This window comes from Aquimarina discodermiae, from assembly GCF_040786235.1.
Taxonomy (GTDB): Bacteria; Bacteroidota; Bacteroidia; order Flavobacteriales; family Flavobacteriaceae; genus Aquimarina.
In genome coordinates this window covers 57,672-115,342 of record NZ_JBFMKP010000011.1, presented here as the reverse complement: position 1 = coordinate 115,342, position 57,671 = coordinate 57,672, and the positions used below count along the sequence as shown (strand labels likewise).

At 33.1% G+C, this 57,671-nt stretch carries 61 protein-coding genes (2 of these 61 cut by a window edge); 28 read left to right on the top strand and 33 right to left on the bottom strand.

Going from position 1 to position 57,671, the window contains the following annotated elements:
* Both ABW636_RS08905 and ABW636_RS08900 read left to right on the top strand, forming a co-directional pair.
* Positions 1–581 carry the 3' end of a hypothetical protein gene (locus ABW636_RS08905; RefSeq protein WP_367589624.1) on the top strand. 655 nt of this gene lie to the left of the window's left edge, so the window shows 581 of its 1,236 coding nt (coding positions 656–1,236); the start codon falls outside the window, past its left edge; it ends in the stop codon at positions 579–581.
* A complete protein-coding gene (locus ABW636_RS08900) occupies positions 578–2,131 on the top strand; it encodes a cellulase family glycosylhydrolase (RefSeq protein ID WP_367589623.1) in 1,554 nt (517 codons plus the stop codon). Before ABW636_RS08905 ends, ABW636_RS08900 begins: the two co-directional genes overlap by 4 nt.
* Positions 2,132–2,462: 331 nt before the next feature.
* Here the strand turns inward: ABW636_RS08900 and ABW636_RS08895 are convergent, their stop codons facing one another.
* The 5 genes from ABW636_RS08895 to ABW636_RS08875 form a co-directional block, all read right to left on the bottom strand.
* Positions 2,463–2,630 (bottom strand): hypothetical protein, encoded by a 168-nt coding sequence (locus ABW636_RS08895; RefSeq protein ID WP_367589622.1) that lies wholly within the window; start codon positions 2,628–2,630, stop codon positions 2,463–2,465.
* A 317-nt stretch (positions 2,631–2,947) separates the two neighbouring features.
* Positions 2,948–4,162 carry a glycosyltransferase gene (locus ABW636_RS08890; protein ID WP_367589621.1) on the bottom strand — a complete coding sequence of 405 codons (1,215 nt, stop codon included), beginning with the start codon at positions 4,160–4,162 and terminating at the stop codon, positions 2,948–2,950.
* Positions 4,163–4,397: 235 nt separating this feature from the next.
* Positions 4,398–4,697, bottom strand: a complete 300-nt coding sequence (locus ABW636_RS08885; RefSeq protein ID WP_367589620.1) for an STAS domain-containing protein — start codon at positions 4,695–4,697, stop codon at positions 4,398–4,400.
* 105 nt (positions 4,698–4,802) lie between these two features.
* Entirely contained in the window at positions 4,803–5,099 is a 297-nt protein-coding gene (locus tag ABW636_RS08880; RefSeq protein WP_367589619.1) for an STAS domain-containing protein, read from the bottom strand.
* A gap of 115 nt (positions 5,100–5,214) precedes the next feature.
* On the bottom strand, positions 5,215–6,459 hold the full coding sequence (locus ABW636_RS08875; RefSeq protein ID WP_367589618.1) for an oligosaccharide flippase family protein: 1,245 nt from the start codon (positions 6,457–6,459) through the stop codon (positions 5,215–5,217).
* Positions 6,460–6,908: 449 nt separating this feature from the next.
* Here ABW636_RS08875 and ABW636_RS08870 point away from each other — a divergent pair, with 449 nt between their 5' ends.
* Positions 6,909–8,984, top strand: a complete 2,076-nt coding sequence (locus ABW636_RS08870; protein ID WP_367589617.1) for a tetratricopeptide repeat protein — start codon at positions 6,909–6,911, stop codon at positions 8,982–8,984.
* A gap of 59 nt (positions 8,985–9,043) precedes the next feature.
* Here ABW636_RS08870 and ABW636_RS08865 read toward each other — a convergent pair whose 3' ends face one another.
* From ABW636_RS08865 to ABW636_RS08825, 9 genes are all read right to left on the bottom strand, one after another.
* Positions 9,044–13,081 carry a DUF6923 family protein gene (locus ABW636_RS08865; protein WP_367589616.1) on the bottom strand — a complete coding sequence of 1,346 codons (4,038 nt, stop codon included), beginning with the start codon at positions 13,079–13,081 and terminating at the stop codon, positions 9,044–9,046.
* Positions 13,082–13,562: 481 nt separating this feature from the next.
* A complete protein-coding gene (locus tag ABW636_RS08860; protein ID WP_367589615.1) occupies positions 13,563–14,285 on the bottom strand; it encodes a LytR/AlgR family response regulator transcription factor in 723 nt (240 codons plus the stop codon).
* A gap of 11 nt (positions 14,286–14,296) precedes the next feature.
* Positions 14,297–14,617 (bottom strand): Hpt domain-containing protein, encoded by a 321-nt coding sequence (locus tag ABW636_RS08855; RefSeq protein WP_367589614.1) that lies wholly within the window; start codon positions 14,615–14,617, stop codon positions 14,297–14,299.
* 2 nt (positions 14,618–14,619) lie between these two features.
* Entirely contained in the window at positions 14,620–16,215 is a 1,596-nt protein-coding gene (locus ABW636_RS08850) for a PAS domain-containing sensor histidine kinase (protein WP_367589613.1), read from the bottom strand.
* Positions 16,208–16,753, bottom strand: a complete 546-nt coding sequence (locus ABW636_RS08845) for a heme NO-binding domain-containing protein (protein WP_367589612.1) — start codon at positions 16,751–16,753, stop codon at positions 16,208–16,210. The genes ABW636_RS08850 and ABW636_RS08845 overlap by 8 nt, the downstream gene beginning before the upstream one ends.
* 18 nt (positions 16,754–16,771) lie before the next feature.
* Positions 16,772–17,179, bottom strand: a complete 408-nt coding sequence (locus ABW636_RS08840) for a response regulator (protein WP_367589611.1) — start codon at positions 17,177–17,179, stop codon at positions 16,772–16,774.
* A 679-nt stretch (positions 17,180–17,858) separates the two neighbouring features.
* Complete coding sequence (locus ABW636_RS08835; protein WP_367589610.1) at positions 17,859–18,608, bottom strand: LytR/AlgR family response regulator transcription factor; 750 nt, start codon at positions 18,606–18,608, stop codon at positions 17,859–17,861.
* Positions 18,609–18,616: 8 nt separating this feature from the next.
* Positions 18,617–21,667, bottom strand: a complete 3,051-nt coding sequence (locus ABW636_RS08830; protein ID WP_367589609.1) for a sensor histidine kinase — start codon at positions 21,665–21,667, stop codon at positions 18,617–18,619.
* A gap of 200 nt (positions 21,668–21,867) precedes the next feature.
* Positions 21,868–22,449, bottom strand: a complete 582-nt coding sequence (locus tag ABW636_RS08825) for a hypothetical protein (RefSeq protein ID WP_367589608.1) — start codon at positions 22,447–22,449, stop codon at positions 21,868–21,870.
* 335 nt (positions 22,450–22,784) lie between these two features.
* Between ABW636_RS08825 and ABW636_RS08820 the strand changes: the two genes are divergently transcribed.
* Positions 22,785–23,630, top strand: coding sequence for an N-acetylmuramidase domain-containing protein (locus ABW636_RS08820; protein ID WP_367589607.1), 846 nt, complete (start codon positions 22,785–22,787; stop codon positions 23,628–23,630).
* 88 nt (positions 23,631–23,718) lie between these two features.
* Here the strand turns inward: ABW636_RS08820 and ABW636_RS08815 are convergent, their stop codons facing one another.
* Entirely contained in the window at positions 23,719–24,516 is a 798-nt protein-coding gene (locus ABW636_RS08815) for a glycoside hydrolase family 25 protein (protein WP_367589606.1), read from the bottom strand.
* 346 nt (positions 24,517–24,862) lie between these two features.
* On the opposite strand from ABW636_RS08815, the gene ABW636_RS08810 reads away from it, so the two are divergent.
* The 4 genes from ABW636_RS08810 to ABW636_RS08795 all read left to right on the top strand — a co-directional run bounded on the left by ABW636_RS08810 (position 24,863) and on the right by ABW636_RS08795 (position 30,957).
* Complete coding sequence (locus ABW636_RS08810; RefSeq protein ID WP_367589605.1) at positions 24,863–27,733, top strand: TonB-dependent receptor; 2,871 nt, start codon at positions 24,863–24,865, stop codon at positions 27,731–27,733.
* A gap of 105 nt (positions 27,734–27,838) precedes the next feature.
* A complete protein-coding gene (locus tag ABW636_RS08805; protein WP_367589604.1) occupies positions 27,839–29,131 on the top strand; it encodes a DUF5690 family protein in 1,293 nt (430 codons plus the stop codon).
* Positions 29,115–30,281, top strand: a complete 1,167-nt coding sequence (locus ABW636_RS08800; RefSeq protein ID WP_367589651.1) for a TIGR03364 family FAD-dependent oxidoreductase — start codon at positions 29,115–29,117, stop codon at positions 30,279–30,281. Before ABW636_RS08805 ends, ABW636_RS08800 begins: the two co-directional genes overlap by 17 nt.
* On the top strand, positions 30,268–30,957 hold the full coding sequence (locus tag ABW636_RS08795) for an HAD-IA family hydrolase (protein WP_367589603.1): 690 nt from the start codon (positions 30,268–30,270) through the stop codon (positions 30,955–30,957). The genes ABW636_RS08800 and ABW636_RS08795 overlap by 14 nt, the downstream gene beginning before the upstream one ends.
* A 235-nt stretch (positions 30,958–31,192) precedes the next feature.
* Here the strand turns inward: ABW636_RS08795 and ABW636_RS08790 are convergent, their stop codons facing one another.
* The 3 genes from ABW636_RS08790 to ABW636_RS08780 form a co-directional block, all read right to left on the bottom strand.
* Positions 31,193–31,771, bottom strand: coding sequence for a helix-turn-helix domain-containing protein (locus tag ABW636_RS08790; protein ID WP_367589602.1), 579 nt, complete (start codon positions 31,769–31,771; stop codon positions 31,193–31,195).
* A gap of 230 nt (positions 31,772–32,001) precedes the next feature.
* Complete coding sequence (locus tag ABW636_RS08785) at positions 32,002–32,268, bottom strand: hypothetical protein (protein ID WP_367589601.1); 267 nt, start codon at positions 32,266–32,268, stop codon at positions 32,002–32,004.
* A gap of 97 nt (positions 32,269–32,365) precedes the next feature.
* Positions 32,366–32,698, bottom strand: coding sequence for a single-stranded DNA-binding protein (locus ABW636_RS08780; RefSeq protein WP_367589600.1), 333 nt, complete (start codon positions 32,696–32,698; stop codon positions 32,366–32,368).
* Positions 32,699–32,928: 230 nt separating this feature from the next.
* On the opposite strand from ABW636_RS08780, the gene ABW636_RS08775 reads away from it, so the two are divergent.
* The 9 genes from ABW636_RS08775 (at position 32,929) to ABW636_RS08735 (ending at position 39,150) form a co-directional block, all read left to right on the top strand.
* Positions 32,929–33,384: a GNAT family N-acetyltransferase gene (locus tag ABW636_RS08775; RefSeq protein WP_367589599.1), complete on the top strand. Its 456-nt coding sequence runs from the start codon at positions 32,929–32,931 to the stop codon at positions 33,382–33,384.
* Positions 33,385–33,429: 45 nt separating this feature from the next.
* Positions 33,430–33,966 carry a Crp/Fnr family transcriptional regulator gene (locus ABW636_RS08770; protein ID WP_367589598.1) on the top strand — a complete coding sequence of 179 codons (537 nt, stop codon included), beginning with the start codon at positions 33,430–33,432 and terminating at the stop codon, positions 33,964–33,966.
* A 52-nt stretch (positions 33,967–34,018) separates the two neighbouring features.
* Entirely contained in the window at positions 34,019–34,564 is a 546-nt protein-coding gene (locus tag ABW636_RS08765) for a DinB family protein (RefSeq protein WP_367589597.1), read from the top strand.
* Positions 34,565–34,674: 110 nt separating this feature from the next.
* Positions 34,675–35,109, top strand: a complete 435-nt coding sequence (locus ABW636_RS08760) for a VOC family protein (RefSeq protein WP_367589596.1) — start codon at positions 34,675–34,677, stop codon at positions 35,107–35,109.
* Positions 35,110–35,587: 478 nt separating this feature from the next.
* Positions 35,588–36,136 (top strand): carboxymuconolactone decarboxylase family protein, encoded by a 549-nt coding sequence (locus ABW636_RS08755; protein WP_367589595.1) that lies wholly within the window; start codon positions 35,588–35,590, stop codon positions 36,134–36,136.
* 36 nt (positions 36,137–36,172) lie between these two features.
* Complete coding sequence (locus ABW636_RS08750; protein ID WP_367589594.1) at positions 36,173–36,529, top strand: cupredoxin domain-containing protein; 357 nt, start codon at positions 36,173–36,175, stop codon at positions 36,527–36,529.
* A 609-nt stretch (positions 36,530–37,138) separates the two neighbouring features.
* Positions 37,139–38,002 carry a helix-turn-helix domain-containing protein gene (locus tag ABW636_RS08745; RefSeq protein ID WP_367589593.1) on the top strand — a complete coding sequence of 288 codons (864 nt, stop codon included), beginning with the start codon at positions 37,139–37,141 and terminating at the stop codon, positions 38,000–38,002.
* A 66-nt stretch (positions 38,003–38,068) separates the two neighbouring features.
* Positions 38,069–38,611, top strand: coding sequence for a carboxymuconolactone decarboxylase family protein (locus tag ABW636_RS08740; protein WP_367589592.1), 543 nt, complete (start codon positions 38,069–38,071; stop codon positions 38,609–38,611).
* Between the two features lie 116 nt (positions 38,612–38,727).
* Complete coding sequence (locus tag ABW636_RS08735; protein ID WP_367589591.1) at positions 38,728–39,150, top strand: OsmC family protein; 423 nt, start codon at positions 38,728–38,730, stop codon at positions 39,148–39,150.
* Positions 39,151–39,280: 130 nt separating this feature from the next.
* On the opposite strand, the gene ABW636_RS08730 is transcribed toward ABW636_RS08735, so the two are convergent.
* The 8 genes from ABW636_RS08730 to ABW636_RS08695 form a co-directional block, all read right to left on the bottom strand.
* A complete protein-coding gene (locus tag ABW636_RS08730; RefSeq protein WP_367589590.1) occupies positions 39,281–39,562 on the bottom strand; it encodes a heavy metal transporter in 282 nt (93 codons plus the stop codon).
* A gap of 16 nt (positions 39,563–39,578) precedes the next feature.
* Positions 39,579–40,427 (bottom strand): DUF5777 family beta-barrel protein, encoded by an 849-nt coding sequence (locus ABW636_RS08725; protein WP_367589589.1) that lies wholly within the window; start codon positions 40,425–40,427, stop codon positions 39,579–39,581.
* 12 nt (positions 40,428–40,439) lie between these two features.
* The gene (locus ABW636_RS08720) at positions 40,440–40,832 is read right to left on the bottom strand and encodes an OB-fold protein (RefSeq protein ID WP_367589588.1); all 393 of its coding nucleotides are present in this window, start codon (positions 40,830–40,832) and stop codon (positions 40,440–40,442) included.
* Positions 40,829–41,398: a YceI family protein gene (locus tag ABW636_RS08715; protein WP_367589587.1), complete on the bottom strand. Its 570-nt coding sequence runs from the start codon at positions 41,396–41,398 to the stop codon at positions 40,829–40,831. The genes ABW636_RS08720 and ABW636_RS08715 overlap by 4 nt, the downstream gene beginning before the upstream one ends.
* On the bottom strand, positions 41,371–41,742 hold the full coding sequence (locus ABW636_RS08710) for a cytochrome c (RefSeq protein WP_367589586.1): 372 nt from the start codon (positions 41,740–41,742) through the stop codon (positions 41,371–41,373). The genes ABW636_RS08715 and ABW636_RS08710 overlap by 28 nt, the downstream gene beginning before the upstream one ends.
* Positions 41,743–42,372: 630 nt before the next feature.
* A complete protein-coding gene (locus tag ABW636_RS08705) occupies positions 42,373–42,987 on the bottom strand; it encodes a DUF4230 domain-containing protein (RefSeq protein ID WP_367589585.1) in 615 nt (204 codons plus the stop codon).
* A gap of 94 nt (positions 42,988–43,081) precedes the next feature.
* The gene (locus ABW636_RS08700) at positions 43,082–43,624 is read right to left on the bottom strand and encodes a DUF4136 domain-containing protein (RefSeq protein WP_367589584.1); all 543 of its coding nucleotides are present in this window, start codon (positions 43,622–43,624) and stop codon (positions 43,082–43,084) included.
* A gap of 81 nt (positions 43,625–43,705) precedes the next feature.
* A complete protein-coding gene (locus ABW636_RS08695) occupies positions 43,706–43,882 on the bottom strand; it encodes a C1orf53 family protein (RefSeq protein ID WP_367589583.1) in 177 nt (58 codons plus the stop codon).
* Positions 43,883–43,925: 43 nt separating this feature from the next.
* Between ABW636_RS08695 and ABW636_RS08690 the strand changes: the two genes are divergently transcribed.
* The 9 genes from ABW636_RS08690 (at position 43,926) to ABW636_RS08650 (ending at position 49,316) form a co-directional block, all read left to right on the top strand.
* Positions 43,926–44,240 carry a hypothetical protein gene (locus tag ABW636_RS08690; RefSeq protein WP_367589582.1) on the top strand — a complete coding sequence of 105 codons (315 nt, stop codon included), beginning with the start codon at positions 43,926–43,928 and terminating at the stop codon, positions 44,238–44,240.
* Entirely contained in the window at positions 44,241–45,182 is a 942-nt protein-coding gene (locus ABW636_RS08685; RefSeq protein ID WP_367589581.1) for a 1-aminocyclopropane-1-carboxylate deaminase/D-cysteine desulfhydrase, read from the top strand.
* A 7-nt stretch (positions 45,183–45,189) separates the two neighbouring features.
* On the top strand, positions 45,190–46,095 hold the full coding sequence (locus tag ABW636_RS08680; RefSeq protein ID WP_367589580.1) for a glucosaminidase domain-containing protein: 906 nt from the start codon (positions 45,190–45,192) through the stop codon (positions 46,093–46,095).
* 120 nt (positions 46,096–46,215) lie between these two features.
* On the top strand, positions 46,216–47,502 hold the full coding sequence (gene hemL, locus ABW636_RS08675; protein ID WP_367589579.1) for a glutamate-1-semialdehyde 2,1-aminomutase: 1,287 nt from the start codon (positions 46,216–46,218) through the stop codon (positions 47,500–47,502).
* A 53-nt stretch (positions 47,503–47,555) separates the two neighbouring features.
* On the top strand, positions 47,556–47,777 hold the full coding sequence (locus ABW636_RS08670) for a hypothetical protein (RefSeq protein ID WP_367589578.1): 222 nt from the start codon (positions 47,556–47,558) through the stop codon (positions 47,775–47,777).
* An 89-nt stretch (positions 47,778–47,866) separates the two neighbouring features.
* Positions 47,867–48,106 (top strand): ribbon-helix-helix domain-containing protein, encoded by a 240-nt coding sequence (locus tag ABW636_RS08665; RefSeq protein WP_367589577.1) that lies wholly within the window; start codon positions 47,867–47,869, stop codon positions 48,104–48,106.
* Entirely contained in the window at positions 48,099–48,386 is a 288-nt protein-coding gene (locus ABW636_RS08660) for a type II toxin-antitoxin system RelE/ParE family toxin (RefSeq protein ID WP_367589576.1), read from the top strand. Before ABW636_RS08665 ends, ABW636_RS08660 begins: the two co-directional genes overlap by 8 nt.
* Positions 48,387–48,467: 81 nt before the next feature.
* Complete coding sequence (locus ABW636_RS08655; RefSeq protein ID WP_367589575.1) at positions 48,468–48,815, top strand: hypothetical protein; 348 nt, start codon at positions 48,468–48,470, stop codon at positions 48,813–48,815.
* Positions 48,816–48,887: 72 nt separating this feature from the next.
* Positions 48,888–49,316: an RDD family protein gene (locus ABW636_RS08650; protein WP_367589574.1), complete on the top strand. Its 429-nt coding sequence runs from the start codon at positions 48,888–48,890 to the stop codon at positions 49,314–49,316.
* Between the two features lie 54 nt (positions 49,317–49,370).
* Here ABW636_RS08650 and ABW636_RS08645 read toward each other — a convergent pair whose 3' ends face one another.
* The 7 genes from ABW636_RS08645 to ABW636_RS08615 form a co-directional block, all read right to left on the bottom strand.
* Entirely contained in the window at positions 49,371–49,928 is a 558-nt protein-coding gene (locus ABW636_RS08645) for a hypothetical protein (RefSeq protein WP_367589573.1), read from the bottom strand.
* Positions 49,929–50,037: 109 nt separating this feature from the next.
* The gene (locus ABW636_RS08640; RefSeq protein ID WP_367589572.1) at positions 50,038–50,844 is read right to left on the bottom strand and encodes a TPM domain-containing protein; all 807 of its coding nucleotides are present in this window, start codon (positions 50,842–50,844) and stop codon (positions 50,038–50,040) included.
* A complete protein-coding gene (locus ABW636_RS08635; RefSeq protein ID WP_367589571.1) occupies positions 50,845–51,288 on the bottom strand; it encodes a TPM domain-containing protein in 444 nt (147 codons plus the stop codon).
* 2 nt (positions 51,289–51,290) lie between these two features.
* Entirely contained in the window at positions 51,291–51,890 is a 600-nt protein-coding gene (locus tag ABW636_RS08630; RefSeq protein ID WP_367589570.1) for a LemA family protein, read from the bottom strand.
* 25 nt (positions 51,891–51,915) lie between these two features.
* The gene (locus ABW636_RS08625) at positions 51,916–52,245 is read right to left on the bottom strand and encodes a MerR family transcriptional regulator (protein WP_367589569.1); all 330 of its coding nucleotides are present in this window, start codon (positions 52,243–52,245) and stop codon (positions 51,916–51,918) included.
* A 2-nt stretch (positions 52,246–52,247) separates the two neighbouring features.
* Positions 52,248–53,354: a CapA family protein gene (locus ABW636_RS08620; protein WP_367589568.1), complete on the bottom strand. Its 1,107-nt coding sequence runs from the start codon at positions 53,352–53,354 to the stop codon at positions 52,248–52,250.
* A 6-nt stretch (positions 53,355–53,360) separates the two neighbouring features.
* The gene (locus tag ABW636_RS08615; RefSeq protein WP_367589567.1) at positions 53,361–54,338 is read right to left on the bottom strand and encodes a M23 family metallopeptidase; all 978 of its coding nucleotides are present in this window, start codon (positions 54,336–54,338) and stop codon (positions 53,361–53,363) included.
* Positions 54,339–54,628: 290 nt separating this feature from the next.
* Here ABW636_RS08615 and alaS point away from each other — a divergent pair, with 290 nt between their 5' ends.
* Positions 54,629–57,262 (top strand): alanine--tRNA ligase, encoded by a 2,634-nt coding sequence (gene alaS, locus ABW636_RS08610; protein WP_367589566.1) that lies wholly within the window; start codon positions 54,629–54,631, stop codon positions 57,260–57,262.
* A gap of 52 nt (positions 57,263–57,314) precedes the next feature.
* Positions 57,315–57,671: the 5' portion of a GSCFA domain-containing protein gene (locus ABW636_RS08605; protein WP_367589565.1), read on the top strand. The gene runs 597 nt beyond the window's last position; 357 of the gene's 954 nt are visible here — the first part of the coding sequence; the start codon lies at positions 57,315–57,317; its stop codon lies off the right edge, out of view.

Sequence of the window (57,671 nt, the reverse complement as noted above, 5' to 3'; positions counted from 1 at the left end):
CAGCACTACCCGAGGATTTTGTGATTAGTAGCGATCGAAAACATGTATATGCAGATGGTAATCAAATTGCAGAACTAAGCACATCAATCATAAAAGATATGTATGGTAATGTAGTGAGCGACGGTACCCTGGTTCAATTTGTTATAAAAGATGCTAGTGGCGCTATTTTACAAACACAAGGGAGTACCCTATATGGCAAAGCCGTTGCCAGAGTACTACATCCTGACCACAAGGATACCTGGCAGATAAAAGCCTATGTATATGGTATGGCAGAGAGTAATGAACTTACACTGTCTTACCAGCCCATTATAGATGACTTTGAAGTAAAATTTGCGAAAGAAAATCGTGAAATTGTAGTGGGACCACTGGTAAGTTTTATGCAGCAGTTGATTCCAGACGGTGCTACTGTAAAGCTTATGATTTTTAAAGAACAAAAAAAGATAGATACCAAAATTAGTACCTCGTCCAATGGTAAGGTCAGGTTTTTACTAAAGGATGGATTTTATGAGGCAGGAATTTATGATATTCATATATCGGCACTAGGAGTACAAAAAAAATATAAGAAAGTATTATTGCAATGATACATAAGAACAGAACTATATACAGATCACTTATCATAGGTTCCTTTATAGGAGTTCTTATGATACTTATTTTTGGTATCAGTCAAATATTATCTTACCTAAATACGGGGGCAGATCGAAGCACGATGTTACATCAAAGCTTACAAAAAGAAAAAGTATATTTTCCTAAGCTGGTATGGAAAGATACCCTAAACCCTGGGAGACCTATAGAAAAACAAACCCTGTTAGATATCGAACAGGATTATCTGAATGCCTGGTATATACGTAATGTGGCGTACCAAACAAATACCATAGATGGAGTCGAAGATTATTATACCAAAAATGCAAGACAGCATATTTATAATTTGGTTGCTTATAATCGGGATCGCGATATTGAGATACATAGCACCACTCTAGACCATAGTATTTCATTAGATTTCTATAGTGCAGATGGTCAGTTGGCGGTCATAAGCGATAACCAAGTACAAGAATACCAGCGAGTATACCAAAAGCAACAATTACAGCTAGAAGAAAAATTACAATCTAATTATCAAATGCTCTTACTGCTCGAAGATGGCTTTTGGCGAATTCGGCATATGGTCAAAAAAAGTGTAGATGACAGAAAATTGATAAATAGGACTCAAGAGAATGGCTTTGCCAATATCATTGACGGTAAAATATATCTAAATAATAAACAATATAAGATAAAGGGAATCAATTACTACCCCCAGGAAACTCCTTGGAATATGTTTGGAGACCATTTTGATAGCAAGGTTATCGCCAAAGATTTTGATATCATCAAAAAGGCAGGTCTTAATACCGTTCGAATTTTTGTGCCATATAAAATTTTTGGTAGAGGAAAAGTACGTCCAGAGATGTTAGATCAATTCGAACAGGTATTGGATAATGCAGCTTCTAAAAACCTGCAAGTTATCGTTACTCTCTTTGATTTTTATGGAGATTATTCTGTATTAGATTGGACACTCACCCATCGACATGCAGAGCAAATAGTAAGTTCTTTTAAAGATCATAAAGCTATTTTGGCTTGGGATATCAAGAATGAACCTAATCTGGACTTTGCATCCAGAAAAAAAGAAAATGTAGTGGCTTGGTTAAGTGAGATGATCGATCAAATAAGACAATACGATTCTAATCATTTAATAACCATAGGTTGGTCTGATATGACGTCTGCAGCTATATTACAAGATAAAGTAGATATGGTATCCTTTCATTATTATAAAAATATAGATGATTTTGAAACCAACTATCAGCAATTGGTTTCAAAAATTGATAAGCCACTGGTACTACAAGAATTTGGATTGTCATCGAGTAGAGGGTTATGGAGTCCTTTTGGTGCTTCAGAAAAAACACAAGCTCATTATTATGAGCAGTTTCAGAAAATCAACCAGCAAAATGACATACACTATCTTTCCTGGACATTGTATGATTTTAAAGAAGTACCAAGTAGTGTAGTCGGTAAATTACCCTGGCGAAAACATAAACAAAAACACTTTGGGTTTATAGATAGCAACGGAAAGAAGAAACCTGCTTTTGAGTTTATAAGGGAATAATACTATTTTTAGAATAAAATTATCTACTAAACTTATCACTTATAATGGGTAAGTGCTAGGCGAACCATATAAAGCTTACCAAGCACTTACTTTTAACGTGAATATCGATATAACTTAAATGCTAACATTAGCATAATTGTTTAATAATAATTTTGTTATGTTTCCTCTCTCTCGGGGAGAGGATTAAGGTGAGTGAAAACTATTGTAGAAAACCCTCATCCTTACCTTCTCCCTCAGAGAGAAGGAACTAATTAATATAATACTCAGTCAGTTTTAAGCCAAATTCACGTTACGTTTAGTAACTCAGAAAAGTATACTTAAAAATAACATTCTAATGCCTGGGAGAGCATACTCGTTCACCAGTACAGGTATTTCTACGACATACCCTAAATGCGCTTATAGAAACAATTTTCCATTCACATTCTGATCCTCCTTGTATGGTTAATTGTGCTTGTTTAGAGATTTCTTTTACTCCGTTAATTTTGATCAAAGTTTTCATAATATTAGGTTTTAAGATTTCTTAAAACTACTACTTATCTAGCTTCTTGTTTTTTGTTTTGTATGTACTGTAGCTCATAATGTACAAGAGGTAGGTTTCAATGTATAAATGGTAATATGGGATATAATATTCTCCTCACTTCTCATGTTAGTGTGTCTTACTCTTGTTACAATAAAGGTTTGGTTCGCAAAGAAAAAGTGTTCAAAAAACGGTTTTCAAAATAAAAAAACACTCTTTACCTATAGAAAAGAGTGTTTTACAATAATGACGAATTAGCCTGGTTCTGGGGTGTCCTACCCACATGGGTAGTAAAAGGTTTATATCGAAGCTCCTTTATATACTTCTTTGGCTTCAGCTTTTTGCTGTATAATGCTGTTAAATTGTTCGAGGTACATGGCTGTAATTTTACTCATAGGTAAGGCTGTAGCCGCTTTGTAGTTTGCATTCCCTAACGCGATACGATAATTGGGATCGAGTACAATTTTTTCTATGGCATCGGCCAGGCTATCGACATTGGTAGGGTCAAAGAACTCACCACAGTACCCTTCTTCTTTTACCAATAAACTAAGATCTCCTAGATCTGGCATCACAACAGCTTTGCCATAGCTCCCAGCCTGGTGTAATACTCCAGAGCTACCCGTTGTAGAGGTGTAAGGAAAAACTACCATAGCACTTTCTTTAAAGATACGAGGCACATCGGCTTCGTCTACATAACCGGTAAATCGAAGTTGAGGGACATTGGCATATTTTTCTTTCATAGACTGTAAATATCCTATAGCATTAGGATTATCGGTACCTGCAATTACAATTTCTAATGTTTTTGAGGTTCTTGCACGTGTTTTTTCTACTGCTTCGATTAGAATTTCAACTTTTTTATACGTACCAAATTTCCCAAAAGTCATAATTTGTAAAGGCCCTGTGGGTAAGGTGTAATTCGGCTCTTCTGGTAACTCGAAAGTACCGTGCGGGATTTGTACAATATTGGTAACCTTGTATTTTTCTTTTAAAATATGAGCATATTTATCGATGGTGACAGCGACCATATCGGCAGATAGGATAAATCGAGTTAATAAGGTGCCTATACGGTTATATATTTTTTGCAAGATTTTGTTTTTTGTAAACCCAGAACTTTCCAGATCTACCTGCTCCATGATATTATGTAACAATACAATGGTAGGAATATTAAACAATACGCATAGTTTGGGTAATAATAGTCCTAAAGCAGCGGCTATTTTTCGATCTCCAAATTTCATGAATTGTAGATTAAACAGGATGGCATCAGGTCGCGTTTCTCTAACTGCTCTCATCACTGTAAAAAAATTGGCATAACTGTTAAACTTCCAACATTGCTTAACGGTAACTTTACACCCATTTTGATCGAGGTTGGTATGCGCTTTGGCAGGCAAAACATCGGTGAGTAAAACAAGTTCAGAAACCTCTGTCTGTTGTCTAAAATGTTTTACCAAGTGGTAGGCATATTCGTTTAAAGTTACCTGGCTAGGTGGGTAGGCGGTTACAATGGCTAATTTCATCTGTATAATGTTTTTTTGGGTTTTATTTTCTTAAAAACAGACAGAGACGAATTAAAATCGGGAAGAAATCTTATTGGTTAACAGGTTTCAAGATTTTAAGGACGAATGGGGTACGTCATTTTTGATGAATTTACTTAAATTTAACATATATTGGTAAAATAAACAACTTACATATAAGAATTTAGTAAAATATTTGTACGAATGGTTAAAAATGTCTGTTATGAATCATTTGGGTTTAATAATCTTCTCTAAAAATGTGGTTCACCTTGTTTTTTCTAAAGGCTTGAGCAATTATAGTATTATCCTTACCCAATACAAATAGTATTTTACTTCTTCTGTTTGCTTTTGCATAAATGTTTTTTAATACTTTTACTGCTTTTTGATCGATTTGTTTTACTTTTTTTAAAGACATCACCACTTCTTCATAGTGATCCAGTAAATAATTAAAATGCTTTTCTACTTGTTCTGTGTTTTCTAAAGTAAAATTTCCTATTACTTCGAATGTTCCTGCTGTATTTGTTATTTGTAGTTTCATCATTATTTTATTTTGAGGGTGGATATTTTTATGCCAGTTCTGATTTGAATTTGCTCATAAGAAAACAATGCCGTTTTATTGGGTAAATTCAAGTTAGAAATGGTATTACACAAAATCACTTTTAAGTAGGTAGCTTACCTTACCAAATGCAGTGTTTATTTTTTTATTTTCTTTACCAATCACATAAAAAATCTTATTGTTTTTCATCGCGTTTTTAAAAAGCTTGGTCAATGTTAAAACACCAGAAGCGTCAATCTTTTTTACTTTATCAATACATACGATGATCTTATCTGTTTTGGTTAATAGTTTTTCAAAATGGTGTTGTAAAGAGGTAGCATTTTCTGCTACAATATTTCCTTTGATTTCGAAAATTTCTTGGTTTTTTATAATTTGAATCGCCATAACATAGCTGTTTTATAGGTTATTAATGATTCAAAGATGGAGTATTTTTGTTGCTCAATTAGACCCAATAAGATAGATGGTAAATTGCTGTCGACGAATGGAAAGAATACTTCGTTTAGCTTTTTTTGGTAAGTTTTTGATACCCGAAAAAATAGCAAATCTGAAACACCAAAAGAATGGCCATCGCAATGATTTGCATGATGACAACATCTGATAAAGTATTGTGAAACAAAATAATGAGTACTACTTGCGAAATTCCTAGCAACGCAGATAAGACGACAGGTATGTATTGGTCTATGGATAGAAAGTAATATGCAAAAATATTGGAGATGGCAAACAAAGAAGTGGCAACAGCATATTTCCATAATAAAGGAGCAATGCTAATATACGCTTTACCAAACATAAGTTGGATGACCAATTCTGGAAACAAGTAACACCCTATTACTATACCAATAGAAAGTAGTGTAATATATCCAACATACTTAAACAATATTGGATAATGGGGTTCTTTGTTTTTTTGTTTTTCTACTACCTTGGGTAATAAAAGCATCACAAACATCCATGCAACAAAATATACTACACGCCCTATGAGTGCTAACGAGGCATACAAGCCAGCTTCATAGGTATCAAAATAATGTTTAACGATTAAGATGTCACTATTGTTAATAATGATTTGAGTAAGCTCATAAAAGGCAGTAAGTAAAAAAAACTTCAGAATGTATTTTGATTCTGAAACAGGTAAAGTGTACTTCCCTTTAATTTTTAAATCTTTATGGCGAAAAGGCAAAAGTCCGAATAAAAAAGAAATGGTAATTCCTATAGCTACCAAAATAGAAGAAGGCAAACTTAACGCATATAAAAGCGCCAAGGTAAGAATAAGCCTGCTTAGCATTTCTCCCTGATAGGTAATGGCAAGGCGATCAAATTTTTTCTTTCCCTGAAATACTCCCCGATTAACACTCATAATAAAATAAATAGGTACACCAATACCAAAAACAAAAAACATTGTTGATGATTGTGTATTAAAAAGGAGTTGTAGTTTTTTTGAGAATAGAATCAATAACAAACCTAATAGTAACCCTATGCTAATAGAATACCGATACGTAATGGCAATAAAACTCTTAAATAAATTGTGTTCTAATAGAACAGAGAATTTTGCAGTAACCAACTGAAAAGTCATTGCTACAAATGATAAAACTAACAGAAAAGTAATTAACAAGGCCGCATCTGCAAATTGTTCTGGCCCAAGAATTCGTCCTAAAATTAAATTATATAAATAATTACCTCCATTAACTACAATAACACTAATCATGAACTTTTGCTCTGCAGTTAGTTTCTTGAAAACGGTATTTATAATCATATTGAAAAAGGCACTCTTTTTTAAAAAACTACTATACCAAAGGGTAGTTAGTTTATTAGTTTAATGGTATAGTAGTAGATCGGTGTAAATAGAGTATTGAGTTGGTTATTTATATGTATAAACTTTTCTTTATAGCACTACATGTATTTCCTGGGGTATTTATGAACGCCGACACATAAGACAAGTTTATTTTTTGTAATAGTTTATATGATCACCTTGGCATAAAAATAGCATCTGTTTGGTAAAGTTGGTTACGGTTATCTCTCAATATTTTTACGGAGACCTTAAAATAGTAGGTTGTAACTCAAATAATTTCTAATCTTAATCGTGTTTATAACCAAAAAAAATAACTACACTAATGATTTTTAGAAATCTTATTCGATTTTTGATCCCTCTTTTTTAAGATATGCTTACCTTAACAATAGTTAACCAACCTAGTACACAAAAACATGCGATCAAAGTTACTTTTTTCTTTCTGGTTATGTCTGTTTGTATCTCATGTCAACGTTGCTCAAAATATGCAAGAAGGGTTTGACTATTTAGAAACAGGAGATTATGCCAGAGCAAAATCTTTTTTTACTAACATTCTAAAACAATACCCAGATAACAAAACAGCGCGTTTATGTTATGGAAGATCTTTGGGATTGTTAGGAGATACTAAACAAGCAATTTTGGTTTTTACAGCTCTAAAGAGAATATACCCTAAAGACTTTGAGGTAAAACTGAATTATGCAGAATCATTACTTTGGGATCAACAATATGATGAAGCTCAAGCCTTGTATCAAATACTGATCGAAGAAAACCCAACAAGCTTTTCTGCGGTGTTAGGATATGCCAATACCTTATCTAACTTAAAGAAGTATAAAAGTGCTTTAGAATGGGTAAATAAAGCATTAGATATTCAAAACAAAAATCCAAACGCATTGTTATCTAGAAAATACATGCGTCTTGGATATGCAGATCAATTAGCAAAAAATAGGGAATATGATCGAGCACTGGACTTATTAGATTTAAATCTAATAGATTTTAAAAATGATAGAGATACTCAAAACAATAAAGCGGCTATTTTTTTTGCTTCTAATGAATTAAAAAAAGCAGCAACAATTTATAATGAGATTGCAACAACACCAAAAGATAGTATTCGTGCATTATTGGGATTGTCATTGGTCAGGCATAAGCAGTATAAAAATAAAAAAGCGCTATATCTGGCTGCGTCGGCAAACCAAAAAGTAATAACGTATAAAAACGATACTTCTCTTTATGTATCGACACGAGAACGGTACCTACAAGCTTTGTTATGGAATAGGAAATTTAACACCGCTAAAAGAGAACTACAGCAATTGCAATCCGAATATTCAAACAAAACTAGAGTATTGGCTTTACAGGCTACCTACGGAATGTACACCAGCCGTTTTACAACAAGTATTGCAACATATCAGGATATTTTAAGAAAGGATACGACCTCTTTTGATGGCAATCTGGGTATCGCAAATGCCTATAGAGCTACAGAGCAAGCTAAGCAAGCTTACACGTATGCTTTTAAGACGCTGGCCATTTATCCTAAACAAAAAGATGCCGAAACGTTGATCAAAACATTAAAAAAGTCTCACACTCCTTTTGCAGAAATAAAGACTGCTTTTACATTTGATAATGGAGATAATGAGGCAATTACTACTACTTTGCGATCAGAGATTCCTTTATCTGTAAAATTTACACCTTTGGTTCAGTATGATTATAGGACAACCAAAAATACCATAACCAGTAGCGAAGCTTTTTCTCATGATTTTTCACTTGGTTTTTTGTATAAGGTTACTTCTGGGGTTTCGTTACAATCCAGATTAGGCGTTACCAATGGTAATGGGTTTACCAATAGCTTTACAACGTTGATTGCAGAAACAGTTCTGAAAACAATACCCTTTAGGCTTCAAAATCTGGATGTTGGTTATAAGAGAGAATTACAAAACTTTAATGCTGATTTAATAAATAGAGAAATTTTAATGAATCACTATTTTCTCAATTATAATATAGCAACTAATATTAACCTGGGTTGGTATACACAATATATGTACACCTCTCAAACCGATGCAAATACCAGAAATCTCTTGTTTACGTCATTGTATTATAACATTTTGCAAAGACCATCATTAAAAGTAGGAGTTAACTATCAGTATCTTACCTTCAAAAACCAGGTTCCCTCTCTTTATTTTAGTCCTTCAAAATTTAATTTGGGAGAAATATTTGCAGAGGTAACCAGTGATTCTCAAAAGCAATGGATCTATAGCGCTAATATTGCTTTTGGCCAACAGTTTGTAGAAGAAGATCCCAGATCTTCGACTTTTAGAGCTACAGGAAAGCTGGGATATCGATTTTCTGATCGATTTGCAGCAAACGCTTATGGGTTGTATAGTAATATAGCTTCTGCAACAGCCGCAGGTTTTGAGTATATCGAATTAGGGTTTAGATTGAAATGGTATTTCTTACGTAAGCCTGTTTTCGATAAAAAAATAATGAAGCTAAAAAAATAACGAGGATAGTTATGTCACTATCCTCGTTACGACCCAAATCCTGAACTTAACTAATGCCTTTATTGTTGTATTAAAAATTTACCTTTATATTTTTGATTAATATTTCCTCTAATGATGTATTGATATACTCCCGGAATAAGATTTTTGGTAGAAAACGTTACGGTATTATTATATAAATTCATACGTTCTTGTCGTACAATTCTACCTATTATATCGATCACTGTAATTTCTACATTTTTATGAGCACCCGGTATTTGTAGTATCGTTTGTGTTGTAAATGGATTAGGATAGTTTTTAAGAGTGACAGTTTTGGTTTGTTCTATCGCTTCTGTCGCTAACGTTTCGTCGATATTTTCTTCATCGTTTTGTGCTATTTCTTCATTTTCATTTACCAAGGTCGAATCTGTTGTCTCTACATCAGTATTTGTCTCTTTTACAAAAGCTACATTCGCTACTTCTAAGAAAAATGGAGCGAAATTTTGATAATCACCTTGTACAGAAAATACAATACTTTTTAAATTTTCTATTGTTTCTGGCATGTTACTTCCGTTTTTAAAATCTGATAATGAAATTGTATGACTTTTCTTTTCAGTATTTTTAAGAGTATATCTAAGTCGATTATTCCAATCGGTCAATCCTTCTGTTACCAAAATGATCTCGATATCTCTATCAGTATGTAGTTCTAGTTGTAAGGATGTATAGTCCAATACATCTAAAGAAAGTTCTCCTGCTAATATGTTTCTAAAAAGATTGATAGTTTCTTTTACTTCACCTTTTACTGTTGCATTACGCTCGATTAGGTATGCTTCTTTACTTTCTAATGTAGTACTATGTTCTTTGATCTCGAATGTTTCTATCACAACTCCTTGCTCTAGATAATCAATGCCCCAGGGACCATCTGCTAAGTACAAAGCGTCTAATTGTAGAGACCCTTCTCCTGCCACAGAAAACCCTATGTCAAATAGATAACCCGTATCGATCACTACTTTTTCTTTATATGCACCAGTAAGTGTAATTGTTTTGGTTGTTTTTTGTTCTTTGGATTGTTCTGTAGTTCTGGTATTTCCTGTAAATGTCATTTGTTTTGCTCCCGTTTTATTAATAATGTTTAATGTTATCTCACCATTTGCGTAAGTACCATGCTGTACAAATACAGAAGGCACTCGTTTAGACATTCTGTGACTTCTTAAAGGTTTATTTATGGTAAACGAGCTAAGAATATGATTGGCTATATTAGCGACTTGAGAAACAGACCCTCCCCATACCTGGAAATTGGTATAGTCACCTTCTGGATAATCTTCAATATTCCATAAACTATATATTTCATTTTCTGAGGCTTCTTTTTTGATAGAAAAAGTTAACGCATATTCGATTTCGCCAGTTGCTCTCTCTATTTTTGTGCTTACAATAGTATGATTTTTAATGTCTACTGTTCGTACATCTAGCAATTTAGAACCGTTTAATCGATCACAAATGGTTTTGGAATGATCATAAATCGATCCTTCTGTCGAAGTTGCTAACGCTGCAGCAATTCTTTTATCACCATCATAATAATCTACAGAAAAAACTGCTTTTGCATTAGTTATCCCCAATAAATCATCTGGACTTGAAACATAGGTAGATTCGGTTCCGAATATTCCAGTTTCGGGAAAATGAATGCTAAGATCTTCGTTGTTTGCAGACCGATAGGACTTTGATCCAGGTCTAAAACTTTTTTGAGATTTTTTAGTATTAAAAGCAGTGTTTCTTTTGGTTCTTATAAAATTACGTTTTGCAATAAGACTGGCAAGATCCCCATTACTTTCCAGGCCTCCGTCATTGGCAGAAGTAACATCTGTCGCAGTATCAACATCTACAAAGTTAGTGGTTTTGATAGCCGTGTACGGACTGGCAGTAATATAAAATAAGGCATCGTTAAAATCTTGATCGCAAGATGCATAATCTCTTCTAATGTCTTCAAAACCAAGTATGATTCGTTCATTATCGGGATCAGATAATAATACGTTATGGTATCTTAGTGAAGCATCACTTTCTGGGTTATAATCGGGGTTAGAATGTAATTGCCAGTTTCCGGTCCCGATACACCCATTTGACCAGGCATCTGCTAATAATACCCACCCAATTCCTGTATTGGGAGGAAAAGTACCTATTTTTACTTTATCACCTACTTCTAACTCTCCACCACTGCTTACCGCAGACACATTAGGAAAGATAATAGTAATATCTTCTGGTACAGGCATGGATGGTGCCGGATTGTTAATGTCATAGGTATAGAACCCTAATGTATTTTTATATCCTGCTCCCTCTGCCACAAACGTAACCCAGATATCTACATTTTCTTGAGTAATCACATCGGTATCATATCCAGAAGATATATAATGTGGATTGAAATCAGGTACTGGGTACCCTTCTGGTAATGCATTGTTTACCATATCCAGGGTTTCTTGTGTTACCACATCTTGTCCATCAAGATAGAGTGGTTTACCCTCGGAAGAAAAACTACCTAGATAATTATACCGATCACATATTTCTGGCATCGGAAAACTATCAGGTGTTTGTCCTCCGTTCTCTGGAGCAAAACTACTTTTTCTAAGGTCAAAACTATCGTCTAGACCATCGTTGTCATTATCTATTCCAGAAGCAGTTGTTTCTGGAGTGCCATCTCCATCACTATCATAAGCTTCTGTGCTATCAGAGATACCGTTGTTATCAGAATCAAGATCCAGATGATCATAAGAACCGTCACCGTCGGTATCAACGTATCCATTAGTGGTATTTCCAAAATCAGCATCAAAAGCATCATCTAATCCATCTTTATCTTCATCAACATTTGATAGACTTACAAACGAAGTACTGATTTGTCCCTCTATGATATCTACGATTCCATCATTATCAGAATCAATATCATAGCAGTTATAAATGCCATCATCATCGGTATCTAATAATACCAGATTGGTACCTGTTTGGTCGGGATCAAAAGCATCTGCCAATCCATCATTATCACTGTCTTGATAAACAAGGTCTAATCCATTACAAATTCCATCATTGTTGGTGTCTTTATTACTTTGTCCGGTTTCTACGATATCGTAAATTCCATCATTATCAGCATCGATATCCAAAAAGTCAGGGTTACCGTCTCCATCTCTGTCAAAGGCATCTTGTACCACATTGTCACCATTACCACTTACGTCATCATCAAGGTAATTGTATAGTTCATCTCCGTCATCATCTCCGTATGGGTCAGCCCCGTTGCACTCCAGAACATTCGAGATACCATCTCCATCGGTATCTGCATCCATAGAATCTAATATTCCATCATTATCTTTATCTAGAGGCGAAATTCCTTTGGCACATTTAAACCCATCGTTAGAATTTGTGGTTTCCGTTAGATTTAATAAGGTTGCGGTTGGTGTGGCACTCTCATAATCGTTGATTAAATATAAACCTCCGTTGTTATCTGATAAATATAGCCTATTGCTAGAATCACCATAAGCAGCTCCAAACGTGCTTTTGGGTAATCCTGATACTGTTTTGCTAGAGAATACAGGAGTACCACTAGATAAGTCCCACTTGTATAACTGACCTCTACTACCTCCATAAAATGCACCATTCATGTATACAATGTCTGCACAGTTACTAGGAGAAGCCTTATCTGCCATAACAACTTCAAAAACTGGGGACGAGGTTCCATCGTAATCTTTTAGGTTAGTAATTTTATGAAAAGAGTTTTTGGTATTGTTTTGATACACCCATAAGTTTCCTTCATCATCTACATCTGCTGCATATCCTCCTCCAAATGCAGTAGTCCCCGCAGGGGTTAAGGCTCCTAGATCAATGACCATATCTTTGGCAATTCTCAAAAGGTGTTTGTCACTATTTTTGATTGCATATAGATAATTGTCAATTTCATTGTATCCTCCCGCATTGTATGAGGAATAAGAATGCAAAGCTTCAGAATAAGAACCGGTTATTGGGTTATATATTTTTAGTGATCCAGATATCACCTGGTAAAAGTTTCCATCATTGCAATCAAAAGATTGTTGAGCATAACCTAATATTGTTAGGAGTAAAGCTATAAGAGTAGTAGTTTTTTTCATAATGGCTATAGTATCTTGGTTTTATTGGTTTAAAATTAAGCGATACAAATAGTTTCTAAAGTGATTATTCGGTGAGTAGAAGTTTACTGTGGTCGAACGGAAAGAAGAAGCGGTCTTATACCGTTTCTTAAAACAAATTGTCGGATAGTTTACACCAGTTAACTATAAAATGGTACCTTCAAACTCGTTTATTTTTTCGTTCTATTTTCTTGTTTTTATTTTCGGTGTCAAAGGCTATGTAAATCAATGACAGGGGGTATAGAACAAAAAAGTAACTTCGTTTTCTATATGACATTTCAAAATAACTATGAAGAAGTAGACTAAAGAACATTTCTGTTTTTAGAGAGCCTACCTATAGATTTTTAATATGTATCTCGTGGGGTAATTTTAAAAGGGAATTATATAGTTGTTAATAAGGGTATATAAGATGATCCTTAACTATGTCGAAGTAGCTTATAAGAAATAATTATATACATCTTTATTATAGTAAATTGAGTCGTTTCATTAATTCGGGTCTATTAGAACGACTTACAGGTATTACATCTTTTTCGATTAGAACACTATTATCTTCAATATCGATAATTTTCTTAAAATTAATGATATAAGACCTGTGCACTTTTAAGAAAATATCGGCAGGAAGTTTTTCTTCTATTTTTTTAAGTGTAGAATGTACTGTGTAATTTTGTTTGTCTGTTTTAATCAAAATATAATCACCTTTGGCTTCTATTACACTTATAGTTGGTACATCTATTTTAATCAATCTTCGATCAATATTAATATACAGATCATTTTCTTCTGAAGTATTTTCTGAAGAAGAACTAGTTTCAGCGTCAACTTTTTCGACCGAATCAGAGGTGAAACTTTCTGCTTTTTGAATGGCTTTAAGAAAACGTGGTAGAGTTATAGGTTTTACCAAATAATCTACAATACAGTCATACTCAAAAGCTTCTAATGCAAAGTTTTTGTCAGACGTAGTAAGTACAATTTTTGGAGGATTTTTTAATGTTTGAATAAAATCAAAGCCTGTAAAATCCGGCATATGAATATCTAAAAAAATCAGATCTACCTCTTCCTTATTTAAGAATTTCATTGCTTGTATTGCATTAGAAAAATCTTCAATAAGATTGAGTTCCTCTACTTGAGTGCAAAGATGTTGTATAATAGATCTGGCAGTTTCTTCATCATCAACGATAATACAATTCATCAATTTTGGTTTTAAATGGTTTTAAGAAAATATTCGATGGTATCTAAAATTACTATAAATTTTGGATATAACGAGGGATTATTCTCTTTCAATCCCTGCTCAAAATCTGCGGTTGTTTGATAGCCTGTCTCCATACCAAACATTCCTATTTTATGTTTTAGTTTGTGAACGTTCTCTGCTGCTTGGCCAAAAATTTTGTTATCATAATTTTGCAAAAACTCTTTTTTTTCTTCTAAGAACTCACGTTTTGCAATGTCTATAATTTTTTGCTCAAAAGATTGAGAACCATCGGCTAGCTCTTTTATGTACGTTAAATTGGGGGTTTCTGACATGGTTATTGTTTTTTTAATGTAAAATAAAATGTTGTTCCAATATGCTCTTCAGACTCAACCCATATTTTACCATTATACAAGTCAACTATCTTTTTTACAATCGATAATCCTATTCCTGTAGACTCGATGGTTTGATCTAAAGTCTGAAAAATCTGAAAAATTTTCTCATGGTATTTTTTGGGGATTCCGGGTCCATTATCCTCTATAGAAAACAACCAAAATTGCTGATCATCTTCACAAGAAATTTTCACAATCCCTTTTTCCTTATCATTATATTTTACTGCGTTACTAATTAAATTTTGAAATAATTGTTGCAATCTAAACTTATCACCTTTGATTGTAGGTAATGAAGAGGTTATGTTTACTTTAATGTGATTAGGTATGTGTATTACATCTATTATGTCGGTAACAACTTCTTGAAGCGTTATTGTGTTTTTTGATTCTTCGGTTTGCCCAATGCTAGAATATTTTAGAATCCCTACGATAAGGTGATCCATTTTATCAACTTTTTTAAGTAGCATATTTAAAGAATCATTAGCGTTTTCATCAAGTACATCTGCATAATCTTCTTTTAACCACGTAATCAAAGCATTCATACTGCGCAAAGGAGATTTTAAATCGTGAGAAACGATATGCGCATAATCATTAAGTTCTTTATTACTTTTTTCGAGATTTTTCACCAAAATATCTCGTTGCTTTTCAGATTCTAATTGTTCTGTTATATCTTCGATCAATGCCACTTGATAATTGATGTTTCCATCTGTGTTTCTTACTGCAGCGACATTGGTTTTGGCCCAAAAAAAGCCGCCATCTTTCTTTAAATATCTTTTATTAACACTAAACTTATTGACCTGTCCTACATTTAATTTTTCCAAAAAATCTGCTGATTTTGCATACTCTTCTTTTAAAGAGATGTCCTTTACTTCCAGATTAAGTAATTCTTCTTTGTTATACCCTAATAGATTTTGAAAAGCTTTATTGGTTTGGATTATTTTTCCGAATTGTGTTAACACGATTCCAAGCGACGAGTTTTCTACAATTACAGAAAGTTGTGCTTTTTGCTCTTCAAAAATTTGTTGTTGTTTTAATTGTTCTGTGATATCTCTAACAATACCTTGAGCCCCAATAATTTTTTCATTTTTATCTTTAATTATACTCGCATTGATATGAACCGAACGTATTCCATTATGTTTGGTATAAACACGAGCCTTATAATCTGTAAAAGAGCCTTTGGTGATTAGTTGCTGAAAAGAAACCATAGCATATTGGTAATCCTCTTTATAGATTAGTTTTACGACATTTAGTTTTTCTTCAGAAATGTTATAACCAAACAATTCTACAGCTGCATGATTCATTTCTATTACATTACCGGCAATATCCATCAAAACATAGGCATCTACAAGATTATCAAAAACTCCTTGAAGCTCTGTTTTTTTTACATCGACTAAGTCCTTAAGCTTTTCATTGGCAGTTTTTAGTTCTTGAGTGATATCATATAATTCTTTTGATTTTTCTTCAAGAATTTTTTCTGCTTGTTTTCGGGCATTTTTTTGTCTCTGTAATGCTCTTTTTAATATTTCAATATTTTCATTATTCATTGGTTTTGACAATGCTAAATTTTACTTCGGTTCCGTCTGAGGCTAATTTTTCGTAAGAAATACTGGCTGTAGTATCAAAATGTTCAAACGTTTTACGCATTAACCCTAGTCCAAAGCTATACATAGCTCTACTAGATTTATAAATCATTACTAGTTTTTGGTCAGATTTTTCGATGATTTCGAAGGTAGGTAACTCGGCTTCCGGATATATTTTTTGTACTTCTACATGGATATGATTTTCTATAGAAGATAGTAGCTCAATAGGATCTTTGTATTTTTCGATTAGATCAGGATAACTGTTGGCCAGCACACTAAAAAAATGCTCTGCATAAGTCAAAAGCAAATCATCAATACTTAATCCGCTATGTTGGCTAAGATGTTTTAATAAACTTAACATTTCCGAAAAATCATACGTTCCGATAGCAGTATAAATACCTTTAGAGGGTAGGTTGGATTGTTCGATAATGGTATCAACCATTTCGAGTCCAAACTTGTCTTCGACTAGTTCCAAAAATTCTGTAAATACAATTCCTTTCATATATAATAAATGAGTTGGTTACTTGCTTATTAGTTCGTTAACACTCCAGTAATCGATCAAGCATTTAATTTTATGTGCATAATCTTCATACTTTAACGGTTTTACGATATACCCAGCAATCCCCGTTTCATAACATTCTTTAAGATCGTTATGATTATTTGAAGTACTAAGTATAATTGCAGGGGTATATTTTAATCTAGGATCTGATTTTAAAATTTTTAAAAACTCAAGTCCATTCATTTTGGGCATATTGAGATCTAAAAAAATTACATCAGGACATTCTTCCTTACATTCTAAAATGTGTAACGCTTCTTCGCCATTTTTGGCTTTGATTAATTTATGGGGGTATTTATTTTTTTTAAAAACCCGCTCAAATTTTAATCTTTCAATTTCGTCATCTTCGATTAATAAAAAAGTTAGTGTCATAGCTACTTTTCAAGTTTAAGTTAAAATATTTTTTTGAATCATGCTAAAGATGCCTCTTTTAATTGTCGAATTAAGGTGTTTTTCGTCTAAAATGACTTTTAGTGTAGTTGAATGGTAGTTTTATATCGATGAGTGGAACCTTAAAAAAAAGAGTGTTTTTAAGGTAGTAAATAAGTTGCCAAAAAGCGACAAGAGTTTATCGTTTGTGTAATTAAAATTGATATGTATATTAATGTATTTATAGGCGGCGACGACAGATGTTATCCTCATTTATTTTGTTTTGTTGAGTAAGGATAAAAGCTACTCATACAGTAAAACTTACATTTTATACAATCAGACCTACCATTTATACATTGTAAGAAATTAAATGCATGCATCATCTGTATCTTTACATGAAATTAATGAGATGTAGTTAGACTATTTAATCGGGCATCAAGTGGTTTAGTTGTTATTGATCAAAAATTTGGCTGCATCTCTACTTTTGTTTATTTGATGATATAGTAAGGTATTGATGGTGTTTAGTTAGTGAGACACTAAAAAAAGAGGCTTTCTTATGTGCTAAGAAGCCTCTTTTTATTTAGAATATTATTTTATGTAATTTCTTAAGAATATAAAGAACCAATATTACAAGAGAATGGATTTATTTCAAATCACCTTAAGCAAATAGTCTATATCGGTTTTATCGGTGGAGTCTATCTAAAATTTCCATTACTTCGTTCTTTTTTCTCACCGATACAGGAATATTTTCCCCATTTTTTAGCATTAAATAGCCTCCATCTGTTTTAATAAATGCGCTAATACATTGTAAGTTAACCAAATGACTTTGATGCACTCTTAAAAACTGATAGTTTTTAAGCATATCGGCAAAATACTTTAATGTTTTGGTTACAAAAATTTTTTGTCCATCTTTAAGATGAAATGCGGTATTGTTATTATCAGATTCGCAACGAATAATGTCATCCAAATTCACAATGATGATTTTGTCTAAAGTATGTAATGATATTTTATCGGGCTTTTGTTCTGGGGCAGACAAGGTTTCCTTTAAGATTGTTAAACGTTCTTTGTTGGGTTGTATTTGTTCTTTTGCTTTTGCCACTGCCTGAGCTAGCTCTTCATTAGAATAAGGTTTAAGAACATAATCTATTGCGGCAAACTTGAAAGCTCTAATAGCATATTCATCGCTGGCTGTTACAAAAATTATTTTTGACTTTAAATCAGGAAATATTTCGAGAATGTCGAATCCCGTACCGTCTCCCAACATAATATCAAGAAAAAGAATATCGGGCTGCGTAGTTCGCAATGCTTTTGCTGCTTCGACAACACTTTGGGCAGTATCGACTACTTTTATTTCTGGATGATTGGTCGTTAGAGTACTTTTTAGAAGATGCAATGCATCTGGCATGTCTTCTACAATAATTGCTGTTAACATAATTTTTTCTAATAGTCGGTTTCTAATGGTATTTTGAATGCGATTTCTGTTCCTGCAATAGAATTTCCATCTACAATTTCCTTAATATCTAATGAGTCTTTTCCAGAAATGGATTCAAGACGTTCTCTGGTAACGGTTAGGGCCATAGATTGGTGATCAGTTTTTGCTTTATTCTTTTGAGATTGAAAAATACCCAATCCGTTGTCTAAAATAGTACAATGTAAAAACTCTTCGGTAGTATGAAACTGTATTTTTAATTCTCCTTGGCGACTTCCTTTCAAAATACCATGCCTTACAGCATTTTCTACAAATGGCTGAATAAGCATTGGTGGAATCAAAATCTCCTCGGGATCCAGATCAGAATCTATAGAAATGGCATAGGTAAAAGATTTACTAGCCATTAACTGTTCTATTTCTACATAATGTTTTAGGGTTTGTATTTCCTGATCCAGGGTAATGGTATCTTTTCTAGAGTTATATAAGGTTTCTCGTAATAATGTTGCAAATGTATTGATGGTAGAATTCATACGATTAGGGTTATGAGTTCCCATTGCCTTAATGCCATTAAGTACGTTAAAAATAAAATGAGGGTTCATTTGTAGACGTAATGCCTTTTGTTCTAAAGAAAGCAAATGGTTTTGCATTTGTAAACGTTCTCGTTCTTCTTTGTTTTTTTGCTTTACTCTTCTAATGTAAGATAATCCATATCCTGCAATGATAAGGACTGTTAATACCAATATAGCAATTTGAAACCAAGCCTTTTTATAGATAGGACTATCTATAAAAAAATGAAAAGTGATGGGGTCACTTTCTTCCCACCGATAATTTCTTGATTGGGCAGAAAAAGAATGATTCCCGTAGGCTAATCCTGCCAGATTTTGTTTGTCATCAGACGACCATGGACTCCATTCAGAATTATTCAGCTTCCAACGATATGCAACATCATTAGGGTGGTCTAAATCTATTGTTTTGTAACTAAATGATAATTCGGTTTGATCAGGTTCGAGTTTTAAAACTTCATTGTAGTTTTTACCAACATTTAGATTTATAGAATCGACACTTTGGTAGGCGACTTCTATATCTTCAAAATATAAACTCGGTTTTATGGTTGTTTTTGTGGTTTCTGTAGGTTCATATTTAGTAAGACCATAGATAGCTCCAAACCATAAATTACCTATGGCATCTTTTGTGATTGCGTTGAGGTAGGTTTCAATTCCTAAAAAGCCATCATTTCGACCAAAATGAAAAACGTCCACGATTTCTTGTGTTTGATTTAGTTCGATTCTATCTACTCCTCGTTCACTACCTATCCATAAATTATCTTTATCATCAAATATCATTTGGTAGATATTATCAGAATACGGGCGTTTACGACCTTTTAGTTTTTTAAAAGAAATATCATTATCCAAAGATGACCACCATACTCCTCGACCAGCAGTACCTATGTATAGAATGTTTTTGTGAAAGAGTAAAGTACTTATCGCTGTTTTTTGTTTTAATACATTTCCTAAATGAGTTACCTTGTTTTTATGAATATATCCCATATGTCCATTCTGGGTAACATACCAAATCTTACCTTTAGGGCCTTGTTTCATGTCTTTGATCTGCAAGTCGGTAAGGCCATCTTTTATTGTGAATTTTTTTAATGATTTAATACGTTTTCTTTTCGAATTGTAAGTAAATCGACATATACCTGCAGAGTAAGATGCTACCCAAATGGTATTGTCAATCACTTTTATAGATCGTATCCAATCAGAGGGGAGTCCTTTATTATTATTGATTATATGATTTTGATAAACTGTTTTTGTAATCGTATCTATAGGAATTAATTCGATATCCTTTTTCTTGGTATAATTGGTATCCATTATGATACTATCTACTTGTCTTCTTTCTTTAAAAAGTATTCCTTTACCATCTGTACCTGCCCAAATATTACCATAATAATCACTGGTAATGGTTTTTATTTTTACTTCAGATAAACGTTCCTCCTGAGGGATGTGATGAACCCCTAGAGAATCTATTTTAACAAGTCCTGCATCAGAATTGGAGGCCCAGATATCATTGTTTGAAGAATGTACCGCATAAACACGATTGTTTTTTAAACCCGAATTTTGATCATAATGGATAAAATTGTTCTGAAAGTACTTATAAAAACCGCCTCCAGAAGTAGCAATCCAAATGTTTGATTGACGATCTAAGATACTTTTTCTAATATGAGAAATAGCCAAACCATTCTTTCTATTGATTCTCTTTTTTAAAGTTTCCTTCTCGGTATCTATTATGATAACACCATCATTATCTGTGGCCACCCATAACTCATTGTCATTATGAATGGACATGTTTGTAGTTCTAATCGATTTTTGAACCCAGTTATTTCCATAGGTTTTGGCCTTTGTGGTCAAAACCAATATACCTCTGTTAAAAGCGGCTGCAAACACTTTGTCATTATAAAAAACTGCTGCCGAATAGTTATAAGGACTATGTCTTGTGATAATACTTGCATCTTGGGAAATATCATTTAATTTCCACAATCCTCTGTTGGTTGCAATCCAATACAATCTGCCATCAAAAACGATATCATTAATGATACTTGTGTTGATTTTTGTATTTAGGTTAATTTTAACGAGTCCTTTATTCTTTTGATATTTATAGATGCCGATATTGGTAGCCAGATATATTTTATCAGCGATACGACATATTTTATTGATACGTGGTCCATCCAGATTTGTGAATTTTTCTTTTACCTTAATACTAAGTCCACTTTTGGTTCCTATAAAAAGACTGTCATTTACAAAAGCAAGCGAATGGATGTAATTTGATTGTAAGCCATCATTTTCATTCCATATTTTAAACATGTCACCATTAAACCGGCACAATCCACCTCCTTGAGTACCTAACCATAAATACCCAATTTTATCCTGTATTATGTCATATACTTGAGATTGAGGAAGTCCATCCTCCAGAGTGTATGCTCTTAGTTGTTTGTTTTGTGCTAGCAAGGTTTCGACAAATGTCAATAACAAAAATATAGCAACATAAATTCTATAGTTTGGATTCACAAAAGAAAAATCTGGTTAAAGACAAATATAATCAAAACTGATTTTTTTGTCGGTTAATATTCTCTTTAAAGTAAAAAAACCGACTCTGCCGGTTAAAGCAGGTCGGTATAATAAACAAAAACTTCCCCCTTTTGTTTATTAATTGAGTTAGAGTTAGTCTGTTATTGAGTGTAATTTGTATAGTTGAATTAGTGTTATGATTAATACCCCGCTGTAATGGCAGTTGTTTTTTTAGACTCTTCTATAGAGCCATTGTTCCATGCAAAACTTTGTTTTAGGTTTACATATTTTACAGCAGTAGTAGTTGTTTGATAAAATGTTTGTGTTTCGAGAATATTGTCATCAATACCGTATTCTTGATTTGGAAATATATATTGATAATCTGTATCAGAATTTTCGCAATAAACATTACTAATTTCTGGAAGCGTAGTAATAGAATTGTCATCTTTTACCATATAATAATAAGCGTCTACATGAGCACAGCAGCCAAGGTACTCTACCTCCATCTTGATCACCTTAGAGATCCCTTCTAATCCAGGGTTCTCTAAGGTGGTTATGAAGATGTCCTCAAAAAGTTCGATGTCTGTAATAGTTAAGGTTGCGATTTTATCATTGGTTTTTTCTTCAGCACGAATCAGGTTAACAACATATGAGGGGCGTTCTTTTCCCTGATTCATAATTTCTTTGGTATACGTATACTCTTGGGACTCAGAAAAAATCTGTTGAGCATTAATACTCTGAAAGCTTTGAAATAAAATGATAATGATAACTATATTTTTCATAACAGCCTGTTTTGAGGTTAGCTATTTGATGTAAAAGTAGGTTCTTATAGTTTTCTGTGACGGGAGCTTTTAGTATTCGTGTTGATCAAAATAGAATTCGTTTTTATTGATTGATTGGGTATACGAGGTATACTTTCTGCCCCTAGTGAAAGGTTAATTTTGTATCTTCACCATAATGATCTACACTTTGTTGATTATTAGGTGTGTTACCTGTTTTTGGGGATGTTTAAGGATTTTTTGCCGCTATTAACATATTTTTTTTACTAGCAACCAGCGTAAAAAATAATGGTCATTACTTATATGAATTTAGAAAGTAATAAAGAAAATATTAAATCATGAAAGTTATTCGTTATCGATCAAGAGGGCGGGATGTGCATTATCTTGAAGAAATATTAACCAAGTTAGGATACCAGGTGTATGTTTCTAATTTTTTTGGAAAAGATACTCATAGAGCTGTAATAGATTTTCAGAAGAAAAATGATTTGGTTGTTGATGGTATTGTAGGGCTTAAAACGTGGTCAAAACTTATCGAGGCAAAAAAGGACCTGACCATATATAATGATAAATTATTATCAGAACAGGATGTTAAAGATTTTGCTAATGAGTTGGGGCTAGAGTTAGCTATGGTCAAAGCAGTAAATGAGATAGAAAGTAGTGGCCGAGGTTTTTTGGTTTGCGGTCGACCAAGAATATTGTTCGAAGGACATGTGTTTTGGAAACAACTGAAAAAAAGAGGAGTATCACCAGAGCAGTTTGTTTCAGAACATAATAAGGATGTTTTATATAAAAAATGGACTAAAATTCATTATAAGGGTGGTCCAAGAGAATATGATCGTCTTGAAAAAGCCGATGGTATTTCTACAGATCCAGCTTTTCACGATGCAGCCTATAGCTCTGCTTCATGGGGGTCTTTTCAAATAATGGGATATCATTATGCTTCATTAGGCTATGACTCTATTGATCATTTTGTTTCAAAAATGAATAGTCATGAACGAGAGCATCTAAAAGCTTTTGGGAAGTTTGTTTCAGTTACTTCTTTCAAAGGGAAAAAACTACTCGATTGGATCAAAGAAAAAAAATGGGCAAAATTTGCAGAAGGTTATAACGGCCCTGGATATAAAAAGAATAAGTACGATACTAAGTTAAAAAAAGCATATGATAGGTATCGTATAGACGATTAATTAAGAAATCAAACAGATATTGTAAACACATAAAAAACTTTATATAGTGTTTTTTATGTGTTTACCTTATTTATGTATGTGAGTTATTTTATTGTTTTACCAATGAATAAAACGCTTTCGAGTCTCCGTTAAAAAGATCATAATCTACATCACCATTTACTCCTTTTAGTTTTTTAAGATCTGTTCGTTGCCAAAATGTCCAACCTGTTTTTTTCCATGTGTAAGGAAGGTAAAGTGTTTTTTGAGTATATTCTGCTATCCATAGTTTATACTTCGCAAATTTTGGATTGTTTAAGTATTCATTGCCAAAATTAGCGCTACAATATATAATAGGAGCAACCCCTAGTTTTTTTTCTACATAATGTAACCAATGTAATGTGTTTTTTTGATATCGTTCTTTGGTAATAGTTGTTTTTATACCTCCTTGCTCAAGATCCAATACAGGAGGTAGATCACCGATTTCAATTTGTTTAACAGCAGATACAAAATTTTGTGCTTGTGTTATTGGGTTAATTCCTGTTTCGTAAAAATGATAAGCTCCCCGATAAATACCATGTTTTTTTGCTAATGATCTATTTGTAGTAAATCTTGGGTCTTTAAAAGTATTTCCTTCAGAAGCTTTGATGTATACATAGCTTATTCCATTTTCCTTAATCTCATCCCAATTAATAGCTCCTTGAAAATGTGAAATATCAATACCTTGAATCGGAGATTTTAAGGGTGGCCTATTAATTGATTTTGAACTAGAAATAGTATCAGATTTTGTAGTAATCGCAGTTATAGAATCTGTTTTAGGATGGATGGTGTTTTCTGAAGTTTTTCTGTCTGCTTTACACGAAAAAAGAAAGGTCGAAAGTAAAACAAAGTAGAGTATTATTTTTTTCATGATAATGATTTAAAAAGTTGTTTTAATGCTTTGGGTAATCGAATTTATGAAATTTTGTATCGAATAAATATTACAGCATATTACAGTGATGTAAAATATGATGTTCTGATATAAGAAACTTTGAATAAGTTTGTAAATGCATGAATTGAGATCTTTATAAGGTTACTACACAAAAGGTAATTAAAACCCTTTTCTTTTCCTTTAAGAAAATCGAGTTCTTAACCTTAATTTTACAATTAATCAAGACTATCGTAAGTATTTCTTAAACTTTAGTTATTTACAAATAGTAAAAAATAAAAGACTTTTGGTTCAAAAAGTTTACTAATTGTAATTATCTAATACAAAAATGAAAAATCAAATACTTTGGTTGTTTTTTTTACTGATGCTTGTTACATCGGTCATTACAGCACAGAATAATATCATAAACGGAAAAGTGGTTGATGGGGATTTTCCACTTCCGGGAGCAACAGTGGCGTTGTCAGAAAATAAAATAGGTACGATTACTGATTTTGATGGTAATTTTATTCTTAGTAATATTTCATCAGGAAATTACAACCTTGTAATAAGTTATATAGGATACGAATCTTATACCACACAAGTATCTATTAAAGAAGGAGAAACAATTGCCTTAGGAAATTTAAGTTTAAAGCCTAGCTCGACCAGCTTAGAAGAAGTAGTTCTTCAATCATCACCAAGAAGACTAAGTGAGGCAAAAGCTTTAAATATCCAAAAAAACTCATTAAAAATTATGAATGTAATTGCTGCAGACGGTATTGGTAAATTACCAGATCGAAATGCAGCCGAAGCTGTACAACGTATTCCTGGTGTTTCTATAGAAAGGGATCAGTCAGAAGGTCGTTTTGTGGCGGTTAGAGGATTGCCGAGTGAATGGAATTCTACAACCATCAACGGGAATAGAATCCCAACAGCAGAAGAGGAAACCTCGAGTAGAGCTGTGGCTTTTGACTTTTTCCCTACAGAAATGATCGGTTATGTACAAGTTGCTAAGGCGTTGACACCAGATCAGGAAGGAGATGCGATAGGAGGTAGCGTTAATTTTATTACCAAAACTGCCCCTACCAAATTTACACTTGATGGTACATTGGCAATGGGATATAATGAAAAATCTGATAAAGGAGTCTATAGTGGTTCTGTAACCTTTGGAGATAAATCTAAAAGTGGGAAAACAGGATTTCTTATTAATTTTTCACAATGGAACAGAAACTGGGCAACAGACAATTTTGAAGCCCGAAGAAAAGGAGATGAAGGAGTATTTCGATTAGAATTAAGAGATTATACAGGAGAACGACAAACAACAGGTCTTAACGGAGCTTTTGAATTTAATCCTTCAGAAAAAGATAGGTTATACATTAAGGGAAATTACGGGACATTATCAGATACTGAGTTGCACTACAAGCATCGTGTTAGATTTGATAAGTATAAAGGTTTTGATGATGCTACTAACAGAACAGGTCGCGTTGAGTTACAAAATATATATAATGAGTTGATTACCGAGTTTATCGGAGTAGAACTAGGAGGTAAGCATACAAGTTCTAAAGGAAATTTGGATTGGAGCGTTACTTCATACCGTAATGAATTTAAATATGGTAACATCCCTAACCAAAAGGATAAGAGTTATTTTTTAATCAAGTTTAAACAAGATGGAATCGGTTTTAATCCATCATATCTGGAAGATAGAGGAAATGGTCCTCGTGTATATTGGAACTCTGATGGAGGAACTCTAAATGCATCTGATCCAAACAACTTATTTGGATTCTTTACAGACCCTAATTTTCAGGTAGATCCTTCTCAGCTGTCATTTAGTGACCTTGAATTGTATAAAATTAGTATTGTCGAAAGAGATAATATAGTAGCATCACTTAACTACGAGTATGATGTTAATACTGATTTCTCTCTAAAAGTAGGAGGTAAGTTTAGAGACAAAGATAGAAGAGCAATTTTTTCTGATGAATTTTATGGTTGGAATGGAAGTGGTGCTGCTCCTGTACTAGGAGATTTGACTAGTCAAACCATTGAGCAACCAGGAAGAACAGAGTTTTTAAGCGAATTAGATACTAATATAGGAAATAGTTTTAGCAGTCAGGTGCTTTCTCCAGAGGGAATGGTTTCATTTTATAACACTCATTTTGATAATAACCTTACCTTATTAGAAGGAGACTCTGAAATTGTTGCAAATGGAGGGGGATTAGGAAGAAATTTTGATGTTGATGAAACACATGCTTCTGGATATGCAATGGGAACGTATAAAATCTCTGATCAGGTTACTGTATTAGGAGGGGTAAGAGCAACCAACACGAATACTGTGGTAAATGGATATCGTTTTGATATTACAGAACAAAATCCTGATGGGGTGTTAAGCGAGGTAGAAGAAAAAAAGAATTATTGGTCTATTCTACCTATGTTTCACCTTAAATATACCCCAAATGATAGAACAAACGTTCGATTTGCAGCTACCAGAACATTTACCAGACCCGATTTTGGACATCTGGCACCAGGAGGAACCTTTTTAGAATTTGATAACGAGTATAAAGGAGGTAACTCTCAAGTTGACCCAACCTATGCTATCAACTTAGATGTTTTAGGAGAATATTACTTTGATAACGTGGGGATTATTTCTGGAGGTGTATTTTATAAAAGTATAACCGATCCTATCTTTAAAAGTACCAATCAAGGTGAGATTAATGGGATTTCTGGAGTAGAAATATCAATACCAAGAAATGGAGATAACGCATGGTTGTTAGGAGCAGAAATAGGTGGAAACAAAAAATTTGATTTCCTACCAGGTTTCTTAAGCGGATTTGGAGTTCAGGCAAACTATACCTATACAAAGTCAGAGTTTACTATCCCAGGTAGAGATGAGAAAACGCGCTTACCAAGACAAGCAGATCATTTGATTAATGCACAGTTGTATTATGAAAAAGCTGGTTTCAATATCAGAGCTGCCTACAACTTCAAGGGCGAGTATATAACAGATTATGGGTCTACAGGTCTTGATAGAGATGATATTTACTACGGAGATTATTCGACATTAGATGCAAATGCCTCATTTAAGATTAATAAACACTTTACCATTTTTGCAGAAGTGAACAATTTGCTTAACGAATCGCTTGAGTATTATTATGGAGATAAAACCCGTCCTAAGCAAGTAGAGTATTACGGAGTGAGAGGACAAGCAGGGATTAGATGGAGCCTATAATGTGCTCAAGAACCTTATGAGAATGAACACTACGATTGTAGCTAAATAAAACCAAAAAAATCGGGTTGGTGTTATACGATACCAACCTGATGTTGTTTACCAATTATGCCAGTTAAAACCTCTAAATTACTCTTTTTATTACATGCTTCTATAGCTTCTTTCGGAGCCTATTTTTGTATGTATGCTTTTAGAAAACCTTTTACTGTAGCTACTTTCGAGGAACTTCAGGTTTTAGGTGTTGACTATAAAATCCTTTTGATTATTTCGCAGGTATTGGGGTATGTATTATCCAAGTTTATAGGGATCAAAGTAATTTCAGAATTAAAAACTGATAAACGTACATTGTACTTATTATTACTTATACTATTGTCTGAAGCAGCATTAATTATGTTTGCGATCATACCACAGCCTTATAATGTGATTTTTATGTTCCTAAATGGGTTACCCTTGGGTATGATTTGGGGAATAGTATTTTCTTATCTGGAAGGAAGAAAACTAACAGAAATATTAGGAGTAATACTATGTGCCAGTTTTATTGTTTCTAGCGGAATGGTAAAATCTGTAGGTCTCTTTGTAATGGATTTTTGGAATGTTTCTCAGTTTTGGATGCCTGCAGTAACAGGGGCGTTGTTTATTTTGCCATTGTGTTTTTGTACTTGGCTATTAGAGAAAATACCATTGCCAACAGATGAAGATAAGTTACTTAGAACCGAAAGAGTACCAATGTCAAAAGCAGATAGGAAGCAATTGTTACAAACCTTTTTGTTCCCTATTTCGGCTATTGTAGTGTTTTATATGATACTATCTGCTTTTAGAGATTTTAGAGATAATTTTGCTAGAGAACTATGGGATGCTATAGGATATCAAGGGGATATATCTGTGTATACCACTTCCGAAACCATTATTGCTATTGTAGTTCTTTTGGTTTTAGGAGGTACCTTTTACATTAAAGATAATGCCAAAGCATTGTTAACCTATCATATTTTAATCATTATAGGGATTTTAAGTATTGGGATATCAACACTTTTGTTTCAATTACAAATCCTGGGACCTTTTTTATGGATGGTCGTTTGTGGATTTGGATTGTATATGTGTTATGTGCCCTTCAATTGCTTGTTTTTTGATCGGTTTATAGCAATGTTTAAAATTAGAGGAAACGCCGGTTTCCTAATTTATGTTGCAGATGCTTTTGGGTATCTGGGTAGCATTACTGCTCTATTATATAAAAACTTTGGTCAGGCAAATTTAACATGGTTAGACTTTTTTGTATACGGAGCATACTTTATAACACTCATAGGAGTATTAATAATTTTTGGGTCTTTGTTTTATTTTAAAAAAGCAAATAACAGAACTCAACAAAAAATAATAGAAACAGAATTGCATTATGAAAAAATATGATCTTATTGTTATTGGTGGGGGAGTATTAGGTACATTTCATGCATATCATGGCTTGAAAAACGGATTAAAGGTAGCTTTGCTCGAAAAAAATAAAATGCCTCAGGGAGCAACCACACAAAACTTTGGGCAAGTGGTACCATCTGGCATGAATACAAAATGGCAAGCATATGGCCGGGAGAGTTTAAAAATATATAAAGAGATACAGGAACAATTTGATATAACTGCGCGTCAGAATGGATCTGTATATCTTGCTTCTAATCAAGAAGAATTACAATTGATAGAAGAATTACATGAAATTAATACTAAAAATGAGTACGCTTCTAGATTATTGACCAAAAATGAGTGCCTAAATAAATATCCTGGATTAAGGCCAGAATATACATCAGCAGGGTTGTTTTTTCCAGAAGAAATCACTGTAGAGGCAATACAAATGATCCATAGGTTACAAAGTTATATGGTATCGCAAATGGGGTTAAGTTATTTCACAAACCAACATATGTTATCCTGTGAAGAGACAACCAATGGTGTAAAGGCACAATCTGCAAGCGGAAAAATTTTTGAAGCAAATAAAGTAATTGTATGTAATGGTAGTGAGTTTAAAAGTTTATTTCCAGAATTTTTTAAAACAAGTGACTTAGAGGTTGCCAAACTTCAAATGTTACAGACAAAATCACAACATAATTATGAGCTTCCAGGAAATATATTGACAGGGTGGTCTATTAGACGATATGAAGCTTTTTCAGAATGCCCTTCTTTCTTAGAAATCAAAGCCAAAGAAGAAAGAGATTCTCTTCAGAAAAAATGGGGAGTACATATATTATTTAAGCAATCACCAGACGGATCTGTTATCATAGGAGATTCTCATGAATATGCCGATGTGCAAAATATAGAAGACTTAGGATATCGATTAAATATGGACATTGATAATTTTATGATTCATGAAGCACAAAAAATTATTAATCTGCCTACTTATGATATCCAAAATAGATGGTTTGGAATGTATTCACAGTGTAAGACGAGTGATATATTTCAAGAAAATATAAGTCCTAATATCCATGTTGTAACGGGTATTGGAGGTAAAGGAATGACAGGAAGTGCAGGATTTGCAAAAGAAAATATGACAAGAATTTTTAATTATGAGTATAAATAAAAAAATAGAGCTTGCCGTTTTTGATATGGCAGGTACCACGGTAAACGAAGATAATGTAGTCTATAAAACCGTGAGACAAGTGATAAATGAAGAGGGATTTAACGTAACCCTTGATGAGGTTCTTGAGCATGGAGCAGGTAAGGAAAAATACCAGGCTATAATTGATATATTAACCCATGTCACAGATTGTAAAAACCCAGAAGAGATTGCAAAAAAAGCGTTTGTAAATTTCAAGCCGATGTTAGAAAGGGTGTATAAAGAACAAAATATAGCTCCTTTTGATCATGTGCATGATGTGTTTAAGCAATTAAGAAAGAATAAAGTGTATGTAGTGCTTAATACAGGGTATGATTCGAATATTGCAAATCAATTAATCTCGAAATTAAAATGGGAGAAAGGTGTGGATTATGATGCTCTACTAACTGCTGATGATGTAATAGAGGGTCGGCCTCATAAAGAGATGATTTGCAAAGCAATGCAAATGTTTGATATAGAAGATGCCTCAAAAGTTATGAAAATAGGGGATTCTGCCATCGATATAGAAGAAGGGAAGAATGCAAGTTGCGGCCTCACTATTGGTGTGCTAACAGGTGCGCAAACCAGAGAACAAATCGAGAAACAAAATCCAGATTATATTCTGGATGATTTGTCCATGCTCACGCAGATTGTTTTTTAATTTTTAATTGTTTTTATAAATCTCGTGAAACCCATCAAGGCTTTTTCTTGATGGGTTTCTAGTTTTAAGCTGGATACAATAAACAAAATGCTCGGTATTCGTCGCCTATTAATAATAGTACCTGTCCCTATTAAAATGAATAAGCATAGTTGGGAGAATCTATTTTTCGAATAGGTAAATACACCGAAAATATGAGTAAATACTAATTTACTGGTACCAACTCAAATCGATTATTTTATTGTTCTGGCGGAAGGAAAAAATAAAGGACCAACATTTTTGTAGATTTTGTAGACTTGTTTACAGGAGCATGTGGTACTCTACCGTCAAAAAATAGCGTGTCTCCTTCTTTAAGAAGTATTTCTTCATCTCCTATAACATAGCAGCATTCACCAGATAAAATATATTTTAACTCATAAGCATCTGTTTCAACTTTACCACGCACTGATCCCGGTTGAACCTCTAAAAGAACAGTCTCGAAACCAATTGAATTAAGTTGTTTCCCAAAAATATATTTGTAACTAAAGCCAATTGCTTCGTCTTCTTTTTCTATGGTGGTGTACTCTGAAGCTCGAGTAACCAGAAATTTAAAGTCTGTTTCTAAAGAAATTCCATTAAAAAACTTTGGGACTTCGACTTCCAGAGCACCAATGATGTTTAATAATACGGGTAGAGATGGGATAGTTCTACCATTTTCAATTCGAGAAATAAGTCCGTTACTTACTCCTGCAATAGAAGCAATCTGACTGATCGTTTTCTTATCTCCTTTTCGAATTTCTTTTAAACGTTTACCAATACCAATTAAATAGTCTTGCATCTTTTATGTGAAATGTGTATTACAAAGATTATCAAAAAAGATAGAAACAGAAAAGTATTTAATATTTAATAATTACGAATTTTTAAAGAATAAGTTACGGATTGTTATGTAAATAAATATAAAAGATAGAAAATGTTAGGATTGAAGTTGTTTTTGTTTCTGAATTAGTTTGTAAGCTTAGATTTCAATCCTAAATTTCTGAAAGTAATGTATTATTCTAAAGTTGATTTTTAAACAAGTCTACTTTTTCTGTTGATTCTCTCTTTAGAAAAAAAGCCTACGGTAAACCCAACTGTTTCATAGTATACAAAGCTTTGTATCCCATTGTCATATTCTAAAGGAGCTTTTAATGCTCTCATAGTATGAAGAGTTCTGTATAATTTGGCTTTAGAAATCCCTAATTTATGGGCTAATTGTAATGGAGTTCCTGTTGCTTGTAATCGAATTAATTGATCGATTCTATCAATAAGTTCTATGTGTTTTAAGGTGCTATTCATAAAGCTATAAAGAAGATTGAATTATTAATTAATTTAACCCAGTGGTGCATTAGAATTAGATAAGGTTTAAAGAACCACCACTGGGTTGAAAATGAGTTTATTTTCCTAACATTAATATTTCATTGCAAACAATTTCTGTGATATAACGTTTGTTTCCTTCATTATCTTCATAATTGCGAGAAGTTAGTTTTCCTTCGATAGCAATTTCTTGTCCTTTATTTACATATTTTTCGATAATATCGGCTACTTTTCCCCAGGCAATAATATTATGCCATTGCGTATCGGTAATTTTATCTCCTTGTTTATTGTAATAATAATCATTGGTAGCAATAGAGAATTTTGCAAGCTTTTTTCCAGATTCTAAGTTTAGAATTTCTGGTTCTTGTCCTAAGTTTCCAATCAACTGTACTTTGTTTTTTAGCGTGTTCATAGTTTTTATTTTTTCGTGTTAAACAGTTAATACATTTCTTTCTATACGTTTAGAAAGATGTTGTTGTTCAAAAAAGATAAAGATTTGATTAAAACAACACTGCAAACATAGAGTTGGAGGTAAGAAAGATTCGGTTAGGAAGCGTTTAGTTTCGTTTGTAATCGTGTGTAAATGTTTGTAAACGTTTGCAATTGAATATAGTTTGTAAAAAAGTATAATTTAGATGCAGTATGATTCGAAAAATAAACCATAAGAAAGAATTCATTGCAAGGAAAATATTTGATCTATTTCAATCCTCGTATAAGATAGAAGCAGAAATATTAGAAGTAGATAACTTTCCCCCTTTACAAAGAACAATACAACAATTTGTAAAGAGTATAACAGAGTTTTATGCATTTTATAAGGATAAAGAGATCGTTGCATTAATTGAAGTTAGTGGTGATGATAGATGTATTGATATAGAAAGTTTGGTCGTGGATCCAGCTTATTTTCGTAACGGTATAGGTGCACAGTTAATGAGGTACATATTTAGTCTAAAAAAAACTGAAATGTTTGTTGTAGAAACAGGATTGCAAAATAGACCTGCTGTTTTATTGTATGAGAAATTAGGGTTTCAAGAAGTGAAACAATGGGATACATCTTTTGGAGTAAGAAAAATAAGATTAAAAAAACCAAGTAAGATCTAAAGAAAAAGATATTCTTGTACTTATTTTCAAAATAGTAACATAAAAATGAATCCAATCTCAATTTTAGTAGACAAATTGAATAGCAAAAATTTATGGGATAAGAGCATAGTGTTACCCAGAAACGAATACTTAAAGGTAAAAGGTACTATCGATACAAACCTTTATTTGGTGGTTTCGGGAAGTTTGAGAATATACTTGGTGGATGAGTTTGAAGAACATACTATTCGTTTTGGATATAGAGATAACCTAATAGCAGCTTTGGATTCTTTTATACATGAAAGGCCGTCAGATTTTTATATTCAGGCGCTAAAAAAAACTACCTTAAAAACCTTGGATAAACCTACTTTCATGAGTTTTATAAAATCTTCTTCAGAAAATACAGAACTTTGGTATAAAATTCTTGAAAGCTTTGTTTTGCAACAAATAGAAAGAGAAACTGATATTTTAATTACTTCCCCTATAGAAAGGTATCATCGAGTTTTAAAACGTAGTCCTCGGCTTTTTCAGGAAATACCAGATAAATATATTGCTTCTTACCTAAGAATGACACCAGAAACATTTTCGAGAATTAAAAAATCTTAATCTCAATCAATGTTTTACCGTATTAAATTAAAGAGTTTTGTTAAAAAAACATATGAGAGTATCATCAAAAGATTTGATTAATGATTTGGTATTAAGAACCCAAAAAAGCATAAACGAAGCAGAGCAGTTTTATCAATTATCCTTAGAACAGCTTAATTATAGAGATGCTATAGATAGTTGGAGCATATTAGAATGTCTGGAGCATTTAAATTTGTATGGAGATTTCTATCTTCCCGAGATAGAAAGCAAAATAAAAAACTCAACATCAAATGCCTCAAAAACCTTTAATTCTGGATGGTTAGGGAACTATTTTGCAAAGAGTATGTTACCTAGAGAAAAGTTGAATAAAATGAAAACATTTAAGGATAAAAATCCGATAGGTACTATGCTTGATAAAAAATGTATCGACCGATTTATAGATCAACAAAAGATAATACTAGGTTTACTGGATATGGCTGTTGACAAGGATTTAAATAAAATAAAAACTACTATAAGTATATCTAGATGGATTAAACTACGATTGGGGGATACATTTAGAGTATTGATTTATCATAATGAAAGACATATTCTGCAGGCAAACAAAATACAGGTAACCTAGTTTGTGGTACTGCAGTTATTTTATAGACTGGCACAAAATTAAAATTTGTAACTTAAAACAAACTTCTTTGATATGTCTTATCTCATAGGGTTAATTCTAATTTAAAAAATATGGATACTTCAAAAAATCGATCTAAGAACGCTGTATTGCAAAGTTCGAAAACGGTTATTAGAACCAAAAACTTTACTGCTTCTGTAGATTTTTATACCCAACTTCTAAAATTGACTCTTATAGAAAACTATAACGATGGAGATGGTTCACAAGGTGCCATACTTAGATTAGGACCAGAAGATAGTAATGCTTTTATAGAAATTTCTGAGATTGATAAAACACATTCATACTATCAGGAACCTTTTGGTGAAGAATTGCAAAATGATAAAATTGATATTCAATTAAAAACAAATGATGTAACCTATTGGGAGAATCGGTTAGAAGGAAAATGTAAAATGAGAGGTCCGGTATTACGTCCATGGGGGTCTTATTACTTGTATATAAGAGATCCGGACGGATTACAAATAATTATCTATCAAGAAAAATCTAAGTAATATGTTCTTTTGGTAACTATTTTTTTTCTTTTGAATAATGTCTCACGAAAAGTCCTTGAAAAAGGACTTTTTTTATTTTGGGAAGAATTGATAAGCACTCGGGAAATATCATCATTCTGTTTCTTTGGATAACTACGCATCTTTGCATTGTTAATTTAAAACAAGGATACTATGAGAGTTCAACATACATCAATATTCAATTTAATTGAAATTTTCAGAAGAGGAACAAAAAAAATAGTTAATAAAATTAATCCTAAATCACATTGCGAACAAAAAAGCATACACGATTACTATTGTGATGCCGAATAGCTATTGAAGTCAGAAACAATAATGTTGTGAAAAAAACTCGGGAAAAATTGATAAACACTCGGGAAAAACAATCATCGAGTTTCTGGCAATTTTGTAACAACTTTGAATAAAATTTTTAAACCAAAATATAATAACAAATCTCAAACTTTTGAGATATAAAATTAAAATCATGAGTGTATTTAATGTACCAACAAAAGAAGAAGTAAGTGCTAATAATCAAGCAATTTTTGATAATCTAAACAATGCATTAGGTTTTGTGCCAAATTTATATGCAACGTATGCCCATAGTGATACGGCGTTAGAGAATTACTTAAATTTTGCAAATTCAAAAACATCACTATCTGCAAAAGAAAAAGAAGTTGTAAATCTTGCGGTAAGTCAGGTAAATGAATGTCTATATTGTTTGTCTGCTCACACTGCGATCGGAAAAATGAATGGCTTTACAGATGAGCAAATCCTTGAGCTTAGAGCAGGAAAGGCTTCTTTCGATCCTAAATTAGATGCTTTAGCAAAATTGGCAAGAAACATTACAGAAAATAGAGGGAAAGCAGATTCTAATGTAATAGAAAACTTTCTTTCTAATGGTTATAACAAAGGAAGCTTAATCGATACCATAGTACTGGTAGGAGATAAAACAGTTTCTAACTATGTACATGGAGCGACTCAAGTGCCAATAGATTTTCCTGTCGCAGCACCTTTAGAATCAACTACTATTTAATATAAAAACATTGCTAATAAATTTAAAAAAAGAAAAATGAAAAAATTAATTGCTTTATCAACATTTATTTTGGTCTTTACATTTAGTGCTTTTGCACAAGATACTAAAACAGTAACACTAGAACAGACCAAGGGTGAGTTTACTCAAAAAGAAATAAAAATTTCTGAAGGATCATATGTGTTCGAAATAAAAAACTCTGGTGTAGATCATGAAGTGGGATTTGTCCTGGCTCCAAAATCAAACCCCAAAGCGCATATCAAAACAGCCTATGTTACTAAAGCGGTTGCAACTGGAAAAACAGAAAAAACAAAAGTAACAAAGCTTGAAAAAGGAGAATATGTATATTTCTGTCCATTAAACCCAACCCCCCAGTATACACTAGTGGTAGAATAAATAGATGATTATAGTTTGATAGTGTGAAACCTTGTTGACTGTGCGTTAACAAGGTTTTGCTTTTTTACTTTTAGACAAGATTATATTTTTTGTTTAAAAAAAATATTTGACAAATAAGTATCAGGAATCCTGTTGTACATTCGATAAAATAGCTTTGATATATAAGAATAAGTTCATGAAATTGAGGTTATATAATAATACTTAGGATTTTTTGTGAGCAATTGCCAGTTAATACGTCTAAGGAATTAGAAATTGGTTGTGAACCCAATAATAAAGCAAAATATATCTTAATAAAAAGACCAGATATAGATCTTTTTAAGTTGATATTTCAATAATAGTTCAACTTGAAAAAAAGTAGTTCACTAGCTAATTTTGAGATTTTTGACATACAACAAATCAATACCCTTACTTCTCAATTTGAGCTATAAATTTGATTTATATACTTTGTGAAGTAGGAAGGAAACCTGTTGAAATGAATGCTGTTGTTGCGAAAAACGCTTAAAGAAAATGAATAATTTGGTGTTAGTACTATATGAAACTAATTAAGTAGAACGGTTTTATAATATTTACTTTACCTCCATTGGTTATTAAAAAGATATACTAATTCGAATGAAATACGCCGGAAAAAACGAAGAGTCTCTCGAGGTCATCGAAATAAACAGTGAGAATTGTGATGTTTTAAAAGTGTCACAAAAAAGTAAACTTATTTTACTTTGGTTTACATCTGATAACAATCGTTTAAAAATAGATGCAATCGACTACACTTTTAATAGAAACGATATGGTGAGTCTAACAGAGTTTCATAAAGTTCAGGTAAAAGAGTTGCACGAGGTAAAACTATTGCGTTGGAACCGATCATTTTATTGTATTCTTGATCATGATAGTGAAGTAAGCTGTAAAGGAATATTGTATTATGGGGCTTCCAATCTTCCTGTCATAAAACCACAGCCAGATGATGTTGAGGTATTAAAAACGGTATGGAAAATGTTATTGATTGAAATGCAGTCCAAAGATAATTTGCAATTAGAAATGTTGCAAATGATGTTAAAAAGGTTGTTGATATTATGTACTCGAATTTATAAAATACAAAATAACTATAACACACATAAATCAAATTCTGTAGACATTATTAGAGAGTATAACTTTTTGGTAGAAAAGCATTTTAGAGAAAAGCACAGTGTTACAGCATATGCTACACTTTTAAATAAATCTCCTAAGACATTATCTAATCTTTTTAAAAAAATAGGTAGTAGTACTCCTTTGCAATTTATTCAAAATAGAATAATGTTAGAGGCCCGTCGGTTGTTGCAGTATACAGATAAGACTATATCCGAGATAGGGTATGAGCTAGGGTTCAGTGATGTACAGGTTTTTAGTCGTTTTTTTAAAAATTTGGAAGGGGTTTCTCCTTCAGAATACAAAGAAAAACAAGTTAAGGGAAGTATTGCTAATTCACTGGGAAAGAGTGTCTAACATCAAGATAGTATAGCTAATACATTTGTGCTATTCTTAAATTATTAACCATTTAAATAGTACACTATGGAAACAACAACAAAATTCCAAATCCCAGTAAGAGAAGAGGTATCTTCAAACAATCAAGCAATTTTTGATGATCTCAAAAAAAATATAGGTTTTGTGCCTAATTTGTATGCATACTATGCAAAACATGAAACGGCGTTAGGGGATTATTTAACTTTTCAAAATAGAAAATCTACATTAAAAGCAAAAGAAAAAGAAGCTGTTAATATAGTAGTAAGTCAATACAATGGTTGTAGGTACTGCCAATCTGCGCATACTGCCATTGGTAAAATGAATGGATTTACAGAAGAACAAATACTAGAGTTACGAAAAGGATCTGCTTCGTTTGATAATAAATTAGATACTATAGTAAAATTTGCTTTGGCTACAGTAGCTAATAATGGCAAAGCAACAGAAGAGAGTAAAAATGCTTTTTTTGCGGCGGGTTATACAGAAGCAAATATGATCGATGTTGTTATGGTTATTGGAGAAAAAATCATCAGTAATTACATTCATAATTTAACAGGTTTCGAAATTGATTTCCCTATAGCTCAAGAACTGTAATTCTTTTAGTTATTAAGCAGCACATTGATTAGTTAAAAACTAGCAATAGTTCATGTGAATTAATTGATTTTTATGCCTACATACGCTATTGTGTGTAGGCTTTAAAATATAAAATAATGGCAGCAGAAATAAAAGTAAAAAACCTCCCCTCTGGCTACCAATCTATAATTACAAATGGTAAACATACTATTATTGGTGATGAACCCATAAAAAACAAAGGAACAGATCTTGGGTTAGCTCCGGCAGAGTTGATCCTTGGTGGACTCGCGATGTGCAAAGCAGCCACTATAAGATGTGTAGCAAGAATTAAAGGTTGGGATATTCGTGACATTAATGTAGAATTGAAACAGGAGATAGAGAGAGGGAAGAATAGAGTAATATATAACCATATAAAAATTAATATAGAAATAGAAGGAGATATTACCAGTATACAAAGAAAAGAACTCTTAAAGCAAACTGATAAATGTTATGTGCATAAAATGTTAGAAGGAGATTGGGATATTGCACCTTCAAAAGATCTTACCAAAATGATAAGATAGATGAGGTGAAATTATATAACAACTATTGTAATACCGATATGTAATCAATTTTAAAATCAAGAAGCTGATAAGCTTACCAGCTTCTTGATTTTTTACCATTTTTTGTACGGCATAGGTTTAGTTATGAATTTTATTGTATGTATACGCAATAGCGAGTGGATTGATTGGTGCAATGCAATCCCTCTATATTTACTCGCATGTTTTTCTCATCCTCGGGAGGAAAACCCATGTAGGTAAGTAGGTTTTCGACATTTGACAAATCATTTGCATATTTATAATTGAACGAGATGTACGAATAGTCTTTATGGATAAATACGTTAGAGATATTCTTGAGCTGCAGTATTTTGTTTTTCAGTACCATCGCACAGTTAATACATTTTAGGTTCTTTATAGGAATGGTGTTTCTAAACATAATAAGCGCGATATAATTAAAATACTCTGGATAAATTAAATCCAAAGAAAAAATCACCATCTCCCCAATCACCACTACCTTGACTTAATACACCATAGGTATTCATAGGTTGTGCATTGGTAAAATGCATCTGAAATACGTGCCCTCCGGTTTCTAGATCAAAGCCTATAGAGAGAGGGTTCTTAAAAGGAGAGTCACTAGATCTATTCATATGATAGGCATAATCAACGTTTATAGACCACCTTTTGGTTAGTTTATGTCTACCACCAACCCCTAAGGCATATTGCGTGTTTTCTTGATCGTCAACTACCGTTAAATTTTCGTGCAATAGTGTTGGCATAACTTGTAAAGAAAAATTCTTGTTAAATTTTCTTGAAAGCAGCATTTGCCATACATAGGCTAATCGATGCTTAAATTCTAAACCAGGTAAGTTATTATTTTCTTTGTCGATTTGTGTATTTATAGTAACACTATTGTAGCCAACCAATGTGAAAGGTAGCCCTCCTTTTTTTTGACGTAACAAGCGATATTTTAGTGAGGTTTCGTATGTTTTTTGAAACGAACTACGAGAAACCCCAATATTAACACCGTCCATAATGCCATAAATAAAATTTAATCTGGTAACCGCTCCGTCTAACCCAAAGAAGTCATCAATTCCATTTTTTACAGTTCCAAACCTATGAGAAACTACCATGTAAAATAGTTTCTTGTCTGCAATTTTTGTGGATTCAAAATTTACTATTTTTAATCCTTTGAAAGCAGCACTTGCATATTGATTATCATCTTTTGTATCAATTTCACTTAATAAATCGTCTTGTGAAAATGATAAAAATGGTATTATAAGTAGTAGGAAGAATATTCTCATTAAAATAGATGTTTATTTAGTTGTAAATGTAGCTTGGTCGATTTTGAGTTGTTCTAAAAGGTCGTCATAACCAACATATCGTCCTTTAATTGTAATTTTATTGTTATTGCTTAGGGTGGTAGCATCTTGATCTTTGAGTGTGACTACGATATTTTCATCCAGAATAACACTATTGTCTTCTATAGCTGTAACGATACCACTTAGCTCTACGACTTTGTCCAGATATTGACCATCAAACTCTTTCTGGTTTGCGGTAAACGAAGAAAAAAATGCTGTAGAAGTCGTGTGTACATCGCTTTTTTCTGCACTAATGTCTCGATGATCTTTATTTATGTAATTAAAAACAAATGCTGTTAAAGCAATGGCGATTATTAGCGAAAAGACGAGTATGTTTTTCTTTTTCATTTTGCTTTTAGTTTAAAATCAATAAATACTTGAATGTTTTTAGCAATTTTATTTCTAACAATTTTAGGGATAGAAATGTCAAAATCTTGAGGAGTAACTATAAATTTTCCTTTTAAAAATAACTGATCCCCCACTTTAGAAATAAGTACTGGGGTGTCGATTTTTTTTTCTTTGCCATGTAATGTAAGACTTCCAGAAACCTTGAACTCTTTTTCTTTTTCTGACAGTTGTTGTAAATCAAAAGCTGCAATTTTACCTTTAAAAATTGCTTTTGGATAGGTGTCAGACTCGATATAGTTTTCATTAAAATGCTCTTCCATAAGAGCGTTTCTAAATCTAAACTCTTTCATCAGCGCTAATGAGGCGATTTCTCCTGTAGTAGTATTTATGATGACTGTTACAGATTCATTCTTTGCCTTAACGGGTTCAAAAGCTTTTTCTGAAGCCTCAAAAGTAAGTATGCCTTTTTTGCCTATATATTTTTCTTGAGCAAAAGAAATACTAATACATAGTAAACTTATAAAAAGGAATGATTTTATTATTCTAGTTTTCCGTCTTTTATCCATTGGTCTATTGTTTCGATTAAATTCTGGTTTAATTTTCCTCCAGGAGGCATTACGCCCGTTTCTCCAGCGGGTATCGATATCCTGGTTAATATGGCGCTTGCTTTATCATCTACTTGTGCAAAAGTGAGCAGGGGAAAAGGAGCATTATTCATAAGGGGGCTTCCATGACATCCAATACAATTATTATCAATAATAGTTTTAACATTAGAGGTGTATGTTAATTTTCCAGTGGGATCCGGATCCGGATCTGTAACAGGTGCTACATCTTCATTACTGTCACTAGAACAGCTGTATACAGTTGCAAGAGCAGTTAAGATCAAAATTTTACAAAAAAATGACTTCATAATTTTTTAATTTGAGTTTTTAATTTTGGGTTAGAAATAAGTAACAATCTTCCAAAAAAAAGTAAACATGATTGCTATTATAAAACGTCTTATCTATTTCTTACCCTACTTGTTGATATGCTTTTGTTTAAAAATTAACATAGGTCTTATTGTAAATAAATCAATTATGTTAAAAATATAAATTTAGCACGGTATATCTTATTTTTAGATGATAAATTTTACATAAGGTTACAAAAAAATGCATGAATCGAGTAAAACGAGATATGTGATACTAATATTTATCGTAGAAAAGTAATTCTGTCTAAAACGAATTTTTAAGTCAGATTGAGGGTAATATTCTGATTATTAGACCCGTGTGGATTTTTGTGTGGTGGTAGAATTTTATAGCCGAAAAAAACATCAAAAAAAGACATAAAAAAAGTAGGGTAAACCCATATTTTATCGTCTTACTAGTGTAGATAAATTTGCAGGCCAAAAAAACGTTTATTAAACATGCGAATTTTATAATTCTATAATTTTTTGTGTAAATCAAAAAAGGAAAGAGGACGCTCTTTCCTTTTTTTATTATAAAAGGCCTTTGTCTACTTAAAAATTATACGTTTTTAGTTTTGATAACAACTTTGCCAAAAATTAATTTTGTATCAACTTATTTAAATCTAGTGTGTTTTTTATAGGACTTTCTTTGTGTTTCAGTGTCCAACCCAAAGAATTGGTTAAGATATATAAGTTTTGTAATTCGCTGATCAATCGATTTTGAGCATTAGAGATCAATACAGATTTTTTTACTTTTTTATTTATTTCTTTTAATACAGTTTTGCGAATGGTGTTGTGATCATTAGGGCTAAATTTGTTAATTAGGCCTTCTTTTATGTCATGATATGTTATTTCGGGAGTGATGGTTGTTTCGGGTTTGGGGATTGATGTAATCGTAATCGTTTTATTTTCTGTGTCAATTTCATGTTTTATTTTTCTTAGATCATAAGAAACTTGAACTTTTGCATTTACTAAAACAATTATTTTTTTCTTTGATGAGAGTACTTTAAAGTACTTTTTATTGTTTTTGTAGGTGATAATATCAGAAAAATGCCCTTCAGTAACTACTAATTTACCGACATTTTTGATTTGCTCTAAAATAAGTCCCGAAGATACAATCTCGGTTTTATCATCATTGGACCGATTAATAAAATGATAAATAGTAAAGGCAAAGAGTGCCATTATTAATGCTCCAAGTAGAAAATTACGCATAATTTTTTGTTGTCAAGTTTTTTATAAATGTACATAAAAAAATAGCCTTTCTGTACAGAAAGGCTATTTGGTGGTATGGTTTAAAGAAAAAGTGTTAATTCACTTGAGGAGGATATTTTGCTAATATGGCTCCTACAATCTCATTCATTTTTTCTTGTTTTCTTTCTACATTTTCTGTTAGTGCAGAGGTGCCCATTCCCTGCCAGATTAGCTCTTTTTTGCTGGCATCGATAAGGTCGATGTATAGTGTGCCTTGGGTGGTTGTGGTTACATTGTTATAACCTGGGCCCCAAAACCAGGGATTCCATCCCCATCCATAACCCCATCCCCAGCCTAAGCCAAAGTTGTTTTGGTATACGTTTACGTTTTCTTTTGTTTTGGTGAAAATACTTATCAAGACATCTGGTTCAGATGATTTGGTAAATCCTTTAGCAATCAAATCAGCTTCAATAGCTCTTAGAATACGTTTCTTGTCTAAATCACTAATTTCAGCTTTGTCAATACCCGGTTTATAAAAGGCGAAGCTTTTATACGTGTTAAAATCTGCTTGCTTATCATAATCAGATGCAACACGTACGGTAGAACATGAACTAAACGTTATGATAAGGATTAGTGATAGAAGTGAAAAAAGTTTCATAATCCCTGTGTTTTAATTGTTTAACAATAGCTTTTTTATAAAAATAAGCACAATAATCATACCATGAAAGGATGTAATGCTTTATTTCTTAGGATAACTATTGGTTTTTTTATCATATCCATAAGGGCAGTGTTTGCAACCACTTTCGCAACAATATCCACGTCTAAGGTGGTATTGTTCTGTAAAGCATCGATATCCTTCTGGAGTTAGATAATAATCTCCTTCTTTTGGAGTTAATATTTTTTTAGAGTTGTTCATTAGAACAAAAATAGTATCTTGCAATAACATTATGCCCATTGTCGTGAATAAATATTTGATAGGTCGCCATTTTGTGGGAATTGCTTTATGGCCATTTATTGTTATTAAGAATTCGTTTCTTAAAGACGATGAAGCTTTTATTAATCATGAGAAAATACATCTAAGACAACAGGCAGAACTATTAGTGCTCCCTTTTTATATTCTTTATTTGATAGAATATATTATAAGATTACTTCAGTACAGAAATTCCCAACTTGCATATCAAAATATCTCTTTTGAGCGTGAAGCATATTTTAATGAAGAAGACTTAGATTATCTAAGTTCTAGAAAACCATGGAGTTTTATTAAATATTGGTAAATGCATATTTTTTCTTCGGAAACCAAACATTCAGAAAATCATTCGATAGGCCATGATATTTTAGAAAAAGCACAGGTCTATCTGGATATTAAACGCGAAGATCAAATTCACGAGCACGTTTCAGGTAACAAGTTTAGAAAGTTAAAATATAATCTGTTGTATGCCCAAGAACAAGGATATAAAACGGTACTAACCTATGGGGGTGCCTATAGTAATCATATTGCTGCGACCGCTGCAGCTGCAAAAATGCTTGGATTGCAATCTATTGGAGTTATACGAGGTGAAGAATTAGGTCATGACCTTGAAAAAACCTTATCAGAGAATACTACGTTGCAATTTGCAGCAACTCAAGGGATGAATTTTACTTTTGTAACAAGAGAAGCATATAGAAACAAAACATCCTTAGAGTATACAAAACAGTTGCAAGAGATGTTTGGAGCATGTTATCATATTCCAGAAGGAGGAACAAATAATTTAGCTATTAAGGGGTGTGAAGAAATACTGGCACCAGAAGATCACGAGTATGATATAATTTGCTGTGCAGTGGGAACAGGAGGAACCATAGCCGGTATTGTTAATAGTACTCATTCACATCAAAAAGTATTAGGGTTTCCTGCGCTAAAAGGAGATTTCCTTAAGAAGGAGATTGAAAAATTTACAGTCAAAAAAAATTGGGAACTGGTAAATGATTATCATTTTGGGGGTTACGGAAAAATAAACCAAGAAGGGATTGAGTTTATGAATAGATTTTATGAACAGCAATCGGTGTTGCTAGATCCATTATATACGGCCAAGATGATTTTTGGTATTTTTGATAGGGTTCAAAAAGGTGTTTTTAAGAAAAATACTCGTATTTTAGCCGTTCATACCGGTGGTTTACAAGGAATAGCTGGAATGAATCAAAAATTAAGAAAAAAGAAACTGCCCCTTATTAGAATTTAAAACTAAAATGAGGAAAATTATCTTACTGTTAAGTGTTACAGCCTTTATGATTTCCTGCGGAAGCAGTAAAAAGGGAATTTCAACGACTACAACGAGAAGGCCTGCGCCAAAACGTACAACAGCCAAAACCACCAAAAAAGTAGAAAAGGAAACCAAAGTTATCATTGGAGAAACCAAAACTACAACAGAAGAAAAGAAACCAGTGCCTGTATTACCCTATAAAGATAGAGTACGAAGATATATTCATGAGTTTTCTGGGATTGCAAAAAAAGAAATGAAAACCTATGGTATCCCCGCTAGTATTACTCTGGCACAGGGGATTCTCGAGTCTGGAGCGGGACATGGTGAGCTAACACAAAAGGCAAAAAACCATTTTGGTATTAAGTGTCATGACTGGAAAGGTGATCGTGTTTATCATGATGATGATCGATCTCAGGAGTGTTTTAGAAAATATAATCGTGCTAGTGAATCCTTTAGAGATCATTCGTTGTTCTTAAAGAATAGAAAACGCTATTCAAAATTATTTACCTATAAACAGAAAGATTATAAATCCTGGGCTCGAGGTCTAAAGGCAGCTGGATATGCTACAGATAAGAAATATCCGCAAAAGCTAATTTCTATTATAGAACGCTATAGGCTTTATGAATTTGATAATGATGTTTTGGGGATAAAAAATAGCAAGATCGATACCCGTCAGGATCACACTGCACCAGTACGTACAAACGTTGTTGTAGCAGATGGAAATCATATTGTAGAAAAAGGAGATACGTTGTATTCTATCGCAAGACGGTACAAAATTTCTGTGCCAGCGCTTAAATCAATTAATAAATTAGGAGATAATACTATTAAAATCGGACAAGTTCTAAAAGTAGCGTTGTCCAAAGTGGTAGAGGAAGAAGAAGATTTTAATTAAACAGTAAAAGGTGTTGTATGCATTGTAGGTAACACTTTTCTGGCATTCTACATCATTCATAAAATAATATGTAATTATAATTACTGGTGTTACTGGTAATTTGGATATAAAAAATAAGATTTGATCTATAAAAGAAGCAGTGCATTATTTGTAGAAGCACAAAAAGTGATTCCGGGAGGAGTAAATTCACCAGTTAGAGCGTTTAAAGCGGTAGGAGGTGACCCCATATTTGTCAAAGAAGCCAAAGGAGCTTATTTATATGATGAAGATGGTAACCGTTTGATAGATTATATTAATTCATGGGGGCCAATGATTTTGGGACATGCGCATGCTCCTGTGGTAGATGCTGTGATCGATAAAACCAAAAAAGGTACAAGTTTTGGAATGCCAACAGAGATAGAAACAGAGATTGCTTCTCTGGCGGTTAGTATGGTGCCCAATATCGATAAAATAAGATTTGTAAACTCGGGAACAGAGGCATGCATGAGTGCAGTTCGTTTGGCAAGAGGATATACAGGAAAAGATAAAATTATAAAGTTTGCCGGTTGCTACCATGGCCACAGTGATTCATTTTTGATTCAGGCAGGTAGTGGTGCGGTTACCTTTGGGAGTCCCAATAGTCCGGGAGTAACAAAAGGAACAGCCCAGGATACCTTATTAGCTACCTATAATGATCTTGACAATGTAGCTAGTATTATCGATTCTAATAAAGGAGAGATTGCATGTATTATTATAGAGCCTGTAGCAGGAAATATGGGATGTATATCCCCTGCAAAAGGGTTTTTAGAAGGACTTAGATCTTTATGTGATGCTCATGATATCTTACTGATTTTTGATGAGGTAATGACCGGTTTTAGACTAGCAAAAGGAGGCGCACAAGAACTTTTAGGGGTGAATGCCGATATTGTTACCTTCGGTAAGGTAATAGGAGGTGGTTTGCCAGTAGGTGCGTTTGCGGCGCGTTCAGAAATTATGAATCATTTAGCGCCTTTAGGGCCTGTATATCAGGCAGGAACATTAAGTGGTAATCCTTTGGCAATGGCAGCGGGATTAGCTATGCTTACCGAATTGAATGAAAAGCAAGAGATTTTTAAAAGTCTGGCCGATAAAACCGAATATCTACATAAAGGAATAGCCCGAGTATTAACAGAAGAAAATATTACCCATACGATTAATAGAGTAGGGTCTATGATTTCGGTACATTTTAGTGCAGATCCTGTAATCGATTTTGCATCGGCAGCAACAGGAAACAATGACACGTTTAAGAAATTCTTTCACGGGATGTTAGAAAACGGAATCTATATTGCCCCAAGTGCGTTCGAAACCTGGTTTATCACAGAAGCACTTACCTATGCAGATTTAGATGAAACTATTGAAGCTGTGCAAAAGGTAGCTAAAACATTGTGATATTTGATATTGCTTATGTTTTATTGTTGGTAATAATTAATAAAATTTGATAAATGGAAAATACCTGGATCATTGTTGCGTCACTTTTTTTAATAATTATTTTTCTTTATTGGAAAATTTCTAAAGATTATTTCAAAAATGAGGTTTTTAGTGAAGGAACTTGGAAAAATTGGGGAACGAAATTATTTTATTGGCAAGGTGCTATTTTCGTTAGTGGTTTAGTTACAGCACTAATAGTTTTTCTTTTAAAATGGACGAGTATCTTAAATTTTTGAAACTTAAAGGTAAGCATAAAAAGAATTATTGGTGTTGATAAATTGGATTTGATTCATTTTTGGTGTAATTTTACACCAAAAATGAAATTATGGCTAGACAAAGTATTTCGTTCACAAAGCCAAATGATGAATGGTTAAAGGCTCAAGTGGACAATAACGAATATTCAAGCAAAAGTGAATTGATAAATGATTTGATTCGACAAGCTCGAAAACAACAAGTCCAAGTTGATTGGATTCGTGCTAAATTGGAGAAAGCTGAAAATAATGGATTTACGAATGACAGTAAAGAGGAGATTTTAGCTCAATCAAAGTCTTTATTGAATGATTAAGTACCGATTAAGTAACGGAGCCAAAAATGACTTAATTAGAATTCATCATTATGGAGTTAAAAAATTTGGAATGACTCAAGCAGACAAATATTTTAATTCATTTTTTGAATATTTCGATAGTATTGCCCTAAGACCTTTTTCTTTCGAATCTGTAGATTATATAAAAAAAGGATATAGACGTTGTGTCTGTGGAGTTGATACTATTTATTTTAGAGTAAATGAAAACATATTAGAAATAATGTCGATTGTAGGACGACAGGATTTAGATGCAATTTTATGAAAGACTATTACCAACAATTTGTTCATTTACCCCTTTTGAAAAACAAATTCACACTACAAGTGGCATTTTATTAATTTCAGAATGATGCTAGAAGAGTTAAAAACAAATGTAAAGTGGTGGGAATCTAAACGTTGGATTTTCAATGTCGCGGTTGGATTGTTTGGACTGTTTGGTATTTATGATTTTCTTAGTACGATTGATTATGAATGGACCACCGAAGATACAATTGGAGTTGTAGTTTGGGGATTCGGTGCCAATGTTTTCTATTCATTAGGGTCGTTAATGGAACTTTTTGACTGGTATTATTTTAAGAATAAAATGAAAATTACCAAGGGTCTTAGGTACTTACTTTTTATTGGCGGGGTATTGTTTAGTTGTTTTTGGACACTTTGGAATGTCGTGATATATTATAAATGGAGTTATTATTAAAAATTAATTCTACAACAAAGTAGTGATAAAATATTACGAAATATTGTTGTGCTAGATAACTAAAATAAAAAATTGGAAAAATTAAACGAACTACCTGATTATTATATTTTAAAACGCATCTTAGCAGGTCTTATTGATTATGTACTTTACTTTTCATTGCTCTATGTTTCATGTGTTTTATTTGGAGAAAAATTACCAGAAGGAGGATATACTGGCAACTATCTCTTGTTCTCCATTTTCGGACTTTGGATATCGATTATGGTGGTAACCGAAACACTTTTTCAAAGCACCATAGGTAACTTTGTTGTTGGACTAAAAGCAGTTCATAAAACTGGTGAAAAAATGAATTTTTGGCAACCATTACTAAGACATTGTTTTGACCTAATAGATATGTGGCCATTGGGACTAGTGGGTATTCTGACCATTAAATTCACTAAGGATAGCCAACGTTTAGGAGATATTATTGCAGAAACGATCGTTGTTGAACGAAATAAAAATTAAAAACTTCCTTTGTAATAACCTTTAACAGTGAACAAGTGAACGGTTCGGTTAAGTTTAAGCACCAAGCCATTCTCCTAATTCGATGATGTCACCGTTTGGAAATACCACATCGTACTGATCCATTTCTGCTTCTCGTTTCTGTATATAAGGATATTTTTGCAAGTATTCTGCACCTCCATAATCGGTGTAGTCTTCTCGTATTGGCAAAATAGCGATGTCATTTAAATCCTTTTGTGTTTTGGCATATCTCACTGCCCATTTACACTCTTTTGAGGTAATCCCATTTTCGGTAGCTAGAAAAATAAATTTTTTATGCTCTTTTATTTTATTCTCAATTTGTTGCCGAGACTGACTTGTGTTAATCGTGGTAATGTCTTCTGGATTGCTTTGATCCAGCCAGTAGTCGGCATAAATCAGTACCCCAAAACTTTTTAAAAAATTAACGGCACTATCTAGTTCTTCTAATTCACCTTGTTTGTGAGCAATAAAAACCGAAGTTTTTAGAAATTTGGTCTCTTCTTGAAAGAGTACAAGGCTTTCTGTAACGGGTTTGCTATAGATTCTTGCAGCATTTCTATACTGCAGTAACCCATATTTAGGAAGTATGTTCATTTGTGTGTAATGTGTTATAATACAGTGTTATAACGTAAATTACAAAAGATTTGTTGTATTACAAAATGTTAAATATATTTCCAGAAAATAAAGAAATGGTTGATATTGTTTACCAGCCTCCGCTAGCACCACCGCCACCGAAACCGCCGCCGCCAAATCCACCACCGAAACCACCGCCGCCAAATCCACCGCTACTAGAACCACCACCAAATCCGCCACGCCCCATATTACTAAGGATGATAACATCTAGTAAACTTCCAGCTCCAGATCGATGACCTCCGTTTCCACGTCCGTTGTTTCTGCCATTATTTCGAGATAAGGATTTAACAATAATGATAAACAGGATCACCAAAAATATAATTTGGCCTATGGGCATGCCTTTAGAGTTTTGTTTGCGTGATCCTTTAAAGGTGCCATTAAGCACTTGTATAATCGCTGTAGTGCCTTTGTCTAGGCCTGTATAAAAATCTCCCCTTTTAAATTGTGGAGTAATAATCTGGTCAATAATGGTTTTTGAAGTAAAATCGGTCAGTTTTTCTTCTACACCATACCCTGTGGCAATCGATATTTTACGATCGTTTTTTGCAACCAAAATAAAGACTCCATTATCTTCCTTTTTTTGTCCAATACCCCATTCATGTGCCCATTCTGCTGCATACAACGTAATGTTTTCGCCTTCTAAAGAGTTAATAGTGGCTACTACAATTTGTGTAGAGGTCGTATCTGCATATCGAATCAATTTTTGTTCGAGACGTTTTGCTTGCGAATCAGAAAGCATTGATGCTTCGTCGTATACTGCAGTTTGTTTAGTTGGTTTTTTAGGGATTGTACGCTGCGCATATAAGGTGTTTGTGGAAGCAAAAAACAACCCAAAAATTATAAATAGGGGTACGATAAGAGGTTTTAGATGCTTCATTTATCCTTTAGAGATTTCGTCGCTAAGTTCATTGGTGTCGTTATGATTCCAAGGAAAAAAGTGCTGTAATTGTTTTCCAGTAAGTAGAACACCATCAATTAATCCTTGTGTAAAATTACCTTCCTTAAAATGCGTTAAGATTACATCTTTGGTTGCTTCCCAAAAATGAGCATCAACAGCTTGGTCAATTCCTTTATCACCATAAATTGCAAATCGACGATCGTTTACGGCCACATAGATTAGTACGCCATTACGTTGCATAGTGTTGTCCATTTTTAGCATATGAAACACCTCTGCTGCTCTTTCTAAAATATCCTTTTCGGTATGTTTTTCTAGATGAACCCTAATTTCTCCAGAGGTTGTTTTTTCTGCACGGCGTATGGCTGCAACTATTTGCTGTTCTTCATCTGCTGTTAGGAAATCTTCAACTTGTGATTGCCCCATCATTAAAAATTAAAATCTACGTCAGGTGCTTTTTCTGTTCCTTCTTCTGCTTCGAATCTTGTCATTTCATCAAAACTGCCAAAAAGACCCAGAACAATGTTGTTAGGAAATTTCTTGATAAACTTATTAAATTCTCCTACAGCCGTATTGTACCTGTTTCGCTCTACATTAATTCTATTTTCGGTTCCTTCAAGTTGCGTTTGTAGATTTAAAAAGTTTTGATTGGCTTTTAGGTCTGGATATCGTTCTACAGTAACTAATAATCGGGATAGGGCAGAGCTTAATCCACTCTGTGCTTGCTGAAATTGAGCCATTTGAGCGGGTGTAATGTTGCTAGGGTCTATATTTACCGAGGTTGCTTTAGAACGAGCTTCAATTACTTCCTTAAGTGTGGTGCGTTCAAAATCTGCAGCTCCTTGTACCGTTTTTACCAGATTTCCGATAAGATCACTACGTCTTTGGTAGGCACTTTCTACATTAGACCATGCAGTTTTGGCATCTTCCTGGAGCGTGATTGCTGTGTTATAACTTCCTGCAAATACCGAATATAAGATACCTGCAATTACTATAATAACTATGATTGGGATTAAAAGTTTTTTCATGATTTGGTGATATGGTATGGTTAATTTAAAGCTGTTCTTTAATTTTTAATAATTGCCCCTTGATCGCTTCCAGTTTTCTGATAATATCAAAGCTGTCTAAAGTGGCTTGTTTTTGTTCTTTGAGGTGTGTTTTTGCGCCTTCTAGTGTAAACCCTCGTTCTTTTACCAAATAATATATTAATTCGAGGTTTTTAATATCCTCTGGAGTAAATTTTCGATTTCCTTTTGCATTTTTTTTGGGTTTAATGATGTCGAATTCTTTTTCCCAAAAACGAATCAACGAAGCGTTTACATTAAATGCTTCGGCTACCTCGCCAATGCTGTAATACATTTTTTTTGGTAAGTTTACATACATACTTATTTTTTTTGTTGAATAAAACTTCCGTCATCATCAAAAATAAGTTTACTCTCAGGAAAATCTTGCGCTGTTAATTGCTTGATTTCCTTTAAAGCTCCTTTGTTGTCATCTATAAAGGGGTATACTTCGTCAATTTGTTTGGCAGAATGAAGTTTGCCCTTTATGAAATTACCAGTAAGGTCAATCTCTATTTCTGCAATGGGTGCATATCCCTTAATCCCATTTAGATTAAATCTGGAATATGTACAAAAATTACCTAAACTATAGGCAATGAACTTATTTTTGTATACTTCAAAAGCTCTTGAAACATGAGGGCCATGACCTAAAATAATATCGGCACCAGCATCGATCATGGTATGTGCAAAACGATATACATCTCCTCGGTCTTCGCCATAAAAACGTTCGGTTTTTCTAGGTACATGTGTGTGTTCATGACCTTCTGCTCCTCCGTGAAAAGATACTATTACAATATCTACTTTTTGTTTCAGCTCGGTTACAATCTTTTTTGCATTCGATAAGTTATGAATTTTTAAGCAATCTTTATTAGGAGCAAAAGCACAAAAACCATATTTAATTCCGTTTCTTTCAAAAGTATCAAAGGGTTTGGCAAATACCCCGGCATAAGCGATATTGTGTTTTTCTAATGTTTTAGAGGTGTTTTCAATTCCTATTTTTCCAAAATCCCCAATATGGTTATTGGCAATACTCATTACATCAAAACCAGCCGCAGCAAGGTAGTCTCCGTAACGTTCTGGAGATCTAAACGAATAGCATTTTGATGGGTCAGAGCATCTTTTTGCATTCTCTCCTGTATCTGTTAGTGTGCCTTCTAGATTTCCAAAAAGGATATCAGCTTTTAGTAAGACTTCTTGGATATCGTCAAAAGGTCCTTTTCCTTCAGGAGGTAGATAACTGTCTTTTGGGAAATTGGTGCCCATCATGATATCACCAACGGCCATTATTTTTATAAATTTAGGTGCAGCAAGTTTTTCTTTGGTAGTTACCGCAAGGGTATACATAGAATCGAGTACTTCTTTTGAATATTTTTGAGCCTGGATAGAAGAACAAAAACTAACAAAAAGAATAAAAAGAAGTAATTTTCGCATTGATATTTAATCTAAGGTTTCGTTTACAAGGTTAGAAGCTTTAAGCATTTCGTTAAACTCTTCAGAGGTTAAACTTCCATAATAAAAATTACGGGGGTTGATACGTTCATTGTCTTTAAAAATTTCGTAATGCAAATGAGGAGCAACCGATCGCCCTGTACTCCCTACATATCCTATAACATCTCCACGCTTTACTTTATCACCTTTCTTTACCTTATAATTACTTAAATGTGCATAAAGGCTTACATAATTAAAACCGTGGTCTATTCGAATATGTTTTCCGTAACCAGAAGAATTAGCATCGGCTCTGGTAACTACTCCATTACCGGATGCATAAATAGGTGTACCGGTAGCAGCAGAAAAATCCATTCCATAATGAAATTTTCTAGCCTTGGTAAATGGATCACTTCTCCAGCCATAACCAGAGGCCATACGTTTTAAATCAGTATTTTTGATCGGTTGTATCGCAGGTATCGTTGCCAATAACTCTTCCTTTTGTTCTGCTAATTTGGCAATCTCATCCAGAGATTTGGATTGAACGACAATTTGTTTCGTCAATTTATCAATACGCTTACTACTTTCTATAATAATATCAGAGTTGTTAAAACCTTCTAAATTTTTATATCGGTTTACTCCTCCAAAACCTGCTTTTCTTAGTTCTTCAGGAATTGGATTTGCGCCAAAATACAGCCTGTAGATATTATCGTCTCTTTCTGCAATTTCTTTTAAGATGTTTTCGTCGCGTTTCAGTCGTTGATTCATTAAGTCAAACTGAAGCTGCATATTCTCGAGTTCTCTTTTATAAGCCTTTTCTTTTGGAGTCTCTAATTGTGGTATATTAAGATAGATAAGTAATAATAAAAATCCTGCCAATAAAGAGCTAACAACTGCCAAAGCGGCAATACCAAATTTACGCCCTTTCTTTTGCTCTATTCTTCGGTAAGAAAGAGTCTCGCTATCATAGTAATATTTAACCTTTGACATAATCTAAAATATGCTATTTTTGCAGGATATTATATAAGTAATGTCTTAATTAATAAGTAAGACATCGCAACAAATATAACAAAATGTTATAAGTCGAGAAAAAACTGACAGGAATCAGTTGCTCGTTCTCATGAATTCTGGAGTTATATAGTTGAATTCTATTATCTTGTCGGTTTTTTATAAATGATAAAAAAACTAGCAGTTTACAGAGTTAAAAATAATTAAGAGGCCTTTTTTATTTAGAAGCCTTAGAAAATAATGAATACTATAATCTATTAAAATATAAACACGTGAAATCCCAGGAAATAAGAAATCAGTTTTTAGAGTTTTTTAAATCAAAAGAACATGGTATCGTACCTTCTGCCCCTATGGTAATAAAGGATGATCCTACTTTGATGTTTACCAATGCCGGGATGAACCAATTTAAAGAGTTTTTTTTAGGAAATGGTGTTCCTAAAAATAATAGATTAACCGATACCCAGAAATGTTTAAGAGTAAGTGGTAAGCATAATGACCTGGAAGAAGTAGGAATGGATACGTATCACCATACTATGTTTGAAATGTTGGGGAACTGGAGTTTTGGTGATTATTTTAAAAAAGAAGCTATACAGTGGGCATGGGAGCTGCTTACAGAAGTTTACGGTATTGATAAAGATATCTTGTATGTTTCTGTTTTTGAAGGAGCGAAAGATGATGGTTTAGAAATGGATCAAGAGGCATATGATTTATGGACAGAGATTGTTCCCGAGGATCGAATTATTATGGGTAATAAAAATGATAATTTCTGGGAGATGGGAGATCAGGGGCCCTGTGGGCCTTGTTCAGAAATACATGTGGATATTCGTTCTGAGGAGGAGAAAGCCAAAATCCCTGGTCGTGATTTGGTAAATGCAGATCATCCACAGGTTGTAGAGATCTGGAACCTTGTTTTTATGCAGTTTAATAGAAAAGCAGATAGTTCCTTAGAAAAATTACCGGCACAACATGTAGACACGGGTATGGGATTTGAACGCTTGTGTATGGTGTTACAAGGAGTAAAATCGAACTATGATACCGATGTGTTTACGCCTTTAATTAGAGAAATTGAGACCATTACCAACTCAAAATATGATAAAAATAGCTCACCCACTGAGGAAAATGGAAAAGTGAGTGTAGCGATTAGAGTAATAGCAGATCATGTAAGGGCTGTTGCTTTTTCGATAGCAGATGGTCAGTTGCCAAGTAATACAGGTGCAGGATATGTAATTAGAAGAATCTTACGTAGAGCAATTCGATATGGTTTTACATTTTTAAATACCAAAGAACCCTTTATTTACAAACTGGTAGAAACCTTAAGTAAGCAAATGGGAACTGCTTTTCTCGAACTTAAAACACAAAAGAACCTAATTGTGAATGTTATCAAAGAAGAAGAACATTCTTTCTTAAAAACATTGGATCAGGGATTAGTATTATTAGAAAATGTGATAAAAAACACCAAAGGTGATGTGATTTCTGGCGAGAAAGCTTTTGAGTTATATGATACCTATGGATTCCCTATAGATTTAACGGCTTTAATTTTAAATGAACAAGGGTATAAACTGGATGAAGCTGGTTTTGATAAGGAATTGCAAAAACAAAAAGATAGATCTAGAGCAGCCTCTCAGGTATCTGCAGGAGATTGGGAAATACTTCCTAACGAAATCACCGAAGGCTTTATAGGATATGATCAACTTACTGCCGAAGTAAAAGTGGTACGTTATAGAAAGGTAAATAGTAAAAAAGAAGGAGAACTGTATCAGTTAGTCTTTAATAGAACACCTTTTTACCCCGAAGGAGGAGGACAAGTAGGAGATAAAGGGTATCTCGAAGTTTCTAATGGAGATGTTGTGTATATTATCGATACTAAAAAAGAGAATAACTTAATTATTCACTTGACCAAAAACCTACCTAAGCATATTGATGAAACATTAAAAGCTGTGGTAGATAGTAAGCAGCGATCCAGATCGGCATCGAATCATTCTGCAACACATTTGTTACATCAGGCATTACGCACGATTTTAGGGACACATGTAGAACAAAAAGGATCAATGGTTCATAGCGGTTACTTACGTTTTGATTTTTCTCATTTTGCTAAGGTTTCTAAAGAAGAACTTAGACAAGTCGAGAATTTTGTAAACGCAAGAATAAGAGAACAGTTACCTTTAGAAGAACAACGTAATATTACATATGATCAAGCTATTGCCGAAGGAGCTATTGCTTTGTTTGGTGAAAAATATGGAGATAAAGTACGAGCTATTCGATTTGGAGAGTCTATGGAACTTTGTGGAGGTACACATGTACAAAACACTAGTGACATATGGCATTTTAAAATTACCTCGGAAAGCGCAATTGCAGCCGGTGTTCGACGAATAGAAGCAATAACTTGTGATGCGGCAAAAGAATATTTTACCTCACAATCAGAGTCGTATAATGAAGTAAAAGCTGTGTTAAAAAATGTAAAAGAGCCGGTAAAAGCTATAGTTTCGTTACAAGAAGAGAATACGAATCTTAAGAAACAAATAGAGGTATTGCTTAAGGATAAAGCAAAAAACCTGAAAGGAGATCTTAAATCAGAGTTTACAGAAATAAACGGAGTTAACTTCTTGGCAAAAAAAGTAGATCTGGATGCTCAAGGTATAAAAGATTTATCTTTCGAATTAGGAGGGGAGTTGCAAAATGTAATGATATTATTTGGGTCTGATCAAAATGAAAAAGCGTTGTTGTCATGTTATATTTCTAAGAATCTGGTAGAAGAGAAAAAGATAAATGCAGGGCAAATTGTGCGCGAGCTAGGTAAATATATCCAAGGAGGTGGCGGTGGACAACCATTTTTTGCTACGGCAGGAGGAAAGAAACCAGAAGGAATCGAAGAAGCATTAGATAATGCAAAAGCATATTTAAATTAAAATGACCTGTAAAGTTTCTGTATTTTTTCTAAAGAATAATGAAGAATAAACAATGAATCTGCAAACCAAAATACCATTACAGCCAAAAGAGCCTCAGATAGATTATACATCGGGGATTTTGTCATTGGGTTCTTGTTTTGCAGAAAATATTGGAGAAAAACTGTCACAATATAAATTTAGAAATGATATCAATCCTTTTGGGATTTTATTTCACCCAAAAGCGATAGAGACGTTTTTGTGGATGGCGACACAAGACGAAAAATATACAGAAACAGATCTGTTTTTTATGAATGAACGATGGCATTGTTTTGATGCACATTCTTCATTAAGTAGTACAGATAAGAATACGTTACGAAACCATTTAAACAAAAAATTGGCTGTTACCAAAGCTAAAATTCAGACTTCTTCT

Bases quoted from the DNA above. Each gene is read 5' to 3' on its own strand.
- ABW636_RS08900 (WP_367589623.1), top strand. From the start codon at position 578: ATGATACATAAGAACAGAACTATATACAGATCACTTATCATAGGTTCC.
- ABW636_RS08895 (WP_367589622.1), bottom strand. From the start codon at position 2,630: ATGAAAACTTTGATCAAAATTAACGGAGTAAAAGAAATCTCTAAACAA.
- ABW636_RS08890 (WP_367589621.1), bottom strand. From the start codon at position 4,162: ATGAAATTAGCCATTGTAACCGCCTACCCACCTAGCCAGGTAACTTTA.
- ABW636_RS08885 (WP_367589620.1), bottom strand. From the start codon at position 4,697: ATGAAACTACAAATAACAAATACAGCAGGAACATTCGAAGTAATAGGA.
- ABW636_RS08880 (WP_367589619.1), bottom strand. From the start codon at position 5,099: ATGGCGATTCAAATTATAAAAAACCAAGAAATTTTCGAAATCAAAGGA.
- ABW636_RS08875 (WP_367589618.1), bottom strand. From the start codon at position 6,459: ATGATTATAAATACCGTTTTCAAGAAACTAACTGCAGAGCAAAAGTTC.
- ABW636_RS08870 (WP_367589617.1), top strand. From the start codon at position 6,909: ATGCGATCAAAGTTACTTTTTTCTTTCTGGTTATGTCTGTTTGTATCT.
- ABW636_RS08865 (WP_367589616.1), bottom strand. From the start codon at position 13,081: ATGAAAAAAACTACTACTCTTATAGCTTTACTCCTAACAATATTAGGT.
- ABW636_RS08860 (WP_367589615.1), bottom strand. From the start codon at position 14,285: ATGAATTGTATTATCGTTGATGATGAAGAAACTGCCAGATCTATTATA.
- ABW636_RS08855 (WP_367589614.1), bottom strand. From the start codon at position 14,617: ATGTCAGAAACCCCCAATTTAACGTACATAAAAGAGCTAGCCGATGGT.
- ABW636_RS08850 (WP_367589613.1), bottom strand. From the start codon at position 16,215: ATGAATAATGAAAATATTGAAATATTAAAAAGAGCATTACAGAGACAA.
- ABW636_RS08845 (WP_367589612.1), bottom strand. From the start codon at position 16,753: ATGAAAGGAATTGTATTTACAGAATTTTTGGAACTAGTCGAAGACAAG.
- ABW636_RS08840 (WP_367589611.1), bottom strand. From the start codon at position 17,179: ATGACACTAACTTTTTTATTAATCGAAGATGACGAAATTGAAAGATTA.
- ABW636_RS08835 (WP_367589610.1), bottom strand. From the start codon at position 18,608: ATGTTAACAGCAATTATTGTAGAAGACATGCCAGATGCATTGCATCTT.
- ABW636_RS08825 (WP_367589608.1), bottom strand. From the start codon at position 22,449: ATGAAAAATATAGTTATCATTATCATTTTATTTCAAAGCTTTCAGAGT.
- ABW636_RS08820 (WP_367589607.1), top strand. From the start codon at position 22,785: ATGAAAGTTATTCGTTATCGATCAAGAGGGCGGGATGTGCATTATCTT.
- ABW636_RS08815 (WP_367589606.1), bottom strand. From the start codon at position 24,516: ATGAAAAAAATAATACTCTACTTTGTTTTACTTTCGACCTTTCTTTTT.
- ABW636_RS08810 (WP_367589605.1), top strand. From the start codon at position 24,863: ATGAAAAATCAAATACTTTGGTTGTTTTTTTTACTGATGCTTGTTACA.
- ABW636_RS08805 (WP_367589604.1), top strand. From the start codon at position 27,839: ATGCCAGTTAAAACCTCTAAATTACTCTTTTTATTACATGCTTCTATA.
- ABW636_RS08795 (WP_367589603.1), top strand. From the start codon at position 30,268: ATGAGTATAAATAAAAAAATAGAGCTTGCCGTTTTTGATATGGCAGGT.
- ABW636_RS08790 (WP_367589602.1), bottom strand. From the start codon at position 31,771: ATGCAAGACTATTTAATTGGTATTGGTAAACGTTTAAAAGAAATTCGA.
- ABW636_RS08785 (WP_367589601.1), bottom strand. From the start codon at position 32,268: ATGAATAGCACCTTAAAACACATAGAACTTATTGATAGAATCGATCAA.
- ABW636_RS08780 (WP_367589600.1), bottom strand. From the start codon at position 32,698: ATGAACACGCTAAAAAACAAAGTACAGTTGATTGGAAACTTAGGACAA.
- ABW636_RS08775 (WP_367589599.1), top strand. From the start codon at position 32,929: ATGATTCGAAAAATAAACCATAAGAAAGAATTCATTGCAAGGAAAATA.
- ABW636_RS08770 (WP_367589598.1), top strand. From the start codon at position 33,430: ATGAATCCAATCTCAATTTTAGTAGACAAATTGAATAGCAAAAATTTA.
- ABW636_RS08765 (WP_367589597.1), top strand. From the start codon at position 34,019: ATGAGAGTATCATCAAAAGATTTGATTAATGATTTGGTATTAAGAACC.
- ABW636_RS08760 (WP_367589596.1), top strand. From the start codon at position 34,675: ATGGATACTTCAAAAAATCGATCTAAGAACGCTGTATTGCAAAGTTCG.
- ABW636_RS08755 (WP_367589595.1), top strand. From the start codon at position 35,588: ATGAGTGTATTTAATGTACCAACAAAAGAAGAAGTAAGTGCTAATAAT.
- ABW636_RS08750 (WP_367589594.1), top strand. From the start codon at position 36,173: ATGAAAAAATTAATTGCTTTATCAACATTTATTTTGGTCTTTACATTT.
- ABW636_RS08745 (WP_367589593.1), top strand. From the start codon at position 37,139: ATGAAATACGCCGGAAAAAACGAAGAGTCTCTCGAGGTCATCGAAATA.
- ABW636_RS08740 (WP_367589592.1), top strand. From the start codon at position 38,069: ATGGAAACAACAACAAAATTCCAAATCCCAGTAAGAGAAGAGGTATCT.
- ABW636_RS08735 (WP_367589591.1), top strand. From the start codon at position 38,728: ATGGCAGCAGAAATAAAAGTAAAAAACCTCCCCTCTGGCTACCAATCT.
- ABW636_RS08730 (WP_367589590.1), bottom strand. From the start codon at position 39,562: ATGTTTAGAAACACCATTCCTATAAAGAACCTAAAATGTATTAACTGT.
- ABW636_RS08725 (WP_367589589.1), bottom strand. From the start codon at position 40,427: ATGAGAATATTCTTCCTACTACTTATAATACCATTTTTATCATTTTCA.
- ABW636_RS08720 (WP_367589588.1), bottom strand. From the start codon at position 40,832: ATGAAAAAGAAAAACATACTCGTCTTTTCGCTAATAATCGCCATTGCT.
- ABW636_RS08715 (WP_367589587.1), bottom strand. From the start codon at position 41,398: ATGGATAAAAGACGGAAAACTAGAATAATAAAATCATTCCTTTTTATA.
- ABW636_RS08710 (WP_367589586.1), bottom strand. From the start codon at position 41,742: ATGAAGTCATTTTTTTGTAAAATTTTGATCTTAACTGCTCTTGCAACT.
- ABW636_RS08705 (WP_367589585.1), bottom strand. From the start codon at position 42,987: ATGCGTAATTTTCTACTTGGAGCATTAATAATGGCACTCTTTGCCTTT.
- ABW636_RS08700 (WP_367589584.1), bottom strand. From the start codon at position 43,624: ATGAAACTTTTTTCACTTCTATCACTAATCCTTATCATAACGTTTAGT.
- ABW636_RS08695 (WP_367589583.1), bottom strand. From the start codon at position 43,882: ATGAACAACTCTAAAAAAATATTAACTCCAAAAGAAGGAGATTATTAT.
- ABW636_RS08685 (WP_367589581.1), top strand. From the start codon at position 44,241: ATGCATATTTTTTCTTCGGAAACCAAACATTCAGAAAATCATTCGATA.
- ABW636_RS08680 (WP_367589580.1), top strand. From the start codon at position 45,190: ATGAGGAAAATTATCTTACTGTTAAGTGTTACAGCCTTTATGATTTCC.
- ABW636_RS08670 (WP_367589578.1), top strand. From the start codon at position 47,556: ATGGAAAATACCTGGATCATTGTTGCGTCACTTTTTTTAATAATTATT.
- ABW636_RS08665 (WP_367589577.1), top strand. From the start codon at position 47,867: ATGGCTAGACAAAGTATTTCGTTCACAAAGCCAAATGATGAATGGTTA.
- ABW636_RS08660 (WP_367589576.1), top strand. From the start codon at position 48,099: ATGATTAAGTACCGATTAAGTAACGGAGCCAAAAATGACTTAATTAGA.
- ABW636_RS08655 (WP_367589575.1), top strand. From the start codon at position 48,468: ATGATGCTAGAAGAGTTAAAAACAAATGTAAAGTGGTGGGAATCTAAA.
- ABW636_RS08645 (WP_367589573.1), bottom strand. From the start codon at position 49,928: ATGAACATACTTCCTAAATATGGGTTACTGCAGTATAGAAATGCTGCA.
- ABW636_RS08640 (WP_367589572.1), bottom strand. From the start codon at position 50,844: ATGAAGCATCTAAAACCTCTTATCGTACCCCTATTTATAATTTTTGGG.
- ABW636_RS08635 (WP_367589571.1), bottom strand. From the start codon at position 51,288: ATGGGGCAATCACAAGTTGAAGATTTCCTAACAGCAGATGAAGAACAG.
- ABW636_RS08630 (WP_367589570.1), bottom strand. From the start codon at position 51,890: ATGAAAAAACTTTTAATCCCAATCATAGTTATTATAGTAATTGCAGGT.
- ABW636_RS08625 (WP_367589569.1), bottom strand. From the start codon at position 52,245: ATGTATGTAAACTTACCAAAAAAAATGTATTACAGCATTGGCGAGGTA.
- ABW636_RS08620 (WP_367589568.1), bottom strand. From the start codon at position 53,354: ATGCGAAAATTACTTCTTTTTATTCTTTTTGTTAGTTTTTGTTCTTCT.
- ABW636_RS08615 (WP_367589567.1), bottom strand. From the start codon at position 54,338: ATGTCAAAGGTTAAATATTACTATGATAGCGAGACTCTTTCTTACCGA.